Annotated in this window: 58 protein-coding genes and 1 pseudogene (2 of these 59 only partly in view); 28 read left to right on the top strand and 31 right to left on the bottom strand. The window is 61.4% G+C overall.

Features of this window, described 5'->3' with window-relative positions:
- Positions 1 to 87 carry the end of a ribonuclease III gene (gene rnc, locus GRI58_RS08400; protein WP_419957035.1) on the top strand. 597 nt of this gene lie to the left of the window's left edge, so 87 of the gene's 684 nt are visible here — the last part of the coding sequence; the start codon falls outside the window, past its left edge; it ends in the stop codon at positions 85 to 87.
- Entirely contained in the window at positions 84 to 989 is a 906-nt protein-coding gene (gene era / locus GRI58_RS08395) for a GTPase Era (protein ID WP_160753114.1), read from the top strand. Before rnc ends, era begins: the two co-directional genes overlap by 4 nt.
- Positions 990 to 1,150: 161 nt before the next feature.
- On the opposite strand, the gene GRI58_RS08390 is transcribed toward era, so the two are convergent.
- The 7 genes and pseudogenes from GRI58_RS08390 to plsY all read right to left on the bottom strand — a co-directional run bounded on the left by GRI58_RS08390 (position 1,151) and on the right by plsY (position 8,594).
- Positions 1,151 to 1,549 (bottom strand): VOC family protein, encoded by a 399-nt coding sequence (locus GRI58_RS08390; RefSeq protein WP_056422467.1) that lies wholly within the window; start codon positions 1,547 to 1,549, stop codon positions 1,151 to 1,153.
- A 184-nt stretch (positions 1,550 to 1,733) separates the two neighbouring features.
- Positions 1,734 to 1,916 (bottom strand): hypothetical protein, encoded by a 183-nt coding sequence (locus GRI58_RS08385; protein WP_160753113.1) that lies wholly within the window; start codon positions 1,914 to 1,916, stop codon positions 1,734 to 1,736.
- A 36-nt stretch (positions 1,917 to 1,952) separates the two neighbouring features.
- Complete coding sequence (locus GRI58_RS08380) at positions 1,953 to 3,380, bottom strand: MFS transporter (RefSeq protein ID WP_160753112.1); 1,428 nt, start codon at positions 3,378 to 3,380, stop codon at positions 1,953 to 1,955.
- Positions 3,381 to 3,415: 35 nt separating this feature from the next.
- Positions 3,416 to 5,965 carry a type I DNA topoisomerase gene (topA, locus tag GRI58_RS08375; RefSeq protein WP_160753111.1) on the bottom strand — a complete coding sequence of 850 codons (2,550 nt, stop codon included), beginning with the start codon at positions 5,963 to 5,965 and terminating at the stop codon, positions 3,416 to 3,418.
- Between the two features lie 118 nt (positions 5,966 to 6,083).
- Positions 6,084 to 6,788 (bottom strand): hypothetical protein, encoded by a 705-nt coding sequence (locus GRI58_RS08370; RefSeq protein WP_160753110.1) that lies wholly within the window; start codon positions 6,786 to 6,788, stop codon positions 6,084 to 6,086.
- Between the two features lie 102 nt (positions 6,789 to 6,890).
- Positions 6,891 to 7,980: pseudogene (gene dprA / locus GRI58_RS08365) on the bottom strand (DNA-processing protein DprA).
- Positions 7,977 to 8,594, bottom strand: a complete 618-nt coding sequence (plsY, locus tag GRI58_RS08360; RefSeq protein WP_160753109.1) for a glycerol-3-phosphate 1-O-acyltransferase PlsY — start codon at positions 8,592 to 8,594, stop codon at positions 7,977 to 7,979. The pseudogene dprA and the gene plsY overlap by 4 nt, the downstream one beginning before the upstream one ends.
- A gap of 104 nt (positions 8,595 to 8,698) precedes the next feature.
- Here plsY and murI point away from each other — a divergent pair, with 104 nt between their 5' ends.
- From murI to GRI58_RS08330, 6 genes are all read left to right on the top strand, one after another.
- The gene (gene murI / locus GRI58_RS08355; protein WP_337190933.1) at positions 8,699 to 9,493 is read left to right on the top strand and encodes a glutamate racemase; all 795 of its coding nucleotides are present in this window, start codon (positions 8,699 to 8,701) and stop codon (positions 9,491 to 9,493) included.
- A 120-nt stretch (positions 9,494 to 9,613) separates the two neighbouring features.
- Positions 9,614 to 10,834, top strand: a complete 1,221-nt coding sequence (gene hemA / locus GRI58_RS08350) for a 5-aminolevulinate synthase (RefSeq protein ID WP_160753107.1) — start codon at positions 9,614 to 9,616, stop codon at positions 10,832 to 10,834.
- 257 nt (positions 10,835 to 11,091) lie between these two features.
- Positions 11,092 to 11,652: an FxDxF family PEP-CTERM protein gene (locus GRI58_RS08345; protein ID WP_160753106.1), complete on the top strand. Its 561-nt coding sequence runs from the start codon at positions 11,092 to 11,094 to the stop codon at positions 11,650 to 11,652.
- Positions 11,653 to 11,784: 132 nt separating this feature from the next.
- Complete coding sequence (locus GRI58_RS08340) at positions 11,785 to 12,495, top strand: nitroreductase (RefSeq protein WP_160753105.1); 711 nt, start codon at positions 11,785 to 11,787, stop codon at positions 12,493 to 12,495.
- Positions 12,496 to 12,905: 410 nt separating this feature from the next.
- A complete protein-coding gene (locus tag GRI58_RS08335; protein ID WP_160753104.1) occupies positions 12,906 to 13,484 on the top strand; it encodes an FxDxF family PEP-CTERM protein in 579 nt (192 codons plus the stop codon).
- 293 nt (positions 13,485 to 13,777) lie between these two features.
- Complete coding sequence (locus tag GRI58_RS08330; protein ID WP_160753103.1) at positions 13,778 to 13,933, top strand: hypothetical protein; 156 nt, start codon at positions 13,778 to 13,780, stop codon at positions 13,931 to 13,933.
- Here the strand turns inward: GRI58_RS08330 and GRI58_RS08325 are convergent.
- On the bottom strand, positions 13,920 to 15,122 hold the full coding sequence (locus tag GRI58_RS08325; RefSeq protein ID WP_160753102.1) for a type III PLP-dependent enzyme domain-containing protein: 1,203 nt from the start codon (positions 15,120 to 15,122) through the stop codon (positions 13,920 to 13,922). The genes GRI58_RS08330 and GRI58_RS08325 overlap by 14 nt on opposite strands.
- Positions 15,123 to 15,358: 236 nt before the next feature.
- On the opposite strand from GRI58_RS08325, the gene GRI58_RS08320 reads away from it, so the two are divergent.
- The gene (locus GRI58_RS08320) at positions 15,359 to 17,065 is read left to right on the top strand and encodes a sensor domain-containing diguanylate cyclase (RefSeq protein WP_160753101.1); all 1,707 of its coding nucleotides are present in this window, start codon (positions 15,359 to 15,361) and stop codon (positions 17,063 to 17,065) included.
- A gap of 13 nt (positions 17,066 to 17,078) precedes the next feature.
- On the opposite strand, the gene GRI58_RS08315 is transcribed toward GRI58_RS08320, so the two are convergent.
- The 4 genes from GRI58_RS08315 to GRI58_RS08300 are packed head-to-tail and all read right to left on the bottom strand — an operon-like array spanning position 17,079 to position 20,823.
- A complete protein-coding gene (locus GRI58_RS08315) occupies positions 17,079 to 18,251 on the bottom strand; it encodes a carboxynorspermidine decarboxylase (RefSeq protein ID WP_160753100.1) in 1,173 nt (390 codons plus the stop codon).
- Positions 18,251 to 19,225, bottom strand: coding sequence for an NHL repeat-containing protein (locus tag GRI58_RS08310; RefSeq protein ID WP_160753099.1), 975 nt, complete (start codon positions 19,223 to 19,225; stop codon positions 18,251 to 18,253). The genes GRI58_RS08315 and GRI58_RS08310 overlap by 1 nt, the downstream gene beginning before the upstream one ends.
- 25 nt (positions 19,226 to 19,250) lie before the next feature.
- Positions 19,251 to 19,607, bottom strand: a complete 357-nt coding sequence (locus tag GRI58_RS08305; protein WP_160753098.1) for a DMT family protein — start codon at positions 19,605 to 19,607, stop codon at positions 19,251 to 19,253.
- A 4-nt stretch (positions 19,608 to 19,611) separates the two neighbouring features.
- Complete coding sequence (locus GRI58_RS08300; RefSeq protein WP_160753097.1) at positions 19,612 to 20,823, bottom strand: saccharopine dehydrogenase family protein; 1,212 nt, start codon at positions 20,821 to 20,823, stop codon at positions 19,612 to 19,614.
- 310 nt (positions 20,824 to 21,133) lie between these two features.
- Between GRI58_RS08300 and GRI58_RS08295 the strand changes: the two genes are divergently transcribed.
- Genes GRI58_RS08295 through GRI58_RS08285 form a run of 3 tightly spaced genes read left to right on the top strand, consistent with a single transcriptional unit; the run spans position 21,134 to position 23,033 of the window.
- The gene (locus GRI58_RS08295; RefSeq protein ID WP_237452187.1) at positions 21,134 to 22,105 is read left to right on the top strand and encodes a threonine ammonia-lyase; all 972 of its coding nucleotides are present in this window, start codon (positions 21,134 to 21,136) and stop codon (positions 22,103 to 22,105) included.
- Positions 22,106 to 22,152: 47 nt separating this feature from the next.
- On the top strand, positions 22,153 to 22,596 hold the full coding sequence (locus tag GRI58_RS08290; protein ID WP_160753095.1) for an MAPEG family protein: 444 nt from the start codon (positions 22,153 to 22,155) through the stop codon (positions 22,594 to 22,596).
- A complete protein-coding gene (locus GRI58_RS08285; protein WP_160753094.1) occupies positions 22,596 to 23,033 on the top strand; it encodes an MAPEG family protein in 438 nt (145 codons plus the stop codon). The genes GRI58_RS08290 and GRI58_RS08285 overlap by 1 nt, the downstream gene beginning before the upstream one ends.
- A gap of 23 nt (positions 23,034 to 23,056) precedes the next feature.
- On the opposite strand, the gene trxB is transcribed toward GRI58_RS08285, so the two are convergent.
- From trxB to GRI58_RS08245, 8 genes are all read right to left on the bottom strand, one after another.
- Positions 23,057 to 24,034: a thioredoxin-disulfide reductase gene (gene trxB / locus GRI58_RS08280; protein ID WP_160753176.1), complete on the bottom strand. Its 978-nt coding sequence runs from the start codon at positions 24,032 to 24,034 to the stop codon at positions 23,057 to 23,059.
- 99 nt (positions 24,035 to 24,133) lie between these two features.
- The gene (locus GRI58_RS08275; protein ID WP_160753093.1) at positions 24,134 to 24,928 is read right to left on the bottom strand and encodes a tyrosine-protein phosphatase; all 795 of its coding nucleotides are present in this window, start codon (positions 24,926 to 24,928) and stop codon (positions 24,134 to 24,136) included.
- 42 nt (positions 24,929 to 24,970) lie between these two features.
- Positions 24,971 to 25,639, bottom strand: a complete 669-nt coding sequence (locus GRI58_RS08270) for a retropepsin-like aspartic protease family protein (protein ID WP_160753092.1) — start codon at positions 25,637 to 25,639, stop codon at positions 24,971 to 24,973.
- 48 nt (positions 25,640 to 25,687) lie between these two features.
- Positions 25,688 to 26,686, bottom strand: a complete 999-nt coding sequence (gene egtD, locus GRI58_RS08265) for an L-histidine N(alpha)-methyltransferase (RefSeq protein WP_160753091.1) — start codon at positions 26,684 to 26,686, stop codon at positions 25,688 to 25,690.
- A complete protein-coding gene (gene egtB / locus GRI58_RS08260) occupies positions 26,686 to 27,951 on the bottom strand; it encodes an ergothioneine biosynthesis protein EgtB (protein WP_160753090.1) in 1,266 nt (421 codons plus the stop codon). Before egtB ends, egtD begins: the two co-directional genes overlap by 1 nt.
- A gap of 88 nt (positions 27,952 to 28,039) precedes the next feature.
- On the bottom strand, positions 28,040 to 29,200 hold the full coding sequence (locus tag GRI58_RS08255) for a GGDEF domain-containing protein (RefSeq protein WP_160753089.1): 1,161 nt from the start codon (positions 29,198 to 29,200) through the stop codon (positions 28,040 to 28,042).
- Between the two features lie 125 nt (positions 29,201 to 29,325).
- Positions 29,326 to 30,699, bottom strand: a complete 1,374-nt coding sequence (locus GRI58_RS08250) for a class II 3-deoxy-7-phosphoheptulonate synthase (protein ID WP_160753088.1) — start codon at positions 30,697 to 30,699, stop codon at positions 29,326 to 29,328.
- 109 nt (positions 30,700 to 30,808) lie between these two features.
- Positions 30,809 to 33,841 (bottom strand): M16 family metallopeptidase, encoded by a 3,033-nt coding sequence (locus tag GRI58_RS08245; RefSeq protein WP_160753087.1) that lies wholly within the window; start codon positions 33,839 to 33,841, stop codon positions 30,809 to 30,811.
- A gap of 98 nt (positions 33,842 to 33,939) precedes the next feature.
- Here GRI58_RS08245 and GRI58_RS08240 point away from each other — a divergent pair, with 98 nt between their 5' ends.
- The 7 genes from GRI58_RS08240 to GRI58_RS08210 all read left to right on the top strand — a co-directional run bounded on the left by GRI58_RS08240 (position 33,940) and on the right by GRI58_RS08210 (position 38,291).
- Complete coding sequence (locus GRI58_RS08240; protein ID WP_160753086.1) at positions 33,940 to 34,527, top strand: NifU family protein; 588 nt, start codon at positions 33,940 to 33,942, stop codon at positions 34,525 to 34,527.
- A gap of 60 nt (positions 34,528 to 34,587) precedes the next feature.
- Positions 34,588 to 35,196 (top strand): malonic semialdehyde reductase, encoded by a 609-nt coding sequence (locus GRI58_RS08235; RefSeq protein ID WP_160753085.1) that lies wholly within the window; start codon positions 34,588 to 34,590, stop codon positions 35,194 to 35,196.
- A 52-nt stretch (positions 35,197 to 35,248) separates the two neighbouring features.
- On the top strand, positions 35,249 to 35,860 hold the full coding sequence (tsaB, locus tag GRI58_RS08230; protein WP_160753084.1) for a tRNA (adenosine(37)-N6)-threonylcarbamoyltransferase complex dimerization subunit type 1 TsaB: 612 nt from the start codon (positions 35,249 to 35,251) through the stop codon (positions 35,858 to 35,860).
- Entirely contained in the window at positions 35,857 to 36,327 is a 471-nt protein-coding gene (locus GRI58_RS08225) for a GNAT family N-acetyltransferase (RefSeq protein WP_337190926.1), read from the top strand. The genes tsaB and GRI58_RS08225 overlap by 4 nt, the downstream gene beginning before the upstream one ends.
- Before the next feature lie 146 nt (positions 36,328 to 36,473).
- Positions 36,474 to 36,914, top strand: a complete 441-nt coding sequence (locus GRI58_RS08220; protein ID WP_160753083.1) for a Ros/MucR family transcriptional regulator — start codon at positions 36,474 to 36,476, stop codon at positions 36,912 to 36,914.
- A 44-nt stretch (positions 36,915 to 36,958) separates the two neighbouring features.
- Positions 36,959 to 37,405, top strand: coding sequence for a Fur family transcriptional regulator (locus GRI58_RS08215; protein WP_160753082.1), 447 nt, complete (start codon positions 36,959 to 36,961; stop codon positions 37,403 to 37,405).
- Positions 37,377 to 38,291: a lysophospholipid acyltransferase family protein gene (locus tag GRI58_RS08210; protein WP_160753081.1), complete on the top strand. Its 915-nt coding sequence runs from the start codon at positions 37,377 to 37,379 to the stop codon at positions 38,289 to 38,291. The genes GRI58_RS08215 and GRI58_RS08210 overlap by 29 nt, the downstream gene beginning before the upstream one ends.
- Positions 38,292 to 38,300: 9 nt before the next feature.
- Here GRI58_RS08210 and GRI58_RS08205 read toward each other — a convergent pair whose 3' ends face one another.
- Genes GRI58_RS08205 through GRI58_RS08190 form a run of 4 tightly spaced genes read right to left on the bottom strand, consistent with a single transcriptional unit; the run spans position 38,301 to position 41,733 of the window.
- Positions 38,301 to 39,185: a LysR substrate-binding domain-containing protein gene (locus GRI58_RS08205; protein WP_160753080.1), complete on the bottom strand. Its 885-nt coding sequence runs from the start codon at positions 39,183 to 39,185 to the stop codon at positions 38,301 to 38,303.
- A 42-nt stretch (positions 39,186 to 39,227) separates the two neighbouring features.
- Positions 39,228 to 40,148, bottom strand: a complete 921-nt coding sequence (locus GRI58_RS08200) for a hemolysin family protein (protein ID WP_160753079.1) — start codon at positions 40,146 to 40,148, stop codon at positions 39,228 to 39,230.
- Positions 40,149 to 40,168: 20 nt separating this feature from the next.
- Entirely contained in the window at positions 40,169 to 40,657 is a 489-nt protein-coding gene (ybeY, locus tag GRI58_RS08195; protein ID WP_160753078.1) for an rRNA maturation RNase YbeY, read from the bottom strand.
- Positions 40,654 to 41,733, bottom strand: coding sequence for a PhoH family protein (locus GRI58_RS08190; protein ID WP_237452186.1), 1,080 nt, complete (start codon positions 41,731 to 41,733; stop codon positions 40,654 to 40,656). The genes ybeY and GRI58_RS08190 overlap by 4 nt, the downstream gene beginning before the upstream one ends.
- 282 nt (positions 41,734 to 42,015) lie before the next feature.
- Between GRI58_RS08190 and GRI58_RS08185 the strand changes: the two genes are divergently transcribed.
- On the top strand, positions 42,016 to 42,498 hold the full coding sequence (locus tag GRI58_RS08185) for an RcnB family protein (RefSeq protein ID WP_160753077.1): 483 nt from the start codon (positions 42,016 to 42,018) through the stop codon (positions 42,496 to 42,498).
- A gap of 104 nt (positions 42,499 to 42,602) precedes the next feature.
- Positions 42,603 to 43,193: a hypothetical protein gene (locus GRI58_RS08180; RefSeq protein WP_160753076.1), complete on the top strand. Its 591-nt coding sequence runs from the start codon at positions 42,603 to 42,605 to the stop codon at positions 43,191 to 43,193.
- Positions 43,194 to 43,788: 595 nt separating this feature from the next.
- On the opposite strand, the gene miaB is transcribed toward GRI58_RS08180, so the two are convergent.
- Together miaB and GRI58_RS08170 are read right to left on the bottom strand one after the other, a co-directional pair.
- A complete protein-coding gene (gene miaB / locus GRI58_RS08175) occupies positions 43,789 to 45,132 on the bottom strand; it encodes a tRNA (N6-isopentenyl adenosine(37)-C2)-methylthiotransferase MiaB (RefSeq protein ID WP_160753075.1) in 1,344 nt (447 codons plus the stop codon).
- Between the two features lie 90 nt (positions 45,133 to 45,222).
- A complete protein-coding gene (locus tag GRI58_RS08170; protein WP_160753074.1) occupies positions 45,223 to 45,684 on the bottom strand; it encodes a peptidylprolyl isomerase in 462 nt (153 codons plus the stop codon).
- A 108-nt stretch (positions 45,685 to 45,792) separates the two neighbouring features.
- On the opposite strand from GRI58_RS08170, the gene mgtE reads away from it, so the two are divergent.
- Entirely contained in the window at positions 45,793 to 47,235 is a 1,443-nt protein-coding gene (mgtE, locus tag GRI58_RS08165; protein ID WP_160753073.1) for a magnesium transporter, read from the top strand.
- 20 nt (positions 47,236 to 47,255) lie between these two features.
- On the opposite strand, the gene GRI58_RS08160 is transcribed toward mgtE, so the two are convergent.
- Positions 47,256 to 48,101 carry an acyltransferase family protein gene (locus tag GRI58_RS08160; RefSeq protein WP_160753072.1) on the bottom strand — a complete coding sequence of 282 codons (846 nt, stop codon included), beginning with the start codon at positions 48,099 to 48,101 and terminating at the stop codon, positions 47,256 to 47,258.
- Between the two features lie 329 nt (positions 48,102 to 48,430).
- Here GRI58_RS08160 and GRI58_RS08155 point away from each other — a divergent pair, with 329 nt between their 5' ends.
- Positions 48,431 to 48,823 carry a DUF1489 family protein gene (locus GRI58_RS08155; RefSeq protein WP_160753071.1) on the top strand — a complete coding sequence of 131 codons (393 nt, stop codon included), beginning with the start codon at positions 48,431 to 48,433 and terminating at the stop codon, positions 48,821 to 48,823.
- Positions 48,824 to 48,879: 56 nt separating this feature from the next.
- Positions 48,880 to 49,680 carry a sulfite exporter TauE/SafE family protein gene (locus tag GRI58_RS08150; RefSeq protein ID WP_237452185.1) on the top strand — a complete coding sequence of 267 codons (801 nt, stop codon included), beginning with the start codon at positions 48,880 to 48,882 and terminating at the stop codon, positions 49,678 to 49,680.
- A gap of 4 nt (positions 49,681 to 49,684) precedes the next feature.
- Here the strand turns inward: GRI58_RS08150 and GRI58_RS08145 are convergent, their stop codons facing one another.
- The 3 genes from GRI58_RS08145 to GRI58_RS08135 are packed head-to-tail and all read right to left on the bottom strand — an operon-like array spanning position 49,685 to position 52,561.
- Positions 49,685 to 50,362, bottom strand: a complete 678-nt coding sequence (locus tag GRI58_RS08145; RefSeq protein ID WP_160753070.1) for a DsbA family oxidoreductase — start codon at positions 50,360 to 50,362, stop codon at positions 49,685 to 49,687.
- A 2-nt stretch (positions 50,363 to 50,364) separates the two neighbouring features.
- Positions 50,365 to 51,222 carry an NAD(+) diphosphatase gene (gene nudC, locus GRI58_RS08140; protein ID WP_237452184.1) on the bottom strand — a complete coding sequence of 286 codons (858 nt, stop codon included), beginning with the start codon at positions 51,220 to 51,222 and terminating at the stop codon, positions 50,365 to 50,367.
- Positions 51,223 to 51,235: 13 nt separating this feature from the next.
- Entirely contained in the window at positions 51,236 to 52,561 is a 1,326-nt protein-coding gene (locus GRI58_RS08135; RefSeq protein WP_160753069.1) for a serine hydrolase domain-containing protein, read from the bottom strand.
- A 136-nt stretch (positions 52,562 to 52,697) separates the two neighbouring features.
- On the opposite strand from GRI58_RS08135, the gene GRI58_RS08130 reads away from it, so the two are divergent.
- A complete protein-coding gene (locus GRI58_RS08130; protein WP_160753068.1) occupies positions 52,698 to 52,919 on the top strand; it encodes a hypothetical protein in 222 nt (73 codons plus the stop codon).
- Here the strand turns inward: GRI58_RS08130 and GRI58_RS08125 are convergent.
- On the bottom strand, positions 52,916 to 53,938 hold the full coding sequence (locus GRI58_RS08125) for an NUDIX domain-containing protein (protein ID WP_160753067.1): 1,023 nt from the start codon (positions 53,936 to 53,938) through the stop codon (positions 52,916 to 52,918). The two genes, GRI58_RS08130 and GRI58_RS08125, sit on opposite strands and share 4 nt — an antisense overlap.
- A 29-nt stretch (positions 53,939 to 53,967) precedes the next feature.
- On the opposite strand from GRI58_RS08125, the gene GRI58_RS08120 reads away from it, so the two are divergent.
- From GRI58_RS08120 to GRI58_RS08110, 3 genes are all read left to right on the top strand, one after another.
- The gene (locus tag GRI58_RS08120; RefSeq protein WP_160753171.1) at positions 53,968 to 54,510 is read left to right on the top strand and encodes a DUF721 domain-containing protein; all 543 of its coding nucleotides are present in this window, start codon (positions 53,968 to 53,970) and stop codon (positions 54,508 to 54,510) included.
- A 14-nt stretch (positions 54,511 to 54,524) separates the two neighbouring features.
- Complete coding sequence (locus tag GRI58_RS08115; protein ID WP_160753066.1) at positions 54,525 to 55,247, top strand: thioredoxin domain-containing protein; 723 nt, start codon at positions 54,525 to 54,527, stop codon at positions 55,245 to 55,247.
- 106 nt (positions 55,248 to 55,353) lie between these two features.
- Positions 55,354 to 55,537, top strand: partial view of a DsbA family protein gene (locus GRI58_RS08110; RefSeq protein ID WP_160753065.1) — the 5' end (the start) only. Its footprint extends 569 nt past the window's final position; 184 of the gene's 753 nt are visible here — the first part of the coding sequence; it begins with the start codon at positions 55,354 to 55,356; its stop codon lies beyond the right edge, outside the window.

Raw genomic sequence — 55,537 nt, 5'->3', positions numbered from 1 at the left:
AAGGTCGGCGAGGCCGAGGCTACCGCCTCAAGCAAACAGGAAGCCGAGAAGGAAGCGGCCAAAGTATTTATGAGCAAATTCGGATGAGCGAAAACACGCAAACACGCTGCGGCCTGGTGGCCGTGATCGGTGCCCCCAATGCGGGCAAATCGACGCTGGTCAATCAGCTGGTGGGGCAAAAGGTCGCGATCACCTCGCCCAAGGCGCAAACCACGCGCGCGCGGATGCTGGGCATCGCACTGGATGGCTCCACCCAGATGATCCTGGTCGACACGCCGGGCATCTTCGCGCCCAAACGCAAGCTCGACCGGGCGATGGTTTCAGCCGCCTGGGAAGGCGCGGAAGCCGCCGATGCGGTGGTGCTGCTGGTCGATCCGGTCAAGCAACGCCGGCACGAGCTGGAACCGCTGCTCGAAGCGCTCGCCCAGCGGCCCGAGCGCAAGCTGCTCGCGCTCAACAAGGTCGATGTCGCCAAGAAGGAACCGCTGCTCGCACTGGCGCAGGAACTGTCGGGCAAGGTCGATTTCTCCGAGATCTTCTTCATCTCCGCGCTGTCCGGCGATGGCGTCCCGGAAATGAAGGCATCGCTCGCCAAGATGATGCCGCAGGCGGAGTGGATGTATCCCGAAGATCAGGTGTCGGACGCCAGCGAGCGCCTGCTCGCCACCGAAATCACCCGCGAACAGCTCTACAACCAGCTGCACGAGGAACTGCCCTATGACAGCGCGGTGCGGCCCGAACTCTACAAGCACCGCCCCGACGGCAGTCTGGAAATCCACCAGCAGATCCTCGTCACCCGCGACAACCAGCGCGCCATCGTGCTGGGCAAAGGCGGCAGCCGGATCAAGGCGATCGGCGAAGCGGCGCGCAAGGAACTGACCGAGCTACTGGGCGTGAAAGTCCACCTGTTCCTGCACGTCAAGGTGGAGGAAAACTGGGCCGAAAGCCGCGAAGTCTGGGACGAGATCGGGCTGGAGTGGGTGCGGTGAGACATTGGACGAGGTTGGACAGACCTAAGGCCAAATGAACGGCAGCTATCGGGATATTTTTTGTAAGTGGTCGAATGGCTGGTCTGTTGGGGTTAGCGGACATTCGCCGGATCGCATAATCGAAGTCCGCTAGTTTTAGAAGCAGACCCGTGCCGGACGGATCAGGCAGGAAAATGAATTCCGCACAGTTTGTTGCCGTCGGGATCACGAAAATATGCCAGTTCGATGGTGCCCATGGAGGCAGTTTCGCGCGGTCCGGGTGGAGCTTCGATCGAGGTTCCGCCAGCGGCAACGGCGGTATCGTGAAGCTGCTTCACCTGTTCGGGCGAGTCGCAGGAAAAGGCGACTGTGCTGCCGTTGGCGACGCTTGCCGGTTCGTCGTTGATCGGCTGGCTGACAATGAAGTTGGTTCCGTTGCCGTTATTGTAGATCAGACGGGTATGGCCGCTGTCGGCGATGTTCCGCGTCCCTTCGCCTGCACCCAAGGTGCCGAGCACCGTGTCGTAGAAGCGCTTGGATCGCTCAATGTCGTTCGATCCGACCATGGTATGAAAAAGCACGCATACTCTCCTGAAGGCTGATCGACTTCCGATCGCCATTAGCAGTCTCACCTAACAGGCACGTAACCCGCAGTCACCCCCGGCCCTCGGATGTCCGAAATGGTGTCGTTTGCCGACAGGCAGGTTTCAGATCAGAATTCTCCAAAGCCGTCACTCCCAGCCCGGCGTGACTCGCGCCACGCCCTTACCGCTTCTTGACGATCTCGATCTTGTTCTTCTTGGCGAAATCCTTGGTCGATTCCTCGCTCCGGCCAATCGCCTTGGCGATTTCCTTCAGGCCCTTGCCCTTGGCCGCCAGCGTGCGCAGCTGGCCTGCCTCATCCGCCTTCCACGGCTGCTTGTGCCGCTCGAAATGCTCCTTCGCCATCGTTAAATTCCTTGATCTTGTAACATGCGGTGGGTCTTAGCCCGGCGCGTCCGCTTTGTGCACCGCCCTGAACCGCACCATGCTGCACAGCGCGGCCAGCACTGCCAGCCCGGCGGACAGTGCCATCGGCAGCGGCCCCATGCCCATACCGCCCGCCAGCAGCATCCCGACCATCACCGCGCCCAGCGTGCGCCCGACCATGCGCGCTGTCGACAGCAGCCCGCCCGCCGCCGCAGAGCGATCCTTGGGTGCGCGGCTGATGATGAGGCGCGAATTGGGCGAAAAGAACAGCCCGAAGCCGAGGGCGGTCAGCCCCAGCCGCCAGCAGATGCCGAAAGGCCCCGGATCGCTTCGCATCAATGCGAGCAAGGTCAGGCCGATGATGGCGATCACCATGCCCGTCACCCCCAGCTTGGTCGCATCGACCCGGTCGGACAGCCAGCCTGCAAAGGGCGATACGAACAGCATCGTCAACGGATAGGGCAACAGCAGCAAGCCGACTTCGCTCGGCTGGTAATGATAGCTCTGCTGGAACACGAAGGGCAGCGTGATCATCAGCGCGGCGCTGGCCATGAAGGCGGCAATCGCGGCGAGCGCGGAGAAACCCAGCACCGGCTGGGCGATCAGATCGACCGGCACCACCGGGTTCTGTCGCCTCCGCTCGCGCAGGACCAGCAGCACGGTGGACACTACCCCCGCCACCACCGCCACATAGCCCGGCCAGCGTACCGCGCCATGCGTGGCCCATTGCAGTCCGCCGATCAGCAGCAACATGGACACAGCGCTCCAGATACCACTGATCCATTCGGGATTGCGCTCGCGGTGCGGCACCGGATCGGGCAGGCTGCGTCCGACCAGCAGCGACAGCGCCGCCATCGGAGCCCCGGCAACGAAAACCCATTGCCAGCTCAGATGCTGGACCAGAAACCCGCCGAGCGTCGGCGCCAGCGCGCCCGAACTCGCCACGATCACACTGTTAATACCAAGGCCACTGCCCAGACTCTTGGCCGGATAGATATCGCGTAGGATCGCCGCCGAGACGCTCAGCGCCATGCCCGCGCCAATCGCCTGTCCGGTGCGCGCCACCAGCAGCCAGCCGAAATCGCCGACGAACAGCGTCAGCGCCGAGGCGACGAGGAAAATCCATTGCCCCGCTTGATAGAGCGTGCGCTGGCCGATCCGGTCACCCATACTGGCAAACGGCAGCAACGCCATGACCAGCACCAGCTGATAGACCGTAACGACATTTGTCGCCGCGCCATCGGTAACTCCCAGCTCGCGAGCTATGGTCGGCAGCGCGACATTGGCGACCGAGCCATCGAGCACGAACAGCGCCGAGCCGAAACTGATCGCAATGATCGCCCACACACGGCGCGGCATGGGCAAGCCATCGGTGTCGTTCGCCCTCACTACTGAGGTTCCGGGCGTATTACCCGGCGAGTCGGCATCGGCATTTCGCAGCATAGGCGCTCAACGCCGCTCCTCTCATTTCGGTCCCGTCAGTCAGCCTTGGCTTTCTTCGCCGCTGGCTTCTTCTTCGCTGGCGCTTTCTTCTTCGCCGGAGCCTTCTTCTTGGCTTTCTTCTTCGCCGGCCCCTTGGCGGCCCGGGCGTCGATCAGTTCGATCGCCTGCGCTTCGGTCACGTCCTCGGGCTTCACATCCTTGGGGATGGTCGCATTGGTGGTGCCGTCGGTGACATAGGGGCCATAGCGGCCCGGCATCACCTTGATCTCACCCCCGCTGGTGGGGTGCGCGCCCAAGGTCTTGATCGGTTCGGCCTTGGCCCGCCCGCGTCCGCCGCGATTGGCCGCTTCGGCGAGGATCGTGACGGCGGCGTTCATGCCCACCTCGAACACGTCCTGCGTGCTGGTGAGCTTCCCGTATTTGCCATCATGGCGAAGATATGGGCCGTAACGCCCTATATTCGCCTCGATTTCCTGACCCGTCTCGGGATGGGTACCGACAATGCGCGGCAGGCTGAGCAGCTTCAACGCCCATTCCAGATCGAAGTCGTCGAGATCCTTGGGGATGCTGGCGCGCTTGGCCTCCTTGCCCTCGCCCAGTTGCACGTAAGGCCCGAAGCGACCCGTCTTGCGCTCGACCGGCAGGCCGGTTTCCGGGTCTTCGCCCAGCACGGTGTTTTCCTCGACCTCGCCATCCGCGCCCGGCTGGGCAAAGCGGCGGGTGTATTTGCATTCCGGGTAGTTCGCGCAGGCGACGAAAGCGCCATAACGACCCCCGCGCAGCGCCAGGCGACCGCCCTCACGCCCCTGCTCGGCACACATTGGGCACCAGCGCGGATCGTGGCCATCGGCGCGCTCGGGGAAGAGGAAGTCGGAGAGGAAATCGTCGAGCGCCTCGGTCACTTCCGAAGGCTTCTTCTCCATCACCTCTTCGGTCTTGGGTTTGAAGTCGCGCCAGAACTGTTCGAGCAGTTTCTTCCAGTCCTCGCGCCCGTCGGACACGACGTCGAGCTCGTCCTCCATCCCGGCGGTGAAATCATAGGCGACGTAGCGGTCGAAGAACCGTTCGAGGAAGGCGGTCAAAAGGCGCCCGCTTTCCTCCGCGAAGAAGCGGTTCTTTTCCATACGGACATAGGCGCGGTCGCGCAGCGTCTGAATGGTGGAGGCGTAGGTTGACGGGCGCCCGATGCCCAGCTCCTCCAGCCGCTTGACGAGCGATGCTTCGGAAAAGCGCGGCGGCGGCTGGGTGAAATGCTGGTTGGCATCGACTCCGCGCCGTGCAGGCGCATCGCCCTTGCGCATCAGCGGCAGCAGGCCGTCCTCGTCATCCTCGCTATCGTCGAAACCTTCCTGATAGACCGCCAGGAAGCCGGGGAATTTCACCACCTGTCCGGTGGCGCGCAATTCGTGCCGCCCGGTCGGGTCGCGCAGGGTGACGCTGGTGCGTTCGAGCTGTGCGGTCGCCATCTGGCTCGCCATCGCGCGCTTGAAGATGAGGTCGTAGAGCTTGCCTTCATCGCCTGAACCGGCGCGGTCCTTGCCAAAATCGGTCGGGCGGATCGCCTCATGCGCTTCCTGCGCGTTCTTCGCCTTGGTCGCATAGAAGCGCGGCTTGTCAGGAACGTAATCGGCGGAATAGCGCGCGGCAATCGCATCGCGCGCGGCATTGATCGCGCCCGGGTCCATCTGCACGCCGTCGGTCCGCATATAGGTGATCGCGCCCGCCTCGTAGAGCGATTGCGCACAGCGCATCGTGTGGCTGGCGGAAAAGCCCAGCTTGCGCGCGGCCTCCTGTTGCAGGGTCGAGGTGGTGAACGGCGGGGCCGGGTTGCGCTTGACCGGCTTGGTCTCGACGTCCTCGACGGTGAAACGGCCCTGCTCCACCGTAGCCTTGGCGGCCATGGCGCTGCTCTCGTCGCCGAGGGTGAGCTTGTCGAGCTTCTTGCCGTCGTACTTGACCAGCCGCGCGTCGAAATCGGTGCCGTCGTGCGACAGATGGGCGATGACCGACCAGTATTCGTCCGCGCGGAAGGCTTCGATCTCACGCTCGCGGTCGACGATCAGCCGCAGCGCCACCGATTGCACGCGGCCCGCGCTCTTTGCACCGGGCAAGCGCCGCCACAGCACCGGCGAGAGGGTGAAGCCGTAGAGATAGTCGAGCGCGCGGCGGGCGAGATAGGCATCGATCAGCGGCTGGTCGAGCTCGCGCGGGGATTTCATCGCCTCGGTCACCGCCTGCTTGGTGATGGCGTTGAAAGTGACGCGCTCGACGTCCTTGGGCAGCGCCTTGCGCTTGCCCAGCAGTTCGCGCACGTGCCACGAAATCGCCTCCCCCTCGCGGTCGGGGTCGGTCGCGAGGATCAGGCGGTTGGCCTTCTTGGCGCTGTCGGCGATTTCCTTGAAACGGCTCTGCTTGTCGCGATAGAGTTCCCAGTCCATCGCGAAATCCTCGTCCGGGCGCACGCTGCCATCCTTGGGCGGCAGGTCGCGGACATGGCCGTAGCTGGCGAGAACCTTGAAGTCCTTACCGAGATATTTCTCGATTGTCTTCGCCTTGGCCGGCGATTCTACGATGACGAGTTGCATTGTGTGTAAAAGTCTTCCCTACGCGTATGTGTACGCGCGAGGATGAGGGCGGGCTGCGAAAGTCGTCAAGGCAGTTTGATTAAGCAAGAGTCAGAATGCCACCAGCAACCTAATTTTCTCATTGCAGCTTCAGGTATGGCTTACCAGTGGCCTCAGACGGACAAACCACGATGGACCCGGATGGTAAGATAAAATCCATACTCCAAGGATAATACGTTCCACCATAGACAATTCTAAGCAAATTTGAAGATTTCTGCATAATTGCATTGGCGCAGAAATAACCGTCTATTTCCATGATGTTAGAATTATTTCTAATACCTAACGTCTTTTGTCGTGCGACCATAAATTCCCAGTCTTTTCGCGTGATCTGAATGTCTACCGGGAATTGGGCTGGTTTTATAGTCCAACTGACACTTTTTGATAGTTGAGTATGACTAGCACTGACTATGGGAATCAAAGCCTTGAAAGTTTGCGTTTTATCGGCTGGGAATTGCACCATTCCTTCGGCAAAATCGAATAAACTAGCTATAAAAGTCATAATTATTATGAAACTCAAAAATGCTCCAGCAATCGAAAACCCAATACTATTCGCGTAGGGCCATGAATCGGTAGAATTAAATAATACAATTATTCCAAAAATTGAAATAAATCCAGATAATAAACCAAATATAACAAAAAATTCATCAGCATGTGGCGTGAGGAGGGTTGTATTTTCAAACCATCCAAGCACTGAAGAAAGCAGCAGTAATGATGCGCAAGCGCCAACCCACAATTTACCTGGTCTTTCAAAGCTATATTGCTGACCAGATTGATTTGATGCCATCAGCGATAGAGCTTATCGTAAAATTCAATCGAAGCAATCGCTTTGGGACGATGTAAGCCGTGATTTGCAACTGACGAAGCATCGGCTTTCATGTAGTTGTCCTTAAACCAAACTCACCCGCCCCCCAGCATGCCGCTCCAGCCGCCCTGCGATCTCCAGCTCCAACAGCGCCAGTTGCAGCGAAGCCGCGCTGTCGCCCGACTGGCGGATCAGTTCGTCGACGCCCACCGGGGCGCTGGTGAGCAGGCTGGCGAGGTCGGCGGGCTCGGCCTCGGCCAAATCTTCCGGGGCATAGTCGAAGCCACTCGCCACCTCGCGGACCGTCGAAACCGCTCAGCAGTTCCACCACATCCTTCGGCGTCTGCACCAGCATCGCGCCTTCGCGGATGAGGTGGTTGCACCCGTGGCTGCGCGCGTCGAGCGGGCTGCCGGGGATCGCCATGACCTCGCGCCCTGCCTCGCCCGCCAGCCGTGCGGTGATGAGGCTGCCGGACTTCGGAGCGGCCTCGACCACCAGCGTTCCTGCCGCGAGCCCGGCGATAATGCGGTTGCGGCTAGGAAAATGGCTTCCGCGCGGTTCGGTGCCAGGGGGCTGTTCGGCCAGCAGCAGCCCCTCGCCCGCGATCCGGTCCTGCAAAGCGGCATGTTGCGGGGGATATGCGATGTCGATCCCGCTCGCGATCACGCCGATGGTCGCGGGCAGAGCGCCCTCATGCGCCGCCCCGTCGATCCAGCGCGCAAGGCCCGACACCACCGTAAACCCCGCCCCGGCGAGCGCGCTGGCAAATTCGCGCGCCAGCTTCAACGCCGCCGCGCTGGCGTTGCGCGCGCCGACCATCGCGACGCAGGGCTTTGCCGCCAGCGCCAGATCGCCCCGCCAAGTCAGGATCGGCGGCGCACCGTCGATTTCGGCGAGTAGCGCGGGATAATCGGGCTGGTCGTGGAACAGATATTTCGCGCCCGCCCGGCGGACGTCCTCCACTTCGCGCTCGATCTGCGCGACAGGTGCAGCGCGGTATTCGCTCCCGCCGCGCTTGCCGAGGTCGGGCAGAGCCTCCAGCGCCGCGACAGCCGTCCCGAAGCGCGCCAACAGCTGGGCATAGCTGATCGGGCCGATGCGCGGCGAACGCAGCAGCCGAATGCGCGCAAACGCCTCCTGCTGCGACAGCGCTGGCGCGGACCCGTGCACTATTTCTTCGATCCGACTTTCGGTTCGGTCCCATCGGCAAGACGTTTCAGATTGGCGCGGTGGAGCCACAGCACCAGCACTGCGATCAGCGCCAGCACCGGGACATAGGCGACATAGCCGAGCAAGGCGGCGGCTATCGCGGCGGCGCAGACCGCGCTCATCCCGGCGAGCGAGCTGATCCGCGACAGGCCGAGCACCGCCAGCCACACCAGTGCATAGGCCAGCCCCAGCGGCCAGCCGAGCCCGAAGCTGACCCCGGCATTGGTGGCCACGCCCTTGCCCCCCTTGAAGCCCAGCCAGACGGGAAAACAGTGCCCCAGCACCGCGGCCAGCGCGCCCACCGGAACAGGCCCCCACGCGGCTTGGGGCAAAATGTCAGGATGCACGAACAGCCAGCGCACCAGTAGTACCGCAAACAACCCCTTGAGCAGATCGAGCAACAGCGTCGCGGCGGCAAGTTTCTTGTTGCCGGTGCGCAGCACATTGGTCGCGCCGATATTGCCGCTCCCGATACTGCGCACATCGCCGAGCCCCGCCGCGCGGGTCAAAAGCAGACCGAAAGGAATCGAACCGAGCAGATAGCCCACTGCGGCAGCCAGAAGTGTGTGCACAATCATTCGCGACCCCCTATCGTGGCATGACAAATTTGTCGAAACCGCAAGCCTGCCATATCGGTCAGCGTAAGGCCGGCAAAGCCAATGTGAAAGGCACTATCTCCATAGTGGACGCAAGCGCTCCCATACTGTTGTTCGATTCGGGTGTCGGCGGTCTGACCGTGCTCGACGAGCTGCGTAAGGCCCTGCCGCAAGCGCCGGTGATCTATGCCGCGGACATCGCAGGCCTGCCCTATGGCACGAAGAGCGAGGCGGAGGTTGCCGCGCGCGTTTGCGGCCTGCTGGGTCGGATGGCCGAACGCTGGCAACCGCGCCTGATCTGCATCGCCTGCAACACCGCCAGCACGATAGCACTCGCCATGGTGCGCGACGTTCTAGAAACGCCGATCGTCGGCACCGTCCCGGCGATCAAGCCTGCCGCCGCGATGACGAGGAGCGGCGTCATCGGCCTACTCGGCACGCAAGCCACCGTTCGACAGGGCTATGTCGACCGACTCGAGAATGAGTTTGCTTCGGGCAGGCACCTGCTGCGCCATGGTGCCAACGGGCTGGTCGCACTCGCCGAAGACAAGCTGCGCGGGCAGCAGATCGATCCCGTCGCGGTCGAGCAGGAACTCGAAGGACTTCTCGCCCAGCCTCATGCCGAGGCGATCGATACGCTGGTTCTTGCCTGCACTCACTTCCCGCTGCTCGCCGACGAAATCCGCGCAGTGATGGGCAATGACGTGGCGCTGGTCGATGGATCGGCGGGAATTGCACGGCGGATCGCTGTCTTGACCGAAGGACAGGCTTTCGCGCGGCACGAAGCCGATCGCGCGATCACCACCGGATCGCTGGACGACTGGGAGCGCCTGCGCCCCGCGCTTGGCGCGCGCGATCTCACAAGCCTCGAACGCTTCTGAGTTTACTTGCGAATCGCTCGCAAAGATCGCTGTGGCGAAATTGATCCTGAGACACTACATGGCTTGCCACCCTGCCGGGATGGGGAACCGGCGCTGTGGCTATGTGAGGCGCTTCAGCCAATGAATTACAATCAGATTTTCGACCAGGCTATCGACCGCTTGCACGCGGAAGGTCGCTATCGCGTGTTCATCGATATCCTGCGCAACAAAGGTGCATTCCCCAACGCGCGCTGCTTTGCCGGACACAATGGCCCCAAGCCGGTGACGGTCTGGTGTTCGAACGATTACCTCGCGATGGGACAACACCCCAAGGTGATCGAAGCGATGGAAGAGGCGCTGCATGATGTCGGCGCAGGCTCCGGCGGCACGCGCAATATCGGCGGCAACACGCATTACCACGTCGATCTCGAAGCGGAGCTTGCCGATCTCCACGGCAAGGAAGGCGCGCTGCTCTTCACCAGCGGCTACGTCTCGAACGAGGCGACGCTGGCCACGCTGGCCAAGCTTCTGCCCGGTTGCGTGATCTTTTCCGACGAACTCAATCACGCCAGCATGATCGCGGGCATCCGCAATTCGGGCTGCGAGAAGCGCGTCTTCCGGCACAACGATCTCGAGCACCTCGAAACACTGCTCGCTGCCGAGGAAGAAGCGACTCCCAAGGTGATCGCGTTCGAGAGCGTCTATTCGATGGACGGCGATGTCGCACCGATCCACGCGATCTGCGACCTGGCCGAGAAATACAATGCGCTGACCTATATCGACGAGGTCCATGCGGTCGGGATGTACGGCGCGCGCGGCGGCGGTATTTCGGAGCGCGACGAGGCCGCGCACCGGATCGACATCATCGAAGGGACGCTGGGCAAGGCGTTTGGCGTTATGGGAGGCTATATCGCCGCCGATACGCGGATCATCGACTGCATCCGCTCCTACGCGCCCGGTTTCATCTTCACCACCTCGCTCAGCCCGGTCCTTGTCGCGGGCGTGCTGGCATCGGTCCGCCACCTGAAATCCTCCAGCGAGGAGCGCGACGCGCAACAGGCAGCAGCCGCTACGCTCAAGGCGATCCTCACCGAAAAGGGCATTCCGGTGATGGACACCACCACCCACATCGTGCCGGTGATGGTAGGAGATCCGGTGCGTGCGAAGAAGATCAGCGATATCCTACTCGCCGAATACGGGATTTACGTCCAGCCGATAAACTTTCCCACAGTTCCGCGCGGCACCGAAAGGCTGCGCTTTACGCCTGGCCCCGCGCATGACGAGGCAATGATGCACGAACTCGCCGATGCCCTCGTGGAGATCTGGGACCGGCTCGATCTGGCGCTTTTGCGCGCTGCATGAGCCCTGTCGGCGCATGGTTTTGCGCCCAGCATTTGGTGATTAAGGTTTCCGCCAATCCAAAGTTAATGAAACGCGCTTAGCTGTGTATCACTATGACACAGTCGTTTCATTTCAGGAACTTTTGCCACTTAGATGTCTTTCCGAATCATTAAGAAGCGTTTAGGTCGAAGCTAACGGACGAGCAGTTGGGCTCCTTTCTGTGTAGGTTCGTGAATTCGCAATAGGTCGCCTGTGGCAATCAATTGAGGGAAACTAACATGTTCAAGAATCTCACTCTGGCCGCTATCGTCGCAGCTGGCTTGGCCGCTACGGCACCAGCGCAAGCAGCTGACTTTGTCGGCAACATCAACTTTACTTCTGGCGACTGTGCTAAAACCTGCACCGGCGGCATTTTCGCACCCGCGAATATGGGCGCTTTCGATGACTACTTTACCCTGACCTTCCCGAACAACGGCACTGTCGCATCTCAGGTTGGCGAAATCAGCATCGCTGGCAACGTCGATTTCACGAGCGCATGGCTGGTTGGCCCAGGCGCTGGCCCGGACAGCACCGTCTACAATTTCACGATTAATAACGGCAATCCCTCGCAGGCATTTCTGCTGCCCACCGGTGGTGCACTCGCAGGCAGCTACGAACTGCACGTGCAAGGCACCAGCGGATCGGACGGCAACGGTTACACTGCGTCCGTTACCCTGAGCGCCGTTCCGGAACCCGCCACCTGGGCCCTGATGATCCTCGGCTTCGGTGCGATCGGCTTCTCGATGCGTCGCCGCAGCGCCAAGGCGGGTACCACCCGCGCAACGCTGAAGTTCGCCTGAACTTCGATCTCCTTCGGAGCTTAAAGGGGGTTTTCGAGCCCCTTTTTTGCGTCTGCACTCTATGACCGCATTGACCCTGGTCTGGTCATCCGCCAGTTCCAAACTCGTGATATGCGAGAGAGGCACGACCTAATGGAAGACGTCACAAGCCCCGAATCCCAACTCCGTTCCTATGACGAGGTGGTTCTGGGCCGTCGCTCCATCCGCGGCTTTTCCGATCGTCCAGTGCCCCGTGCGCTGATCGAGGAAGTCATCGCGCTCGCGACCCGGGCGCCCTCATCCTACAACAATCAGTGCTGGAACTTCACCGTAGTTGCGGGTGACGCGCTTGCCGCCATCCGCAAAGGCAACACCGAGGGCATCCTCGCCGGCAAGCCCGACAGCCGAGAGTTCCGTCGACACGACACGCAGCCTCCGTCCCATCGTGAACGCCAGATCGCTGTCGCCAAGCAATTGTTCGGCGCCATGGGGATCGCACGGGAGGACAAGGACGGGCGGCAAGACTGGGTTCTGCGTGGATTTCGCCAGTTCGACGCGCCGGTTTCGATCGTGGTGACTTATGACCGGGAATTGCTGGGTAGCGACATCGCGCCGTTCGATTGCGGCGCGGTAACCAACGCACTGGTCAATGCGGCCTGGTCGCGCGGCCTCGGCTGCGTCATCAACAGCCAGGGCATAATGCAAAGCCCTGTCGTGCGTGAACATGCGCAGATCCCGGACGATCAGGTCATCATGATATGCGTGGCAATGGGCTGGCCGGACGAAGACTTTCCGGCCAATGCGGTCGTCAGCGACCGCCGAAAGATCGACGATGTCGCGCGCTTCGTGGGGTTTGCGGATTGAACGAAGCCTGCGGCTTTACCGCCCTGCCATTCACGCTGAAATTTAAAGCGAAAATCGATCAAATCAAAATCGCCCCTCGCACCGACGGCGCATAGCACCCCGTAGCGACTGCCGACCCAGCCGTGCCACTACGACAAAAATGTCCCACTGTGGAACGCATTGCGTATGTGTAATTATTTCCGGAACCTAACCATTCGTTAAGCATATTTGCTTCGGGACATGCGGTGGCGTTCCCAAGAACAGAACATTTCACCCAGCATTTAGGTACTCTCATTGCGTCCATGGGCGTGTTGGGACTGCTTTGATGCAGATTGGTCGCAAGTATTTGGCCCTGCGGAGGACTTCTGGGCCGGGTACGGAAATGCGGTCGGTCGCACCGAAAATCCGTATATTTCAGAAAGGCCTATTTCATGATCAAACACGCGCTTTTTGTAGCGGGGGCAGCTGCTGCTGTGTCGCTGGCAGCACCTGCCAGTGCGGCACTGACGCTGATCCCGTCACCGACGACCTGCACCACCGCAGATTCGGTCTGCAACTGGATTGTTGCTGGCAGCACCAGTGCCGGATCGTTTTCTGACTCGGCCACCTTCACCCTTCCGCAGACAGGAACCACTGGCAGTTCGATCACCAATTCCGCGACCACCAATATGATGACCGGCGCAATCAGCGGCGACATCGACTTTTCGCGGATTTTCCTGACCGATACGAGCGGTACTGAGTACGACTTCTCGCTCACCCCTACTGGCTTGGTCGAGACCGGCAATATCCTGCTCAACACCATGATGGGAACTTACACCCTCACGGTTCAGGGCAGCGCGAATACGGCGGCGACCTATGGCGGCAATATCACATATACTGCCCCCACGGCTGCCGTTCCCGAACCGGCGACTTGGGCTCTGCTGATCCTGGGCTTCGGCGCCGTCGGCTTTGCCATGCGCAAGCGCGGGGCAAAGGTTGTGCGTAATCGCGCCCAACTGACCTTCGCCTGATCAGATCGTTTCGCTTAAAATCGTCGGCCGGGAGCTCTTGCAGCATCCGGCCGACTTTTCGATTTCGGGTCATTCAAGCCGGTTCATTGCACTACTGAAACTCGGTGCTACGTGAGTTTGTCGGCCGGCGAAGGTCGGTGAGAGCAGACTCGTCGCAAGCATGGAACATCACGCCGCGTTAACCATGTTCGTTAGATCGAAATTAAGGCTGAAAATCCACTTCTGGCACCGGAGACCGCGCCTGCGACCGTTCAGTCGCAACCAGACTATCGGACCCTGCAATGCCCAATATCATGATGACCGCCACAGGCTCCTTCGTGGCCTTGCTGGCTGTGAGCAATGCGCGCGCGGCGCTGCCCTCACGTGCCTCCTCCTATTCTTCTCTCAAGACCGGCGCGCAATCCCAACGCAGCGGCATTTCGCGCGAGAGGATGTTTAGCGAAGGCTGACGACGTTGTCCGCGGCAGGACGCACCCGGCTGCCGTCGTAAAGGCTGGCCATCGGCTCATCCTCAACGACAACGCTCCGGGTCGCGCCGAAGCCATTGAAGTCCGTCTTCATCGCTGCGCCGTAAGCGCCGAGCATCCCGATCTCGATATAATCGCCCGCCTGGATATCCTCGGGAAGCGCAAAAGGCCCTTCCATGAAATCCGCATCGTCGCAGGTAGGCCCGTAAAAGGCGAAGTCCTGCAACGGCTTGATCAGGTCGTCCTCCAGCGCAACGACCGGGAATTTCCACGCGACATGGGCGGCGTCGAACAGCGCGCCGTAAGAACCGTCATTGATGAACAGCTCGTCACCGCGCCGCTTTTCCACCCGCACGACCAGCGAGCTGTATTCCGCGCAAAGCGCACGCCCCGGCTCGCACCAAAGTTCCGCATTGTATGCGATCGGCAGCGCTTCGAACTGGCGATGGATGATGGTGAAGTAATCCTCCAGCGGCGGCGGTTCCATGCCCGGATAGACGCTGGGGAAACCTCCACCAACATCGACCACGTCGACCACCACCGATGCCTCGGCAATCGCGGCGCGCGCGCGTTCGAGCGCCTGGACATAGGCAAACGGCGTCATCGCCTGGCTGCCGACGTGGAAACACACGCCGAGCCAGTCCGCCCATTGGCGGCATTCCTGCAACAACGCAGGTGCTTCGGTCAGATCGCACCCGAACTTACTGGCCAGCGACAGCTCGGAATATTCACTCGAGACGCGCAGGCGCACCAGCAGGCGCAAATTTCGCGCAGGTTCGCCATTTTCGCTGGTCGTCGCCGCAACGATCTTGGCCAGTTCCTCGCTCGAATCGAGGCTGAACGTGCGCACGCCATGATCGAAATAGGCTTCGCGGATCGCGCCCGGCGCCTTCACCGGATGCATGAAGCACAGCTCCGCTTCGGACAGGAGCCGCCGAACCAGCCGCACCTCGGCGATCGAGGCGACATCGTAATGGGTGATTCCGTTCGCCCACAGCAGCTCGATCAGCTCGGCCGAGGGGTTGGCCTTGACCGCATAAAGCGACTTGCCCGGAAAATTCTTCTGGAAGAAACGGGCAGCGCGCGCCGCGGCATGCGGGCGATTGAGGATGATAGGTTCGTCCGGCTTGAGGGCGCGGACTACAGACCTTGCATCGGGGTAGCTGGACAACTCAAGGGACCTCCGAACGGTGTAGTGGTTTAAGGCTGCCTTGCGGTTAGGAAGTCCCCATGGGGCAGCGGAGGGGCGCATATAGACATTGCTCCTTCAACTGCAAGGAAAATCACGCGTTCCCGCCTGCCCTGCCAAGTGCGGCGAGCCGTGCCCGATGCGCGAATTGTCGCATAAGTCGCACAATCGGCAACGAACTTAAATCGTTGGCAACTTTCTGCTGATAATTGCGCGTGATGAGGCGGGTCCACGCGACATTTCTGGCGATCATCGTCGCCTTGCTGGCGTTAGTCTACGCGCCGACATCCGCCAAGGCGGACAGCCTTTTCCGAAATTCTTGTCTCCTGTCGACCGATCTGCCGTTAACCTTCAGCCAGGCGTTTTCGAGCAAGCAATGGAATTGTCGTCCGCAGTATCATCAGGCGATAACAGGCCATAGCTGGCAGAAACTCGATATCGATGGTGCGCCTGACGGGAATTTCGTCATCGAAACCGTGTCTGGCCCTCTGGAAAGAGTGCGCGTGGTCGGTCGCGATCACCATGGGATCCTGCACCAACAGGTCTTTGCCGGTGCTGCCTTGTCGCGGCTGTGGATGCCCGGCAACGGCCTTGCCGTTCCAGTTGCGGTCCGAGGCGACAAACTTTCTGCTCTCTATCTTGCTTTCGACGGAACTCCCAGTTCGCCTCCCGCGACCGAACTGGCGTTCAAGACCGCCGATCAAGCGCATCAGGAAAAGGTGTCCCACAGCGTGCTTTATGCCCTTGCGATGGCGGTTCTTGGGACGATCGCAATTTTCAGCGCTTTCATGGGCATAGCATCAGACAATCGCACCGTTGCCCTGCACGGCGCTTTCAGTGCCCTGGTTGCAGTCTATACCGCATCGTCCAGTTCACTCGTCTTCCTTGCCTTCCCCTCTCTGACCTTGTGGGATCGCGCGGCGCTCAGCTATGCTTCGTTGTCGCTTGCCGTGGCGATGCTGGGGCCGATCATGAGCTCCTTCTTCGAACGGCGCATCTTCTGCCGCATTGAGAAGAGAGCGATGCTGGCCACCGCTGCACTCGCAGCCCTCGGCTCGATTTGCCTGCCGCTTTCGCTGCTGGTCGATTTCAACGCGCGGGTCACATATCACCTGCTGTTCCTGCCTGGCATTTTCGTCCTGATTTACGGTATTGCAGTCGCCACGATGCGGCGCAGTCGCAACGTCGGCGGTTTCATTCTGGCTTGGGCAGCGCCCCTTACCCTTGGAATTGAGCGAGTCCTTCGCGGCGCTGGACTGTATTACCTTCCCTCATGGATCGATTCTCTGTTCTTCATCGCGCTGGCCGCACAGGCGCTGATCATGGCCGGGGCCATCGCCCTTCAGGCTGAAGCTGTGCGGCGCGAACGCGATCTCGCCCATGATCGTGCCCGAGAGATGGAGGACGAGGCACTTACCGACGCGCTGACAGGCCTCTACAACCGGCGCGATTTCGACGCGCGCAAGTGGCGTCGGTCGGATATACTGGCGATTGTCGATCTCGACCGTTTCAAGCCGATCAACGATGGCTGGGGCCATGACACCGGGGACGAAGTCCTGCGCGCTGTCGGACGGGTGCTTGGCGAATGCGTGGCAGACAATCAGGCTCTACGGGCATGGCGGCTGGGCGGCGAAGAATTCGCGGTCGCCTTGACCGGACCGTCCATCGACAGTGCAGCCATCATCCTCAATACCGTGCGCCAGAAAATTACCGCAGCGGCACGCAGCGCTGTCCCGCAAGTTGATCGGCGCATTACCGCAAGTGCGGGGCTGGCGATGGTCGGACAGCAGGGAATGCGTCAGGCATTTCGTGCGGCAGACGCAGCGCTCTATCGTGCCAAGGCCGCTGGACGCGACCGCCTGTGCTACGAGAGCGGCGACATGTCCTTTGCCACGATCTTCCCCAAGAAACGTCGCGCGGCCTGAGCGGAAGTGCAACTCAACTCAACCGGTCGCGAAAGTCCTCGTATTCAAAGCGTTTGACCTGTTCGAGCGCGTCGGTTTCGCTGTCCCACAGCCAGATCGAGGGCAAAGGCACGCCGTTGAAAGTGGTGGTCTTGACCATCGAGTAATGCGCCTGGTCGAGGAAGGCGAAACGTGCGCCGGGCTCGGCCGCGACGGGCAAATTGTAATCGCCAATCACATCACCTGCCAGACATGACGGACCGCCCAGCCGGATCGCTTCGCCTTCGCCGCCCTCGCCCAGCATCGCCGGACGATAAGGCGCCTCGATCACATCGGGCATGTGGCAGGTAGCGGACACATCGGTGACCGCGACCGGCATCCCGTTCCAGCCGGTGTCGAGCACGGTGCCGACGAGGATGCCCGCATCGAGCGCCACTGCCTCACCCGGTTCGAGATAGATTTCCGCGCCGGTATCCTCCCTGGCATCGCGCAGGAATTCGATCAGCTCCTCACGCTGGTAATCGGCGCGGGTGATGTGGTGGCCTCCGCCCATGTTGATCCACTTCAACTGTCCGAACCACGGCTCGATCGCGTCGAACACGCGGTCCCAGGTTGCCTTCAGCGGCTCGAGGTCCTGTTCGCACAGATTGTGGAAGTGGATGCCCTCGACACCCTCCATATGCTCTTCGGTCAGCTGGTCGATCGGGAAGCCCAGGCGCGAGCCGGGGCTGGAGGGATCGTAGCGTGGCACCTCTCCGGTCGGCACCTGCGGATTGAGCCTGAGCCCGATGTCGAAGTCCCCCGCACTCAACCGCGCCGCTTCGAGGATCAGCCGCGCGCGCCCGATCTGCGCGGGCGAGTTGAAGATCACATGGTCCGACAGGCGGCAGATCTCTTCCAGATCCTCCGGCTTGTAGGCGGCGGAATAGGTCGCGATCTCGCCGTCGTAGAACTCGCTCGCCAGCCGCGCTTCCCACAGGCCGCTGGTGCATACCCCGTCGAGATATTCGCCGATAATCGGCGCGACCGACCACATGGAAAACGCCTTCAATGCCGCCAGCACCTTGATGTCGGCAGCATCGCGAATGTCGGCGAGCATTTGCAGATTGGCGCGCAGTTTTGCCGCATCGATGACGAAGGCAGGGCTGTCGACACGCGACAGGTCGAATTGGGCAAAAGCGCCCGGATCTCCGGCTCTGGTTTCCATCAGCGCGCCTTTAGACTGCCGGGGGCCAGCTTGACCACCCGTTCGCCGGTCACGTCGGCAATATAGATCGCCCCGTCCGGCCCGACCGCCAGATCGTGGCCCCGACTCTTGTCGCCCGGCACCGACGCCACGGCAAAGCTGCGCTCGAGCTGGCCGTCCTTGCTATAGAGCCGCAGCACGATTCCCTGCCGGTCGTGATCATCGCGCCCCTCGAGGCTCAGCCACTCGCCATTGGGCATGGGCTTCACCGCATAGGGGTGCCCCCTGCCCGGTTCTGTCCAATCCGCCGCCAGCTTGCCATGACGGTCGAACGCCTCGATCCGTCCGTTCTCGCGATCGGCGACGAGGATGCGGTCGCCAGTGACGGCAATCGCATGGGGAACCGAGAACTGGCCAGGATCGTGCCCCTTGCTGCCGAATTGCCCGATGAACCGACCATCCAAATCGTATTCGGCCACCCTGCCGTTGAGATAGCCGTCGCTGACCAGCACATGATCGCCAAGGAATGCGACATCGGTCGGGCGGCCAAAATGACTGGCATCGTCGCCCGTCACACCGCGTGTGCCGATGGTGAGAGTAAGCTTGCCCTGTGGCGTGAAGCGCAGCACCTGTTCGCGCCCCGCGTCGGTGATCCAGACATTACCCTGCGGACCGATCGACAGGCCATGCGGCATCACCATCTGCCCCGCGCCCCACTGGTCGAGCAATTTGCCGCTCGCCCCGTCGAACACCGCCACCGTAGGCTCAGCAATCGGCGTGGTCGGGAAAGGCTCTTTCCATGGACGACCGGGGCGGTGGAGAACATAGACCCGGTTGCCCGGCCCGACCGCCACCGCGCTGACCTCGCCAAAACCAGCACCTTGTGCGATCTGCGGCCAGTTCTTCACGATCTGCACCTGCGGCAGATTTTCCCGCGCCGGCGCGCCGCAACTGCCCAGCGCCATGCTGGCCAACAGGACCAGAGCGTATCTCACGGGAGGTGTCGCAGCGGAGTCATCGTCACCCCACTTGCCCGCGAAAGATGAAGAATGCGCCAAAGGAGATCAGCGCAAAGCCGATCAGCTGGTTCGCATTGGGTTTCTGCCCGAACATTACCCACGCCACCACGACGAAAGTCGCCAGCGAAAAAACTGTCGTGATCGTCTTGAGCTGGGCGAGCGAATAGGCCTGCGACCCGATTCGGTTGGCCGGGACAGCCAGCACATATTCGAAGATCGCCAGCCCCCAGCTCGCGAGGATCACCAGCCACAGCGCCTTGCCGGGAAATTTCAGATTGGCGTACCAGGCGACGTTCATCACCAGATTCGACAGCGCCAGCAGGATCACCGGCACGACGAAGGCGACGGCGCCGCCCATCGGGTCAGAACGCGACCGGTCCGTCCAGTTCCTTCACCTGCCACGGCAGGCCGTGCTGGTTGAGCATGTCCATGAACGGATCGGGGTCCATTTCTTCCATGTTGAATACGCCGTCGCCCGACCATTTGCCGGTGACCATCATGGCCGAGCCGATCATCGCGGGCACGCCGGTGGTGTACGACACGGCCTGATTGCCGGTTTCCTCGTAAGCCGCCTCGTGGCTGCAGATATTGTTGATGTAGAAGGTTTTCTCGCCCGATCCGTCGAGCGCTTCGCCAGTCGCGATCACGCCGATATTGGTGTTGCCGTGGGTCGTCTCGCCCAGGGTTTCGGGCTGGGGCAGCACGGCGGCGAGGAATTGCAGCGGGATGATCTCGCGCCCCTGATACTTGATCGGGTCGATCCGCGTCATGCCGACATTCTGCAGCACGGTCAGGTGCTTGATGTATTCATCGCCGAAGGTCATCCAGAAACGCGCACGCTCCATTTCGGGATTGAACTTGGCGAGGCTTTCCAGCTCCTCGTGGTACATCATATACATGTTCTTGCGGCCGACCGCCTCGAAGTCGAATTCGACCTTCTTGCCCATCGCCGGCGTTTCGACGAACTCGCCGTTCTCCCAGTGCCGCGCGGGCGCGGTCACTTCGCGAATGTTGATTTCCGGGTTGAAATTGGTGGCAAACGCCTGCCCATGATCGCCGCCGTTGCAATCGAGAATGTCGAGCTGGCGAATAGTTTTCAGCTTGTGCGTCTTGAGCCACATGGTGAACACGCTGGTCACACCCGGATCGAAGCCCGAGCCCAACAGCGCCATGATCCCGGCTTCCTTGAACCGGTCATGATAGCCCCACTGCCACTTGTATTCGAACTTGGCCTCGTCCTTGGGCTCGTAATTGGCCGTATCGAGGTAGTCGACGCCTGCTTCCAGGCAGGCATCCATGATCGGCAGATCCTGATACGGCAGCGCCAGATTGACGACCAAGCTTGGCTGGATCTTGCGGATCAGATTGACCATCGCAGGCACTTCCTCGGCGTCGATCTCATAGGTCGATACCGTTTGCCCGGTGCGGTCCTTCACACTGGCGGCAATCGCATCGCATTTGCTCTTGGTGCGGCTGGCGAGGTGGATATCGTCAAAGATATCGGCGTTCATCGCCATCTTGTGAACGCATACGGAGCTGACGCCGCCTGCACCGATGACCAGGACTGTCGACATAATAAAATCCCTAAATCTGCTGCGCCTCCGCATGGGCAGAGGTCTTATGTTCCTGTGGCGAACGCCTGCTGGTTGAGGCCCCGCCTTCGCTGACACTCACATAGGCGAATGCGCTGGCGCTGCAATATGATCCCGTGCGATCCGTTTCCTACCAGGGCGTTTGGAGGCATAGGGCGGCAATGGACAAATCAGCCCCCAGACCTCTTCTCGACCCTGAAGTTTGGCCGATTCAAGCGATCCGGACTTTTTTGCTTCAGGACCGTGTGCCATGTGTTCCATATCGTTGGAGCAAACGAGGGAGTTTCCAATTTTGATCCAACACCCCTTGCCCAGCACCGAAGGCGTCCATGCAGCCGCCCGCTCAATCGCCGCGATCCTGCCGCCGACCCCGCTCTTGCCGGTCGAAATCGCCGGTGTGCGATGCTGGGTGAAGGCCGAAAGCCTCCAGCCCATCGGCGCGTTCAAGATCCGCGGTGGCTGGTGGCGTCTGAGCAATCTCACCGAGGAAGAGCGCGCGCGTGGTGTGGTCGCCGTGTCGAGCGGAAATCATGCGCAGGGCGTCGCATGGGCAGCGAAAAAGCTCGGGATCAAGGCGGTCATCGTCATGCCGCGTGACGCGCCGCGCGTGAAGCTGGCGGCGACGCGGGCGCTGGGTGCGGAAATCGTGCTCTATAACCGGCCCGGTGAGGATCGCGACGAGGTTGCCGCGCGCGAGGTCGAGCAGCGGGGCGCCGTTCTGGTCCACGCTTTCGGCGACCCATGGGTGATCGAGGGACAGGGAAGCGCGGGGATCGAGATCACGCAGCAACTCGGACGCCAGCCGAGCCGCATCCTCGCCTGCTGCGGCGGTGGAGGACTGGCGGCGGGCCTCGCCCTGGCCTGCCCGGACGCGGCCATCCTGCCGGTCGAACCGCAAGGCTGGGACATGGTCGGACAAGCCGTTGCTGCGGGCGAGGTGGTCCACGTCGGCCCCAATCCGCCGTCGACCGTGTGCGATGCGCTGCGCCCCGATGCGACCAAGGAAATCAACCTATCCGTCCTGCGGAATCGCGCGGGGCCGTGTCTTAGCGTTACCGATGAAGAGGTCCGCGCGGCGCAACGATTCGCCTTTGCCAATCTCCAGCTGGTGCTCGAACCAGGCGGCGCGGCTGCGCTTGCTGCGGCGCTGGCGGGTAAGGCGCAGCTCGACGAACACAGCGTCATCATGCTCACCGGCGGCAACACCGATCCGGGCGATTTTGCCCGCGTCATCGGCGGTAAAACCGTTGCGTTTGACAATTGATAATCCAGTCCTAGGCTCGCGAGCAGAAAACAGGGAGGAGAGGTTTCATGCAGGCTCAGATGCTGGCACCCGCGGGGGTGCTGATCGCTTGGTCACTCATCATGTTGCTGTGGATGTCGGGCACACGGTTGCCGGCGCTCAAGAAGCTGGGCGGCCTCGGGAATGCGAAACCCGGCGGGCGCGGGCAGGACCTCGAGGGCGTGATCGACGACAAGATCAACTGGAAAGCCCACAATTACGCACATCTGATGGAACAGCCCACGCTGTTCTATGCCGCCAGTATCATTATCGCGCTGTTGGGCGCTGCGGCGGGTGACGTGCTCGCGGCGTGGATCTATGTCGCCTTGAGGATCGCCCATTCGCTGTGGCAATCGACTGTGAATGTGGTGGCGATCCGTTTCATGCTGTTCCTCGCATCGAGCATAGCGTTGATCTACCTCGCCTTCCGTGTGCTCCAGCTGACGCTGTTCCGCACTGGAGGGATGGCCTGATGATCCACGCAGAAATCCTGCAACCGCTCGTCGCACTGATGGGCTGGACCATGATCATGTGGCTGTGGATGTACGCCACCCGCATTCCCGCGATGTCCAAGGCGGGGATCGACGGCAAGAACATGGTCGGAGAAACCGGCGCCGGTCTGCGCGGCAAGCTGCCGGATTCGGTCAACTGGAAGGCCGACAATTACAACCATCTGCACGAGGCGCCGACGCTGTTTTATGCGGTTGGCGTGGTGCTGGCGATAGTCGGCCAGGGTGATAATCTCAACGTGCTGCTGGCGTGGATTTATGTCGGGCTGCGCGTGGCGCATTCGCTGGTGCAGTCGACCAGGAATGTGGTGATGGTGCGCTTTGTGCTGTTCGCGCTATCGAGCTTGATTCTCGCCGCGCTGATCGTGAACGCGGCAATGGCGGTGTTCGGCTGGCACTGATTTCGCGCTGAAGCGGCGGGGACTTACTCCGCCGCTTCAGCGTGGCCGTGCAGATCGACTTCGAGACCTGCAAGGAAGCGCTCTGCATCGAGCGCGGCCATGCAGCCGGTGCCCGCAGCCGTCACCGCCTGGCGGTAGGTGTGATCCATCACGTCGCCCGCGGCGAACACGCCGGGGATCGCGGTCTTGGGGGTGCCGGGTTCGACGACAAGATAACCGCCGTCATCGAGTTCCAGCTTGCCCTTGAACAGCTCGGTCGCAGGGGCATGGCCGATGGCGACAAACGCGCCGTCGCAATGGAAATCGCTGTCTTCGCCGGTCACCGTGTCGCGCAGGGCCAGATGGGTCAGCCCGCCTGCCAGCGGATCGCCCTCGAAACTCTCGACCACCTTGTTCCACAGGACCGTGATCTTGGGATGTTTCATCAGCCGCTCTTGCAGGATCTTCTCCGCCCGCAGCTCGTCGCGGCGGTGGATCAGCGTCACGTCGTCGGAATGGTTGGTGAGGTACAGCGCCTCCTCCACCGCCGTGTTGCCGCCGCCGATCACTGCGACCTTCTTGCCGCGATAAAAGAACCCGTCACACGTCGCGCAAGCCGAAACGCCCTTGCCGCCCAGCTCCTGCTCACCGGGAGCGCCGAGCCAACGCGCCTGTGCGCCGGTCGCGATCACCAGCACGTCGCCAATATATTCATCGCCGCTGTCGCCGACCGCCCGGAACGGACTCCCGCCTTCCAGATCGACCTCGACGATCGTGTCCCACATGACCCGCGTGCCGACATGCTCGGCCTGCGTCTTCATCTCTTCCATCAGCCAGGGGCCCTGGATCACATCGCGAAAGCCGGGATAATTCTCGACATCGGTTGTGATGGTCAGCTGCCCGCCGGGCTGCAGCCCCTGCACCATGATCGGCTCCATCATCGCGCGCGCGCCGTAGATCGCGGCGGAATAGCCCGCAGGGCCGGAACCGATGATGAGCATCTTGCTGCGATGGGTGGTCATGTATTCCTCCAGTTCGGGAGCGGAAATAGGGTCACCGATACGCGATTGCCAGAAGCGGCGCGGCGCTATCAACATGCGAGCGTGTCCCCGCGATCTCTCTCAGTCGAGCAAGCGGGTGTGCAATGCTTCACGCAAGGCTTCGTCGACACCGATTTCGCGGTCGAGATAACCGTCGAGCGATCCGTGATCCTTGGCGACAGTCTCGCGGAAGGTGGCAAGGTAATCGCCATCGACTTCCAGCAGCGCGCGAATGCCCGCCTCCTCCAGCTTGCGCCCCAGCCGCGCCTCGATACCCGGCACCGATTGTTGGCGCAGCACATCGAGGGTCGGCGCGTCATTGGTGCGCAGGAACTCGGCGAGCTGGTCCTCCTCGGACACACCGAGAATATGCAGCACCAGCGTTGCGGCGACGCCCGTGCGGTCCTTGCCTGCAAAGCAATGGACGAGACTCGCGCCGTCGCGGTCGGCAAGAACGCGCAGATAGCGCGAGAACATGTCGCTCATCGCCGGATTGCACGGCATTCTCGTATAAACCGCCAGCATCCGCTCGCGCGCGAATTGCGCGGTGGTGGTGTCTGGGCCGATATCCATGTGCGGGGGGCTGCTGCTGGTCTCGCCATCGAAGAACAGCACCTCACCCGCGAAGCCTTCGACGCGGCGGCACGGATTGCGTTCGCGCTCGGACTTGCCGCGCAAATCGATCACGGTGCGAATGTCGAGTTCCGCAATCGCCGCCAGATCGGCGTCGGTCGCGCCGACATGCTGGCCGGAGCGATAGAGCACTCCGCGCCGCACGAAGCCGCCACCGGCGCCTGGCCAGCCGCCGAAATCGCGGAAATTGTGGATGCCCTCGGTCGGGACGAAGGGCGTATCAGCGGAGGAGGTGCGAATCATAGCCGGGACCGTGGCAAGCCGCCCGCCTGCGGGCAACCGCTTCTAGGTCGCGTCGGACGTTTCCTGCTTCGATGGGACCATGATCAACGTCCCCTTCTCGACCCGCCATCCGTCGAGGCGGGAGAGCAGGTTCATCCCGATCACATTGGTATGCCCCAGCCCCGGCGCGATGACCACATCGATGCCGCGCGCGGCGACATTGCCGAAGTCGATGCTTTTGGCCGAGGCAATCTGCGCTGCCACGGACCCGTTGGCGGTGTTGATCTGAATCGGAATCCCTCCACGACGCGGCGATATCCCGGCACGCTCGGCAAGGCCGGGAGAGATCGCGGTCACGGTCGCTCCGGTATCGATCAGGAATTCCGCCGCGACGCCGTTGAGCTTCGCGCGGACCCAGTAGTGCCCGTCGGGCGCGAGCGGGATGCGCGTCTCGCCGCCCGCAACGATCTGCTCGGGCATTCCCAACTCGGGCAGGGCGATGTCGAGTTGCGGATCGAGACGCGAAAGTTGCAGGACCACCGTCACCAGAATTGCGCCAAGCGCCAGCGAAGACACCGTGCTCAAGATGCGACCGCCACGTATGCGCCGTCGCAGTAGTGCGCTGCCGATCCAGCCTCCGAACATCGCCGCCACGGCTGCAATCAGCAAGTCCGAGCGAGGGATCGAGCGGATCACGTTGGCGATGGCATTGAAGGCGCTCGACAAGTCCATGACGCGAAGGTTAGCGGCAAATCCGTGTCAACGCCATGAACATGTCCTTCAAGGCGCGGCGCGCGGCTCGCTTGCCTCGGCAAGGATCAGCGAAAATTGTCCGGCTTCGTCGAGCCAGCGGCGGATCGGGGACCAGCCACTGGCCTGCAATAGCAAATTACCGCTGCGCTCGGTGAATTTATGGCTGTTTTCAGTGTGGATCGTGTCACCCTTCGCCATCTCGAAACGCTTACCCGCGACCTCGAAAGTGATCGGTTCCTGCGCCTCAAGATGCATTTCGACACGCGCGTAGTCATTGTTCCAGCGCGCCAGGTGACGCAATGCATCGAGTGGAATCGTCGCCTCAAGCTCTCGGTTGATGCGTCGGATGAGGTTGTAGTTGAATTCCGCCGTCACCCCAGCCGCATCGTCGTAAGCGGCTTCCAGGACCGCGACATCCTTCACCAGATCCATTCCGATCAGCAACATCGGTTGCACGCCATGATCGGCCTGCAACGTCAGCCGCATCGAGCGAAGAAGGTCGATCGCGGTGCGTGGGACCATGTTACCAATGGTCGAACCGGGGAAGAACCCCAGCTTTGGGAGCGATGCCACCTCCTCGGGTAGCGAGGTTTCACGCATGAAATCGGCTTCGACCGGATAAATCGGCAGATTGGGAAACTGCCCGCCCAGTGCCCGCGCCGCTTCGCGCAGGAAATCGCCGGCAATATCGAGTGGAACATATGCCGCGGGCTCGACCGCTCCGAGCAGCAGCGGTGTCTTGACCGAACTGCCCGAGCCGAATTCGACCACTGCCCTGCCCGGCCCGATCGCAGCGGCAAATTCTCCACCGCGAGCAGTCAATATCTCTGTTTCCGCGCGGGTCGGGTAATATTCCTCGACCTGCGTGATGTCTTCGAACAATTGCGATCCGGCATCGTCGTAGAGCCATCGCGCCGGGATGGCCTTCTGGTCCTGCGCCAGGCCCTGCAGGACATCGGATCGAAACGCCCGATTGACGCCGTCGTCATCCAGATCGACCAGCGCGATTCCCTCTCTCGCCGCCATTACAAGTCCTTTGCAAGCCGCAGCCCGGTGAACTGCCAACGCTGGTGTGGGTAGAAAAAGTTGCGATAGGAGGCCCGCGAGTGACCGCGCGCCGTGGCGCAACTGGCACCTTTCAGCACCACCTGACCACTCATGAACTTGCCATTGTATTCGCCCACCGCGCCTGCGGCAGGCACGAATCGCGGGTAAGGCAAATAGGCCGACCGGGTGAATTGCCAGCAATCTCCGAACAATCCCTCGCTCCCGGTCGGGGTCGGGGGTCTGGCATCGTCCATCTGGTTGCCGCCAGCCGGATCATGCGCAGCCTGCTCGCCCTCTTGCCCGCGCGCGATGGCTTCCCATTCGAACTCGGTCGGCAGCCGCGCTCCTGCCCAACTGGCGAAGGCGTCGGCCTCATAGTATGAGATATGGGTGACCGGGGCATCGTCCGTTCTTGGCTGCCAGCCACAATGGGTGAAATGTTCGTCATCACGCCAATAGACCGGCGCGGAAATGTCCTCACCCTGCACCCAGGCCCAACCGTCGGACAACCACAGGGAAGCAGTGCGATAACCTCCGTCGGCGATGAATTCGTCCCATTGTGCATTGGTGACCAGACGTCTGGAAAGCGCAAACGGTTCCAGCAGCACGCGATGGACCGGCCCTTCGTTATCGAAGGCGAAGCCGTCATCCTGATGGCCGATCCTGGCCACTCCACCCGGATGGCTGAACCAGCCACTTTCCCGAATGCCGGACTCCGGCAGACCTTTCGAATCCCACATCGAAGGCCCAAGCGGATTATGAAACAGCGCGTGCTTGATGTCAGTCAGCAGCAGTTCCTGATGCTGCTGCTCATGCGCAATGCCCAGATCGATCAGCGCGGCGAGGTCGGCCCGGTCGAGCAAATGCTCCATCGCAGCGGTCACATGCGCGCGATAGGCAAGCACTTCGTCGAGAGTTGGGCGAGACAGCATCCCACGCCGCATCCGTGCGATCCGATCGCCTTCCGCCTCGTAATAGCTGTTGTGCAGGAACGGCCAACGCTCGTCGAAAAGGGCATAATCTTGCGCATACTCGCGCAGCAGGAAGGTTTCCCAGAACCATGTCGTGTGCGCCAGGTGCCACTTGGCAGGCGAGGCATCCTCCATCGACTGGACGGTTGCATCCGCATCTGACAATGGCGCCGCCAGCGCCTCCGTCACGGCGCGGGTTTTCTGGAATCGATCCACGCGGTTGTCATCACCCGCCGCGGGGAAAGGACGGGTTGCGGGCTGGGTTCGGGCCATCGAGCCCCCCTACGGTCAGCGGCTGCCAGAATGCGGCAACCGTATCCTATCATGGGGGCAATGGCTTACGATTGAAAGACTATCGAAATTAAAGTCCAGTAGCGGATCGCGGCGAGAGTGCAGCGCCGTCGACGTTGGTGTCCGATGGGTTGTCGCGCGCCATGCGCACCTGATTGCGTCCGGCTTCCTTCGCCTCGTACAGCGCAGCGTCAGCCCGCGCGAACAGCATCAGGCTGCTTTCACCCTGCCCCAGCGTCGCATGGCCGATACTTGCGGTGCAGCCGGGTACACCGTCGGTTGCACTGCCCGATTCGATCGACCAACGCAGGCGCTCGGCGAATTCCTGCGCCACGGTGGCATCCGCCCCGGTCAGCATGCAGACGAATTCCTCGCCTCCGAAGCGCGCGACCACATCGGTTTCCGGGAACAGCAAGCGAGCCAGTTTCGCCACCCGGACCAACACAGCATCGCCCGCGACGTGGCCGTAGGTGTCGTTGATCTGCTTGAAATGGTCGAGATCGAACACGATCAGCGACAGGTCGCTATCCTGCTGTCGGGCGACCACGATCGACCGATCGATCTGGCTCATGGCAAACCGGCGGTTGGAGAGACCCGTCAGAGGATCGGTGTTTGCAAGCTGCTCGGCCCGCTTGGCGCTTTCCAGCGCGCGTTGCTGCTCGTCCTTCAGGCGGCGTGCCTGCTCGTAATCCTCGGTGACATCGCGAACCGCCATCAACACTTGCGCCACCGCACCCGAATCGTCGAACTGGTTACGCGCACGGGCGCGCAGAAGACGATAATCGCCATCGGGCCGGGCAATTTCGAATTCGACCAGGAATGGTTCTTCATCGCACTGATGCCGCGCGAAGGTGGTCGACAGCGCGTCCAGGCCGTCACCCATGATCTTCGCGACGAAATCTGCCTTGGGGCGAGCGATCGCTTCGAGCCCGAGGATTGCGCACATATCGGGCGACCAGTGGTGGCGGCCGTTTCGCGCGTCATAGCGCCAGCGCCCCACGCCAGCGAGCCGCTCGGACAATTCGAGCAGGTTAACAGATTGCGCCAATTTCTCGTTCTGCCGCGCCAGACGCGCAATCTTGCGGCGATCCGCTGCTATAAGCGCCAGCAGCATGGCGTAACAGGCGCCGCACAAAGCCAGCCAGACGTGCCCGAACGACGCCAGAACCAGCATGGCGGCAATCGCCGCCAGCACCAGCACCGGTCGAGCAATCATTCTGTCGAACCGCATTGAACGCGCCAAATCCTACTTCTTCACGGAGCTTCGCTACACGAGCGAAGGTTCAGGCCTTTATCCGACCAAACTAGGTATTTTCAGTTAACGCGGATCCCAAAAAATTTCACAATTCCATAAGGTCACGCCGCATCGCGCGATTTTCCGACCATTTCGCGATTGAGCATTTCGGCCACCAGAAACGCCAGTTCCAGCGATTGCGCGGCATTGAGCCGCGGATCGCAATGGGTGTGGTAACGATCGCCCAGCGCTTCGTCGGTAATTGCAACAGCCCCGCCGACGCATTCGGTCACGTCCTGTCCGGTCATTTCGACGTGGACACCGCCCGGGTGGGTTCCTTCGGCGCGATGCGCGGCGAAAAAGCTCTTAACCTCGCGCAGGATGCGATCGAACGGACGCGTCTTGTAGCCGCTGGCAGACTTGACGACGTTCCCGTGCATCGGGTCGCAGCTCCACACGACCGGATGGCCTTCCTGACGTACCGCACGCAGTAGCGGCGGCAGCCCTTCCTCGACCTTGTCGTGCCCGAAGCGTGCAATCAGCGTGATCCGCCCCGGTATGCGAGCGGGATTGAGCGTATCGAGCAGTCGCAACAAGGCGTCCGGCGAGAGGCTCGGCCCGCACTTCATGCCCAGCGGATTGCCGATACCGCGCGCGAATTCGATATGCGCGCTCCCGTCGAAACGGGTTCGGTCGCCAATCCAGACCATGTGCGCGCTGGTGTCGTACCAATCGCCGGTGAGCGAGTCGCGGCGGGTCATTGCCTGCTCGTAAGGCAGCAGAAGCGCCTCATGGCTGGTGTAAAAGCTGGTCCGTTCGAGCTGCGGCAGCGTTTGCGGATTGATCCCGCAAGCATCCATGAAGTCGAGCGCCTCGCCGATACGGTCGGCAACGTCGCTGAAGCGGTCGGCCCAAGGGCTGCGGCCCATGAAATCGAGCGTCCACTGATGCACTTGCCGCAGATTGGCGTAGCCGCCGCCGGCAAACGCGCGCAAGAGGTTGAGCGTCGCGGCAGATTGCGAATAAGCGCGCACCATGCGCTGGGGATCGTTGCGGCGCGTCTTAGCATCGAACTCGATCCCGTTGACGTTGTCACCGAAATAACTCGGCAGGGTAACATCGCCCTGCGTTTCCGTATCCGAACTGCGCGGCTTGGCGAATTGCCCGGCCATACGCCCGACCTTTACCACCGGCCGCTTGCTCGCGAAGGTCAGCACCACCGCCATCTGCAAGAGCACACGGAAGGTGTCGCGAATATTGTTCGGATGGAACTCGGCAAAACTCTCGGCGCAATCGCCGCCCTGCAACAGGAAGCCGTGACCGTTGCAGACATCAGCAAGTTCTGCCTGAAGGGCGCGCGCTTCTCCCGCGAAGACCAGCGGCGGATAGCTCACAAGCGTATCGGTCGCCTCCGCCAGCGCGGACGCGTCCTCATAATGCGGCAGGTGCCGTGCTTCGAATTCTTGCCAGCTCGCGGGCGTCCACGCCTTGCTCATGTTCCTCTTTCTTCCAGTCAGGTTGCGTAATGAGTGCAAGTGCAAATGCGCTTATGGCGCAATCATGTTTTGCTTGGCCAGCGCAAAAGCCCGATTTGTGCGATCGGCGTTACCGTCCAACCGGCTTGGCCGAGGCTTTGGCCGCTGGTTGCTTCGTCGACGCATCGCCATCGGAGCCGGATGGCGCCGGCGCGCTCGCCAGCGTCTGGCCTTCGGGAATTATTGCCAGACGCCAGCCTTGCTTCCCGCCGAAATACTTGTGCGCCAGCGCTTCCATGATCTGCGGCGTGGTCTGCGAATAATCACCCAGCAGCGTGCGCAGATAAGCGATCCGGCGCGGATCGACGGTCGAACCTTCCAACTGGTAGAGCCAAAACAGATTGCCGGTCGATGCGCGTGAAACATACTGCCGCAGCGGTTCGGTAACGCGTTCCAGTTCATCCGCCGTGGGCGGTGCCTTGGTCAAATCCTGTGCAATGCGGTCGGCCTCACGGAAGAAGATCGGCACATCCTTCGGCTGCAATTGAGCCAACGCGGTGATGTTTCCGCCGCCGTTTATGTCGGTCGGCCAGTCGGAACGGACGACGGGCGAATAGCTGGCACCGGCCTTTTCGCGCATCGCATCGAGCAGGCGGTTGTTGAACACCTGCGTGAGGATTTCGAGCTGGCGCGATTCCCGGATGCCGCTCACCCCCCCCCCGGTCGGCCACGCAATCACCGCGGCCGCCTGATTGGGATCACCGCGGTGATGAAGCACGACCGTCTTTCCGCTGTCGGGGAAGTCCGGAACGCGCGCAGCAACGTCAGCGGGCAGTGGCTGACGGGGCGGCAGGGCGCCAAAGGTTTTCTTAAGCGCTTCGATCGCTTCGTCGCGCTTGAAATCGCCGAACACCAGAACCTCGAGCGGCCCCTGCTTGAGCAGCGGCGCCCAGACTTTCTCGAAGCCCTCGGGTGTGGCCGCCGCGAGCTGCGCCTTGGTCGGATAGGCATAGCGAGGATCGCCATTGCGCTCGAGACTGTCGAGATCGCGCGACAGCACGCCCGCAGGACTGGTCGAATAGCTGTCGTAGGCAAGCGTTGCAGCAGCCTTGGCGCGGATCACCGGCGCCTTGTCCCACTGCGGCAGCGCCAGCTTGGCCGCGAAGAGATAGAGCTGGTCGGCAAGATCCTCCTGCCGCGTCTGCGCCGAGAACGAGAATGTCCCGTCGTCGATATCGAAATTGAAGCCCATCTTGCGACCGGTTGAAATCTGGTCGAGATCATCCTGATTGAGCGTGGCTTCGCCCGAGCCGACCAGTGCCATCTTGCCGAGCGCGATATATGCGGTGTCGTTGGGCGAGAAGGAGCGGTAACCGCCGCCGAAGCGAACCTTCACCGAAACCCGCCCCGGCTCCGCATCGTTGGGCCACAGCAGCACCTTGGCCCCGTTGGCGAAGTTGATCTGCTCAATATCGAGCACGCCGATCGGTGCGTCCTTGACGATCGTTCCGGGCTTGCCGATCGCAGGCAGCTTGGCGAAGCTGACCGGCTTGACCGACAGGCGCGAGCTGGCATCGGGCTTGACCTTGGCGAGCAGCGCATCGCGCAATTGCTCGTCGGTCGCCTCGCCCTGCTTGGGCGTGACATAGGCGGCGCGCATCACCGTGCCGCTGAACAGCCGCCGCGTACTGTCGAGAATCTGCTTCGGTGTAATCGTGTCCTTCATGCCGTCGAACACTTTCAGCACCGTCTCGGGCGAAGCGACGGATTCGCGAATATCGACCGCGTTGACGATATCGTCGGCAAGCTTCGACCCGGCCTGAACCGAGCGTTCGGCAACGGCGCTCTGGAACACCTGTTGCAATTCGGCGATCTCGCGGTCCATCTCCGCCTTGCTCGGCGGATTGTCGCGCGCGTCGGCTATCACCGAACGCACATCGTCGAGCGATTTCTGCCAGTCGCCGGTCAACGGAGCGAGGCTGACACTGGTAATGTCGGCCGAGCGGCTGACCTTGTCCTGCCCCACCTGTGCGTAAAGGTAACTGCCGCCGGCACGAGCATGGGTTTCCAGCCGCCGGTTGATGATTGCCAGCGCCAGCTGATCGCGCAAGATGCCCTGGTTGTAGGCGATAGTGTCGTTCACCTTGTGCCACGGACGCAACCAAGCATAGGTCAGTGTACGCGGCAGATCGGGTTCGACGATGACTGCGGTCTTGCCCACCGGATGCGCAGGGTCGGCACCGGCAGGTGCCGTCGGCTCTCCGAATGATGGTGCGGGTGTCGGCCTGCCCTTCCCCTTCCACTCACCAAAATATTTCTCGATTGCGGCGGCGAGCAGCTTTGGGTCCATGTCGCCCACCGCGACGACGACAGTATTTTCGGGTCGATACCACCGGTTGTAGAATGCCTTAATGCTTTTCGATGTCGCAGCGTCGATCGTCGCGTCAGTGCCGATCGGTGTTCGGCTTGCGAGCAGTTGCCCGTTGAACAGTGTTTCGCGGATCTTGTCGGCGCTGCGCTGCGCCGCACCCGAGTTCTCGCGCTTCTCGGCGAGCACGATCGGGCGCTCAGTGGTAACGTCGCGCTCCGATAGCGTCGGACCCTCGATCATGCCCGACAGCAGCTTCATGCTCTCATCGAGCTTGGCATCGTCGATATTGGGCAGGTCCAGCTGGAATACCGTCGATGTGGGGCTGGTCTGCGCATTGGTGTCGCTGCCGAAGGTCGCGCCCAGCCGCTGCCAGGTCGGTATCGCCTGGGCGAAGCCGAGATATTTGCTTTCGCGAAACACCAGATGCTCAAGCAGGTGAGCATAGCCTCGCTCGCTCGGCTTTTCATACAGCGAACCAGCGTCGATCCGCACCCGGATAGAAACCTGTCCCGGCGGCACACCGTTCTTGCGCACCGCATAGCGCACGCCATTGGGCATCTCGCCGAACACCCACTCCTTGTCCTGCGGCACATCGCTGCCGCGATAGATCCAAGGGGTCGTGCCGGCGGGCTGGATGTATTTCGGTGCAGGCAGGTCGGGCGCAGCCGTTGCCGCCGGAGCCGGTACGGCTGCCGGCTTGGCAGTCTGTGCGACACCCGGTTGCGATAGCAACAGCGCGGCAGACGGAAGGAGAAGCGCGAGACGCCGTTGGGCGCGCGGAAGAAACGTCATGGCGCAGCGTATAAAGCGAAAAGCTCTGAAGGGCGAGTGAACGATGCGAAATCATTCCTATCCTTGTGAGCAGGCAGACCCACACCTACATTCCGGATATGTTTATCGAAACCGAAGCAACGCCCAATCCCTCAAGCCTCAAGTTCCTTCCCGGACAGGAGGTCATGGGCAGGAATGGAACGCGCGAGTTCGCCAATCCAGAATCCGCCGAAGCAAGCCCGCTGGCTCAGGCGCTGTTCGATACAGGCGAAGTGACCAATGTGTTTTTCGGCAGTGATTTCATTACGGTGACCGCTGGACCAGGGGTTTCCTGGACCGCGCTCAAACCACAGGTTTTATCGATCCTGCTCGATCATTTCGTCAGTCAGGCGCCCTTGTTCGCTTCCGGCAATGCGTCAGGAATTGCCGTTCCCGCTGAGGATAACGAGGGGCTGGTCGTCGAGGAAGATCCCGCCGACGCGGATATCGTCGCGCAGATCCAGGATCTTATCGAAACGCGCATCCGGCCTGCCGTGGCCGGCGATGGTGGTGACATTCGCTATCGCGGATATCGCGACGGCATCGTCCATCTTGCCATGCAGGGCGCCTGCTCGGGTTGCCCCTCATCAACCGCCACACTCAAGCATGGGATCGAAGGCCTGCTGCGCCACTACGTCCCCGAGGTGAGCGAAGTCCGCGCGAGCTGACCGCGACGCAGATTTGCGCGCCGAGACCTTACCCATTTGCCCCCCACACACGGAGTTTCCATGACCAAGCAGTTCCACGACCACGCGCTCGATTCCCAGTCGCTCGACCAGCTTTTTCGCGAGGCACGGACCTATAATGGCTGGCTCAAGAAAGATGTCAGCGACGAACAGTTGCATGCCATCTGGGATCTGATGAAAATGGGGCCGACATCGGCCAACCAGCAGCCTGTGCGCATCGTGTGGGTCAAATCGGACGAAGCCAAGGCCAAGCTGGCCGAATGCGTGTCGGAGGGCAATCACGACAAGGTTTTGAACGCGCCCGTGACCGCACTGATCGCATATGACGTCGACTTTCACGAGGAACTGCCCTGGCTGTTCCCGCATACGGACGCGAAGAGCTGGTTCGAGGGCAATGAAGAACTGCGCCATGAGCATGGCTTTCGCAATTCATCCCTCCAGGGCGCCTATCTCATCCTTGCTGCCCGCGCGCTGGGCCTCGACACCGGGCCGATGTCGGGCTTCGACGCCGGGTCTGTCGAAAAGGCGTTCTTCGCCGACAATCCCCGACACAAGGTGAACTTCATCTGCTCGATCGGCTATGGCGATCCCGAAAGCATCTTCGATCGCAGCCCGCGCCCGGATTTTGACCGTTTTTCCCGCATCGCCTGATCCAAGATCGGCAAGACTTGAACCATTGGACAGCGTCGGGCATCGCTAATTCGTGCGCACACTGGCGATAGATTGCTCAACGGAAGCCTGCTCGGTTGCCCTGTTCGAGGATGAGCGCTTGCTCGCTGCCCAGCACGAAGTGTTGGGACGTGGGCATGCCGAAAAGCTCGTCCCCATGGTCGCCGCATTGGACGGGCGCGGACAGGCGGAGAGGATTCTCGTCTCGCTTGGTCCGGGCAGCTTCACCGGCGTGCGCGTGGGGCTGGCTGCCGCGCGCGCGCTGGCCATCGCCTGGCAATCCAACGTGCTTGGATATCCCGGACTTGCATTGATCGCGGCCATGGCTCGCGGGGATCGGGGCGAACCGGTGAGCGTGTGCATGAACGGCGGCCATGGCGAATGGTTCGTTCAGGATTTCGATGCCGCCGGTTTGCCCGAAAATGCGGTTGCCTCGCTCACGCCCAATGCTGTGGCGACGCGCAAATTCCACGATCTGATCGCAGGGAACCGTGCGGCAGAATGTGTGGCGCTTTGTGGAGACAATCGTCGCGCGATCGAACTGCTGCCGGATGCGCGTCACGCGCTCTCGATAGCTGAGGTTCTGCTGACCGACCGGCTTGTGCCTGAATATGGGCGCCGACCCGATGCGAGGCTTCCGGCATGATGGGTGACGACCGGCTGCTCGATGAATTGATGGCGGTGATGGACGAAGCATTCGACCCGCACTGGCGCGAAGCATGGTCGCGACGCCAAATTGCGGAATCACTCGAACTGCCCAATACTTTCGCTGTACTTTACGATCATCGCGGCAACCCGCTGCCCGTAGCCAGCCGCGCTTCGGGCTTTATTTTCTCCCGACACGTCGCCGGAGAAGAAGAACTTCTGCTCATCGCAGTGCGGCCCGAACTGAGGGGGCGCGGGATAGGCCGCAAGATGATCGTTCATTTCGCGGAGCAAGCAGGCCGACGCGGCGCCGAGAGGATATTCTTGGAGATGCGCTCAAACAACGAGGCGGGTTCTTTATACGCCCGCTGCGGTTTCGTGCCTATCGGGAAGCGGCCAGACTATTACCGAACCCTGTCGGGCGAAACGATCGATGCGATCACCTTCGCCCTGCGCCTGAACGACTAGCCGAACGATTTTGTTATACTTGTTTCATTTCTCTACATGGAGAAATTTTCATTATGGAATCTGTTGACATGTGACGCGCCACATTAGAGGTAAACCGGGCATTACGAACAATCGTCACGCCAATAGAAATGGAAAAAGGTTTAAATATGGACGAGCTCCAGACCGACATGAAAGAAGTCTTGATTACACTTACTTCCGACATTGTTGCTGCCCATGTCAGCAATAACAGCGTTACTGTGGACGATGTTCCTGCGCTGATCACCAATGTTTACAGCGCCTTGTCCGGACTTGGGGCAGTTGCTCAGGCCGAAGAACCCGCTCCGGAACCTGCTGTATCGGTTCGCTCGTCAGTCAAGCGCGATCACATCGTCTGCCTCGACTGTGGCAAGAAGATGAAGATGCTGCGCCGTCACTTGTCTTCGGAACATGACATGACGCCGGAAGAATATCGGGAAAAATGGAACCTCGGACCCGATTATCCGATGGTTGCGCCCGATTATGCCGAAACCCGGCGCGATCTTGCCAAGAAGATTGGCCTCGGCCGCAAACCCGGCCAGCGCAGAGGACGCCGCAAAAAGGAAGCGTAAGCGCCTCCCGATTGCTTGAGAAGTTTGCCCCGTGTCACTATGACATGGGGCAAATCATTTGGGAGCCTGTCTTGACGCGGATCGATCTTGAACAACTTTGCGCCGACAAGGGCTTGCGGATTACCGAACAGCGCCGGGTAATCGCCAAGGTTCTGTCCGACAGTGAAGATCATCCGGACGTGGAACTCCTGCACAGCCGCGCCTCCGCCGTCGACCCGAAGATCTCGATCGCCACGGTCTATCGCACGGTGCGCCTGTTCGAGGATGCAGGGATTCTCGACCGGCACGATTTCGGTGATGGTCGTGCGCGGTACGAAGCCGCTCCCGAGGCACATCACGACCATCTGATCGATGTCGAAAGCGGCAAGGTCGTCGAATTCGTGGACCCGGAACTCGAAGCCCTTCAGAAACAAATCGCCGAGAAGCTGGGTTATCGCCTGGTCGACCACCGGATGGAGCTCTATGGCGTCCGGATCGATCGCGAAGGCTGAGCGCCGCGCCCGCATCCGTGCGGCGGCAATGCGCGGCGAACGAACGCCTCTCTCGCCTGCCGGGCAATTGCGCTTCATACTCCGCTCGCTGGGACTTGTGCTGGCGCTGCTGGTGTTCGTGCCTTTGCACTATCTCTACCGCATCTTCCGTTACGGCTCGCCCTTCCCAATGTGGTTCCTGTGGACGGCGGCGCGGATTTGCGGGGCGCGGGTTCGCAAACACGGCACACCGCTGCGTCGCGACGTGTTCTTCATCGCCAATCACATCAGCTGGATCGATATCCTTGCGCTGGCCGGTGCCAGCGGAACGGCCTTCGTCGCCAAGCAGGAATTGTCCGAAGTTCCGGTGATCGGCTGGCTGTGCACACTCAACCGCACGGTCTTTGTCAAACGCGAGAACCGTCTTGGCGTAGCTGAACAGATAAATGCGCTACGCGAAGCCCTTGCCGACAACTGGTCGGTGACAGTGTTTCCCGAAGGCACGACGACCGATAATCACTCGTTGCTACCGTTCAAGACCAGCATGCTGTCGGTGCTGGAGCCACCGCCTCCGGGCGTTCTCGTCCAGCCGGTGATGATCGATTACGGAAATGTCGCCGAGGAAATCGGCTGGGTCGGCGAGGAAAGCGGCGTCAACAACGCTCGCCGTATTCTTGGGCGTCGCGGCACCTTCATTGTCGATATTCACTTCCTCGAACCCTTCAGCCCGGTGGAATTTCGCGGTCGCAAGGCAATCGGTGCGCGGGCAAGGGAAGAGATCGAAGCAGCGCTTCTTGCCGCGCGTGGCAAACCTTTGCGCTCCTTCGCCCACAGCGTTGCGCCTGTGCGTTACAATCCGCCTGCGGCCGATGTGTCCGCCGAAGTCGATCATCGGCAGGATAGCTGACGGCGCGTTCTACAGCCCCGCTTTGACCAGCCAATCGTGAAAGATCCGCACCGGGCGCTCTTCAAGCGCGGTGGGCTTGCAGACGAACCAGTAGCTATAGGGGCTTTCGACCGAAATCTCATACAGGCGTGCCAGCCGATCGTCGGCTGCACGGCGAAGATGATCGTCGTGCATGATTGCAACACCCAGCCCCTGCGCAGCAGCCTCCAGCATCAATTGGCCGGAATCGAAATGGTCGATCGCGTTCGGCTCCAGATCGGACATGCCGATCGCCGCCTTCCATGCATCGAAACTTTCCGGAAGCTCGTTGTGGATGAGGAACGTCTGCCGCTCCAGCAATTCGCGATGGGGTTCTGGTCCGACCGCTTGCTCAATCTCGCGATTGCAGATCGCGTGGACCATATTGTGATCGAGCCGTACGGCATGAAGCCCGCGGCTTGGCCCACGTGACAGGATGATCGCCGCATCCAGCGTGTCGCCGACGCGATCTTCCAGATGCGGCCCTGTATCAATGTCGATATGCAACAGCGGGTGCGACCGGCGCAGTTCGACCAGCCGCGGAAACAGCCGCTGGCTGCCGAACAGCGGCAGCACGCCGAGATGGAGCCGCAAGAGCGAGAAGTTCTCCGACTGGTTCTCGACCGCACGAGTCAGCGCCTCCAGATGCGGATTGACCGCCTCGTAGAACGCCTGTCCTTCGTCGGTAAGCTGCATCGCCTGCCGCGCGCGCGTGAAAAGACGCTTGCCGACGAAACTTTCCAGATTGCCGATCCTGCGCGAGAGCGCCGAAGGGCTGAGACCCAGCTCGTCGGCTGCCGCGCGCGCCGACCCCAAACGCACGGTGCGCACGAAAGCTTCCAGGGCGCGCAAGGGGGGAAGACGACGGTTCACCATAGCCGCGCCCCCTTGACGACAAGTACCCGACTTGTCGAGAGGTCAGCCATCCTGCTGCACAACGTCGGCATCGGGGGCGTGCAGCCGCAGCCGCGTCACATGCGTTTCATCACCATCCGTCACTTCGATGTGCCAGCCGGAGGGGTGGTCAATCACTGCCCCGACGGGCGGCACCTGTTCGGCGAGAACATAGGTCAAGCCGCCCAGCGTATCGACCGACTCTTCGACTTCGCCGAGGCGCTGGTCGATATGTTCGGCGACATCCTCCAACTCGGCGCGTGCGTCGCAATCCCAGATCCCATCCTCGATCTCGACGAACATTTTTTCCGGCGTCTCGTCATGCTCGTCCTCGATCTCGCCGACGATTTCCTCGACCAGATCCTCGATCGTGATGAGCCCGTCGGTGCCGGAGAACTCGTCGAGCACGATCGCGAGGTGGATATGCGCCGCGCGCATGTCGGCCAGCACGTCGAGCGCACCGCGCGACTGCGGCACATAAAGCGGTTGGCGCATCAGCACTTTCCAGTCCTCCGGCGGCGTCTCGCCGCGCGCCAGAATCGGAAAGACATCCTTGATGTGGAGCATCCCGATAACGTCGTCGAGCTGCCCTTCGTACACTGGCATTCTCGAATGGCCCTGCTCGGCGAAAGCCTCGACCACTTCGTCCCAGCTTGCGGTCGATGACACAGCAGTGATCTCACCGCGCGGAACCGCGATATCGTCGGCATCGTGCTCGGAGAAATGCAGCAGATTGCGCAGCATCTGGCGTTCGACCAGGGACAGATCGCCCTTGGCCGGTTCGTTTGCACTATCCGTTTCTTCGTGATCGGCCTCGTCGAGCTGTTCCTCGAGCTGGGCGCGCAAGGATCTCTCGCCGGATTCGGCATCGAAAAACTTCTTGATCGCGGGCCACAGCCCGCTGCTACTGTCCGCGTCTCCCGCGGCGGATGTATGGTCGGGCATGGCCCCCTAATGCGCTCCCTCTAGTCGCGATCCCCATATGGGTCCGGGACCCCCATTTGCGCAAGCGCCTTGATCTCCAGCGCTTCCATCTTTTCCGCCTGTGTGTCGCTGTCGACATGGTCGTGCCCAGCCAGATGGAGCAAGCCATGCACGATCAGATGCGCGGCGTGCTGTTCCAGCTTACGCCCCTTCTCGGCGGCCTCCCGCGCGCTGGTTTCCAGCGCGAGGGCGATATCGCCGAGCATTTCGGGTCCGCCTTTCTGCCCCATCGCCTCTAGTTCGGCACGGGTCAGCATCGGAAAGGACAGGACGTTGGTCGGCTTGTCCTTGGTCCGCCACTCGCGATTGAGCGCATGGACTTCCTCGTCCACCGTAAACAGCAGGCTGGCCGACAGCCGCTCGTTCGCAAGCAGCGGCTCGACCGCTTCGGCCGCCTCCATCGCCTGCTCAGCAAGATCGGCCCAGTCAAAGTCCTTCGGCCAGCCGTCGATTTCAATGTCCAGATTCACGCCTGCTCACCCGTTCCTTCGTAAGCTTCCACAATCCGCCCCACGATCGGGTGACGGACAACGTCAGCGGCGGTGAAGCGAATCGTGCCGAAGCCTTCTACGCCCTCCAGCTTCTCGACCGCATCGGCGAGCCCGCTCATCCGGTCACCACCCGGGATATCGACCTGCCGCGGATCGCCGCAGATCACCATCCGGCTGTTCTGGCCGAAGCGGGTGAGGAACATCTTCATCTGTTCTCGCGTGGTGTTCTGCGCTTCATCGAGGATGACGAAGGCATCTGCGAGCGTGCGCCCGCGCATGAAGGCGATCGGCGCGATCTCGATCTCTCCGGACGCGAGCCGCCGCTCAACCTGTTCGGGCGGCATACAATCATACAGCGCATCATAGAGCGGGCGCAGATAGGGATCGACCTTGTCCTTCATATCGCCCGGCAGGAAGCCCAGTTTCTCGCCCGCTTCCACTGCCGGGCGCGACAGGATCAACCGCTGGACGCTGCCGGTCATCAATTGCGCTACTGCCTGCGCCACGGCGAGATAGGTCTTGCCAGTGCCCGCTGGCCCAAGCGCGAAGATGATGTCGTCGCGCGAGAGCGAGTGCATATAGGTCGCCTGCATGGCGCTGCGCGGGACGATGGTCTTGCGGCGCGTGCGGATCATGATCGGCGGGGTGTCGATGGTCCCGCTGATGATCCCCTCAAGGGTCGGCTCGTTGGACATGGCGATCAGCGATTCGATGGCACCGGCATCCAGATCCTGACCCAGCGCGAGCCGATCGTACATCGCCTTGAGCACATCGCGAGCACGGGCGACGCTGTCCTCAGGCCCTTCGATATGAACCCGGTCGCCGCGCGCGGAGATGAACACACCCAGCCGGTTCTCCACCTGCACCAGATTGGCGTCGAACTGTCCGAACAGCGGGACAAGCAGGCTCTGATTGTCGAAGCTGACCTCAGCGGAAGCTCGGTGAGCTTCCCTCTGCGGATAGGCGAGCACCGAGGTGGTCTGACTATCCCGCCCCTTGATGCCTTGTCCCTTGGCGCTGCGCGACGAGGGGACGTTTGCCGGTTTGCGAGCCATGCGCTCCTTTCGGTTAGGGTTGCATCACCAAGATACGCGCTCGTCGGCGGCAAACAAGTTACCACCATGCGCGAGACAGTGGAAAGTCACCGTTTTGCAGCAAATGCGGCAACAAAACCTCAACTGACAGGCGAGGTTCATCGGTTTGTCGGAATTTCATTCGCTTCGTCGCAAATGTTGGGAGCACTCAGTCTCTTACGTTTGTTTTGATCAGTACCAATCGACGCCAGTGATGCGGAGATTTCTGCCCCGGCACGGCGTCGCTGTTCAAGGAAGACGACAATGAAGACGCTTACCCTCGCCCTCGTTACCGCGGCATTGGCACTTCCGGTTGCCGCTAATGCGCAAAACCGCGAAACGCTGCGTCAGGACCACGCCCAGGTCCAGCGTGACCGTGCGGATCTGCGTGCCGACCGCGCCGAAGGTCATCACCGCATGGCACGCGACGACCGCCGCGACCTTCGAAACGACAAACGTGCCTATCGTCATGACTGGCGCGATTGGCGAAGGAGCCATCCGGCGATGTATCGCACGCATGTCTACACCGGGCCGCGCGGCTATGCCTATCGCCCGCTGAAGGTAGGTCATGCGCTTCCCGGCGCGTATTACAATCAACGCTATTGGGTCGCCAATCCGGTCGAATTGCGCCTGCCGTATCCACGCTATGGCTATGAACGCTGGGTCCGATATGGCGATGACGTGGCCTTGGTGAACACCCGCAATGGGCGCATCCTGCAGGTGTACACCAACTTCTACATGCGCTGACACGCAAGGACACTCCAGCAAAGGCCTCGCCCGACTGGCGGGGCCTTTCGCTTGCGTGAGCGCGGCAACGCGCGCAAACTGGGCCACCAAAGGAGGGAAAAGCCATGTGGTCAGGTGGTCGGGAGATAGGTATCGTTCTGGTTGCCGGGGCTTTGGCGGGATGCAGCGCCCGACCCGATCAGCAAGCCGTCGCGCCAACGCATAAGGCAAGCGCCGCGCCCTCCGGCCCCTCTGGCTCTACCGCTTCGTCTGACGTGAATGACAGCGACATTGCTCGGCGCGTCCAAAGCTGGGTCAAAGCCCAGAACGCCGATTCAGGGCCGCTGATGATCCGCTGGGGCGAGGCAGATCTGGATGGCGATAGCACGAAGGAAGTGCTGGTCTATGTCGGCGGCCCGATGATGTGCGGCAGCGGCGGATGCACGCTCGACGTGCTGAAAGCTGAGCCGGACGGTTTCACGCGGATCGGCGCCCTCTCGGTCAGCCAGCTCCCGGTGGGCGTGCTGGACAGCAACAGCCACGGAATGCGCGATCTGGCCGTCACCACCTACGGCGGCGGCGCGCCCGAACAGATCATGCGCGTGCCCTTCGACGGCAAGAAATATGCCAGCAACCCGACGGTCAAACCCGCCACGCCGGTCGATACGATCGGCACCGAGGTGATCGCCGCGGGACCGCTGGAGAAGCTGGACTAGGCGGGGTTGCGACAGCTCAAGCGAGAGGCGCCACGGCCGCGATTGGGACTTTCCCGTCGCAAAGCCGAAATTCCGCTAACGACCCATTGCGGGCTGCAAGCTATTGCCTAGCAACAGCGAGCCAAGACACCCTCTGCATTGCTTCAGTCTCTGCTGTTATTGCGGTGTCATACAACCCGCATTTTGGTCCAAGTGGACCCCACTCTACCCCCTCGCGCCATCGCATCTGATAGGTATACAAACCGTCTTCTCGCTCGGATATGATGACCTGCTCGGTATCATCGGGTTTGGTGTGCTGGCGGACGAACTTGACCATTTCACAACTCTATTGTCGTTGACGTCCGCTTACCACCCTATTGTGTTGAAAAACTCCATCGTCCGTTTTGGTGGGCAACAATAGAATTTGGATGCATCTCTCGACACAGCAATGATTCAAGCAGCGAACTCACTCTGTATCATTGTTGCCAGAAGTTAGGCTGCAGCTTGGCCGGTCCGACTTTTTCAACAGAATAGACCCCATTCGCGACATTGAGCACTTCAACCAAGCCATCCAAAACCACACGTTGGTTCAGGCTGGCAAACCGCCCACACCGCGTTACGCGCGGGCCGGGGCCAGTACACGTCCTTCAAGCGAATTGGGGCCGGCTTCGCCAAGCTCAACCTCGACGAGATCGCCGATCTGGCAGTCGGCTTCGAACCACACCGATTGCAGCCAGGGCGATTTGCCCAGCCATTGGCCCGCGCGCTTGCCGCGCCTTTCGACCAGCACCTGGCAACGCTGCCCGCTGCGCGCGCGGTTGAACGCAAGCTGGTCGCGGTTGAGCGCGCTCTGGAGGCGCTGGAGGCGATCGTCCATGACCTCTTTCGCCACCTGTCCGTCCATCGTTGCGGCGGGGGTTCCGGGGCGCGGGCTGTATTTGAAGCTGAACGCCTGCGCGTATCCGACCGCATCGACCAGCGCCACGGTCTCTTCGAATTCCGCCTCGGTCTCGCCGGGGAAGCCGACGATGAAATCGCCCGAGAGCGCAAGGTCGGGCCGCGCCGCGCGAAAGCGGTCGAGCAGCTTGAGATAGCTTTCGGCGGTGTGGCTGCGGTTCATCGCCTTGAGCACACGGTCGCTGCCCGCCTGTACCGGCAGGTGGAGGAACGGCATAAGTTTGTCGATCTCCCCATGCGCAGCGATCAGATCGTCGTCCATGTCGGCCGGGTGGCTGGTGGTATAGCGGATGCGCGCGAGGCCATCGATCTCGGCCAAATCGCGGATCAGGCCCGCTAGGCCCACCGCCCTGCCCTTCGCATCTTCGCCGCTCCACGCGCTGACATTCTGGCCCAGCAGGGTGATTTCCTTCGCCCCGCCATCGACCAGCTTATGAGCTTCGGTCACCAGATCGCTGTAAGGACGCGATATTTCCGCGCCGCGTGTATAGGGCACCACGCAATATGTGCAGAACTTGTCGCAGCCTTCCTGCACGGTGAGAAAGGCGGCGGGCGGCGATGTGCGCCGTTCAGGCAAGGCCGCGAACTTGGCGATGGCGGGCATGTCGGTATCGGTCGCCCGCTCGCCCTGCACCGCTCTGTCGAGCATTTCGGGCAGGCGATGATAGGCCTGCGGGCCGACGACCATCGACACCGCGGGGCTGCGCGCCATGATCTCCTCACCCTCGGCCTGTGCGACGCAGCCTGCAACCGCGATCAGGGGCTCCTTGCCCGCCGCGCGACCGGCCTTGGTCAACCGCCCGATGTCCGAATAGACCTTCTCCGCCGCTTTCTCACGAATGTGGCAGGTGTTGAGCACCACCAGATCCGCCTCTTCCCCCTCGGGCGCAGGCACGATGCCGCGCGCGCTGAGCATTTCGCCCATACGCTCGCCATCATAGACGTTCATCTGGCAGCCGAAGCTCTTGACCCTAAAGGTCCGGGGGGCGGTGGTCTGTTTCATGGGAGTTTGCGCCTTAGCGAATGGCGTGACAGCCTTCAATGAAAAGGGCGGCACCTTGGCCGCCCTCCCCTTCAATGCAAGGTGCGTGGATTAAGAAACCGTCGCCTTGACGATCTTGCCCGGCTCACGCGGCGGCTCGCCCTTGGGCAGCGCGTCGATGTGTTCCATGCCGCTCTCAACCTGGCCCCAGACGGTGTATTGCCCGTCGAGGAATTCGGCATCGTCGAAGCAGATGAAGAACTGGCTGTTGGCGCTGTCGGGCACCTGGGTGCGGGCCATGGAGCAGGTGCCGCGGGTGTGCGGTTCGCTGTTGAATTCGGCCTTGAGGTCGGGCTTGTCGCTGCCGCCCATGCCGGTGCCGGTCGGATCGCCGCCCTGCGCCATGAAGCCGGGGATCACGCGGTGGAATACCACGCCATCGTAGAAGCCCTCGTTGGCGAGCGTGGTGATACGCTCGACATGGCCCGGCGCGAGGTCGGGACGCAGCTTGATCACAACGTCCTTGTTCTCGCTGTCGCCGGTATCGAGGGTGAAAGTGAGTTTGTCGGCCATGAATTCTTCTCCTTTGCGCGCGTCCCTACAGCCGCAATGCCGGTTTTGTCACCCCATCGTGCTTACCCTGCTTGCTTTTCGCATTGCCGCGCCTAGACGCCATGGGCGATGGCTGAGGACGCGCCCCTCGACGAAGAGCTGATCGCTGAGTCCCCGGCGAACGAAGAGGCGCGCCCCGACGACCGGATCGACGACGAACGTCACGACGAGGACAATATCCTCAAGCCGGAATTCGTCCGCCGCGTCACCGATGCGCTGGACGAAGGCGATAAGCAGGCGGTCTACGAGCTGGTCGAACCGCTCCACGAAGCCGATATCGCCGACCTCATCGAACTGCTCGAGCGCGACGAGCGGCGCCAGCTGGTGACGGCAATCACCGATCTGATGAGTTCAGACGTTATCGCGCACCTCAACGATTTCGTACGCGAAGACATGCTCGAGGCGCTGCCCGCCTCGGCAGTCGCGGAAATTGCTGGGGAGCTGGAAACCGACGACGCGGTCCAGCTGATCGAGGACATGGACGAGGCGGACCAGCGCGCCGTCCTCGCCGAGCTCGAACCGGAAGATCGCGCTGCGATCGAGAGCGCGCTGTCCTATCCGGAAGAAACCGCCGGACGCTTGATGAACCGCGAGTTCGTTGCGGTGCCCGAGCATCTGACGGTCGGCGATCTGATCGATTTTCTGCGCACCGGCGAGGATCTGCCGAGCGAGTTCTACGAAATCTTCGTGGTCGACGAAAAGCACCACCCGGTGGGCACCTGCCAGCTCTCCTGGATTCTTACGACCCCGCGCCAGGTCGCACTGGCCGATGTGATGAAGCGCGACCAGACGCTGATTGCCGCCAACCTCGATCAGGAAGAGGTCGGCAACATGTTCCAGAAATACGGCCTCATCAGCGCCGCAGTGGTCGATGCCAGCGGGCGGCTGGTCGGCCAGCTGACCGTCGACGACGTCGTCCATATCATCGCCGAAGAAGCCGGCGAGGACGTGCTGCGCCTGTCGGGTGCGGGCGAAGGCGACATCAACGAACCGATCCAACGCACCATTCGCGGGCGCATGGGATGGCTGTTCATAAACCTCTGGACGGCGATTGCCGCCGCCGCGGTGATCGCCGCCTTCGAAGGGACGATTCAGCGTATCGCCGCACTCGCCGCGATCATGACGATCGTTTCGGGCATGGGCGGCAATGCCGGCACGCAAACGATGGCGGTGGTGGTGCGCGCACTTGCTACCAATCAGCTGACCAGTTCCAACACCTGGCGCATGATCACGCGCGAGCTGACCATCGCGCTCGCCAATGGTTTCGGGCTTGGCCTGTTCATGGCGATTGGTTGCATGGCGGTGTACCACGATCCCAAGCTGGCCGCCGTTCTGTGGGGGGCGATGGTGGTGGAATCGGTGACAGCCGGGCTGGCGGGCGTACTGATCCCGGTAACGATGGACCGGTTTGGTATCGACCCTGCGCACACCTCGACCGTGTTCGTCACCACCATGACGGATGTGATCGGTTTTTTCAGTTTCCTTGGTCTGGCAACGTTGTTCCTGATGTAGCAGGGTAGAGAGCTTGTCGATTAGCTTTGACGCTGTAGACGGGATTCCCGATTATTTCTCGGAATCAACGGCCTGATCATTCGCAGGGCAGGTGCTTCGAAAAGCTTGTGATACGAAATGCCTGCAACCGCCGAAATTGCAATCAATATCACCCACAATAATAAGCTATCCACTCCATCGATACGACGCGCGAGATTGTTCACCAGAGGGTAGTGAATGAGATAAATTGCATAAGAGGCGTTGCCGAAAAGTTTGAGTACCGGGCCAATAGCAATTCGTCCTGTATGTTCCAGCCTGACAATCGGCAGGATCAACAAAGCGAGACCCAGCCCGAACACTACCGAGTAAAAACGATTGTCGATCCAGAAATACATTCCTAGGAATCCGATACCGACCACAATCAATACAAGATTGTTCGGCCCCTTTCTATTGACGAAGCACCACGCAGCAATGATTCCGAAAAGAAATTCGAGATCGACAAGGCCCATAGCCTTCACATCGGTCATATTGAACAGGCCGTATGCAAACAGCGCCAAGCTCAATACAATCGAAGATATGACGAATCTTCCGGACAAAAAGCAAAGAAGCGCAACGACGTAGAATATGACTTCATGCTGTAGAGTCCATGCCAGCGCGAGAGCAGGTCGATCGAGGCTGGGAAGCAGTGTCAGAGTTGAGAACCAGTTCCAATCGTTTGCACCGGCGGCGTTTTTCCCGATCGTCAGATACGCCAGCGCCACGGCGATGCCGACCGGAAGGTAGGGTACATAGATCCGAACCAAACGGCTGCGAAGATAGGAGCTGGCGAAGGAGTTTTGACCGACGCGATTGTGATTGACGTAATAAATGATGAAGCCGGACAACACGAAAAAAAGTCCACGCCAAGGTAACCAAAGTTGCCTATAACGCCCAAGTAATAGGGGATCGCAAAACCTTCGTTTTCGATAGCCTGCGTAGCATGGCGCACAACGACCGCCATTGCGGCAATGCCCCTACCCGCTTGCAGCGTATACAGCGTTCGGCCAGCCGAAGGCTGCTTGGCAATCGTCTCGTTCGGCATTTCACACCCCCTCAGGTAGATCACGCGTAAGGGAATTTCGCGGCGGATGTAATTCCAGAATCGCGCAACTCGCGCATGTCAGATTTTGTGCGGCATAGCTTGAGCATTTCCGTCGCCGACCTATCTCGGTACACAATGCCGCTGCATCTGACCAAGATCGCCTTCGGGGCGAAGAGCTATGCCGATATTGAGGAATGGTTCGCCAATCGCCAGCGGATGTCGGTCAACACGCGCTATCGCCCTACGCGGTGGGAGGAATGCATCGGCGGCTCGCTGTTCTGGGTCCACGAGCACAATCTGGTCGCGCGATCGCCGATCATAGGTTTCACGCAGCAGGACAACGGCCGCTGGTTCATCGACCTGGGGCCGCGACTGATCCCGGTCCACCCGATCCCCAAACGCGCCCATCAGGGGTGGCGATATCTCAAACCGGAAAATGCGCCACGCGATCTGGCAGAGGGAGAAGACGTCGGCGATGTCATGCCCGGCGCGATGGCAGGCAAGCTGCAGAAACTGGGCCTGATCTAGATTGCCGATTTAGAAGCAGTATTGTCTAGGCGTAATTTCGCTCTGCCGGTAAATCGATGCGCATGGACTTCGTCGCCGCGCTCGATCTGCCCCATGCGGTAGCGGGCCTCCTTGTTGGAACATTGGTCGGGCTGACCGGAGTTGGCGGCGGCTCTTTGATGACACCGCTGCTGGTCCTTTTCTTCGGTGTCAGTCCGCAAACCGCCGTCGGGACCGATCTGCTGTTTGCGGCGATCACCAAGACGGTCGGCAGCGGCATCCACCAGCAACGCAATACGATCGACTGGGGCATCGTGCGCTGGCTGGCCATCGGCAGCCTTCCGGCAACGATACTGACCCTGATCGCGCTGGCGACTGTCGGCGAGATTGGTGAGAACGCTAACCACATCATCGTGGTCGTTCTGGGCGCCATGTTGCTGGTGACTTCAGTAGGATTGGTATTCCAGCGCAAGCTGCTCAATTTTGGCGTGACTCATCCCCTGCCTGCGGCCGAAAGCAAGCGCGCTCCGGTGGCCACGATCGTGCTGGGCGTCGTATTGGGAGTGCTGATCACGATCACCTCGGTCGGCGCCGGCGCCATCGGGGCGACCGTTCTGGTGATGCTCTATCGCCGCACCCCGATCGCACGGATCGTGGGAACCGACATCGCCCATGCCGTACCGCTCGCGCTGATCGCGGGGGTCGGCCACTGGTTTCTGGGAGAGGTCGATTTCGCGCTGCTGCTCAACCTGCTGATCGGATCGATCCCCGGCGTGATCGCAGGCAGCCTGCTGTCGAGCCGTGCGCCCGACAAACTGCTAAGGCTCACTCTGGCCGGAGTCCTGACGGTCTCGGGGGTGCGCCTGCTGCTGCAATAAGCCTTCAGGCGGCGATCTTTTCCGCCACGCGGCGCAGGGAATCGATATAGACTTCAGGCGATTGTGCGCCCGGGATGAGAAACTTTCCCGCCACGATCATCGCCGGAACCCCGGTAACGTTCATGTCCCAAGCGGCGCGTTCCTCGGCGCGGACCTTTTGTGCCAATTCCTCGCTGTCGAGCGCCGCTTCGGCCTCGGCACCATCGAAGCCCTGATCGATCGCGATCGCGATCAGTTCCTCACGCTCGCCGATCGGGCGACGGTGGTGAAAATGCGCGGCGAACAGTGCCAGCTTGAGCGCCGTCTGGCGCTCACTGCCAAAGCTTTCCCCGGCCCAGGTCAGCAGCTTGTGCGCGGCAAAAGTGTTCCACATCATCGCTGGTGGCGCCCGTTCCGGGCCATCGTAGTCCAGCGAAACACCGGCAGCCTGCGCCGCTTCGCGCATCCGCCCCTGCACATCGCGGGATTGTTCGGGTGTAGTGCCGTACTTGCGAGCTATATGCGCTGTGCGCTCTTCCCCCTCGCGCGGCATATCTGGATTGAGTTCGAAGGCGTGCCAGCGAACTTCGGCATCGATCTCGCCGTGGAGCCGTTCGAGCGCCTGCGACAGATTGCCCCAGCCGACCAGGCACCACGGGCACATGACATCGGACCAGATGTCTATCGTCAGAGTTTTTGGCATAATCAGCGCTCCATCCACCAGCGCAGCAGATGGTTGGCAATCGCCTGCGGCGGTGGCGCAATGAAGGGGCCATTACCCTCCAGCGCTGCGCCCACATCCTCGCGCGAATACCACCCTGCATCTGCCAGTTCGGTCGTGTCGAGCGTAATGTCTTCATTATCGCCATAGCCGTGGCAACCCAGCATCAGCTGCGATGGAAAGGGCCATGGCTGGCTGGCCACATAGGTGACATTGCTCACCCGCACGCCGGTTTCCTCCAGCACTTCGCGCGCGACCGCTTCCTCGATGCTTTCGCCCGGCTCGACAAATCCGGCGAGCGTGGAATAGCGCCCCTCAGGCCAGCCCAGACCGCGCCCCAGCAAAAGCTTGCCGTCATGTTCCACCAGCATGATCGTCACCGGATCGGTGCGCGGGAAATGCGGCGCGCCGCAGGATTCGCAATTGCGCTGCCAGCCGCCCTTGGCCAGCTTGGTATTGCCGCCGCAATTGGGACAATAACGATGGCGTGCATGCCAATCGACCAGACTGCGCGCACCGCCATAGATCGCCAGATCATCAGGACTGAGCGCCGCCATCGCCTGCCACACTGCCGGATTGGCAAGACGCGGTCCGGCATCGCCTTGCGGCGGGACAGCGGCAAAGCAGGCGCGCCCGTCGTCGAAACCGAGAAACACCAGCTCCGCATCCTCGGGTGCATCGGCCAGCGTCGTCCACGCCAAACCGCCGGTGTCGTCCATGCCGGGCATCATACCATCCAGCGCCAGCAATCGCGCGCGCCAGTTCATCAATCCGGCAAGTGCGTCCGGATCGGCGCGAACATTGTCCGCCCGATCAATCCGCGAACCGGTAAAAGCTATCATCGTGCAACTATCCTCAGGCGGCCTTCTTCATCTGCATCCCGGCCAGATCCTTCAGAACTGCTGCGGGGAATGCGGTGTGGATTGGATAGGCGTCGGACGGCATATATTGGGTGAACATGCCGGCCCTGAGCCCGGCCTTGAAGCTGACGAAGGCGACCGTACCTGCCGCACCGCCCCAGCCATAGGCGCCATCGGACACCCGGCCACCTGCTCCAAAGCCCTGCCCTTCGATCCACGTGCTCTTGGTGATCGCACCCTTGGGCAATAGATTAGAGGTGCCGACCCGCACCGCACGTTCGGTCATCACCCGCGTACCGTCGATCATTCCGTAGTTCAGCAGCATCTCCAGGAACCGGTCATAGTCGCGCGGGCTCGACACCAGCCCTGCCCCGCCGAACGGAAACGCCGGCTTGTCGAGATAGATCGAGGACGCCGCCGGATCGATCGGGAACAGCGTTCCGCTGACCACGGCATAATTGGTCGTCAGGCGACCGACGTCCTTTTCTGGAACCTGGAAGAAGGTGCTGGTCATGCCGCAAGGTTCGAAGATTTTCGTGCGCAGGAATTCGTCGAACGGCATCCCGCTGACCACTTCGATGACCCGGCCCATCAGGTCGAGACCGACCGAGTAGCTGAACTTTTCGCCCGGCTGCAGCACCAGCGGAACCTTGGCGAGGCCGTCGGCGAAATTGGCCAGCCCTTCGACCGGCTTGGCGCGCCCCAGCTCCGGCAAGGGCAGGCGACTGACTTGCCCCGGAACCAGCCCGTTCTTTTCATACAGATCCTTGATCGGACCGTTCTGTATTATCGAATAGCCCAAGCCCGCTGTATGGGTCAGCAACATGCGAATGGTGATCGGCTGCTTGGCCGGTTCGAGATTGTCCGGCGTCACCGGGCCATCGTAAACCTTCTGCACCATCATGTTCTTGAACGCGGGGAGAATTTCATACAGCGGCTGGTCCAGCCCCATCTTGCCCGCGTCGATCAGCATCATTGCCGCCATGCCGGTGATCGGCTTGGTCATCGAATAGATGCGATAGAGGCTGTCGATCCCGGCAGGCGCGTCCTGCCCAATGGCCAGATTGCCCTTGGCGATCACCTGCGGGGCCTGCGTCCCCCAGCCCAGCGCCGCGACCATATTGGCAAGCTTGCGCGGGTCGACATAGCTGTCGATCAGTTCGCTCACATGCGGCCAATGCATGCCTGCATGATCGCCCTGCGCCAGCACGCGCCGCGGCACCACACCCGCGGCCAGAACAGCGCTGCCTGCCAGCAATCCTCCGGACCGGATCAGGGCGCGACGTGACAAGGCGATGCTGTCGAAAGCAGTCTGTGGCATGGAGTTCCTCTTCCTGAACGCAAATTCGATGCTTGTTATGGCGAGGCTTTGTGAACCCCCCATTGCAAAATGCAACCATTCTTAGTGCTTTGGCCAAGGTCTTGCATCCATAAGCTGTATTACCTACCTACAGCACATGCTTAATGTTCTCGCATGGCTGTTCGGGCTTGTTTCGCTGGTGCTGGTGATTCCGGCTACCATACCCTTCCTCGGCTGGGCCAACTGGTTCGCTCTGCCCCTGATCGTGGTAGGCGTTATCCTTGGCCAGATGTCGAGCCATCGCTCGGGGCGCAACCTGTGCATCGTGATCCTGCTGGTTGCAGTGATCCGCCTCAGCATCGGCGGCGGGGTACTTTAAAGCGCCAGCCGCGCTGCCTTGGCAAACAGAGTCGGGAGTCCGGCCTCGTCGATATCGGCGATCGGCCACCATTGCCCCTCCCCATCCGGCTGGATGCAATCGGTCTCGACAGGTCTCAACACCGCCAGCTCGATCGCAAAATGCGTGAAGGCGTGGCGCACCAGCCCAAGGCTTTCGAAGCGACCATCAAGCGGCGGATCGCCCGAACCGTCGCCCCTCGCCGACCAGCCATCGTCCGGAAGCGCGCGCATTCCGCCCAGCATCCCGCGCCCTTCGCGGCGCACCAGCCACACCGCACCGTCACGCTCGATCCAATAGGCCCGTCCCTGCCGCACCGGCTTGGCTTTCTTCGGCGGTTTGACCGGGAAGCGCGCCGGATCCCCGCTAGCACGCGCGGCGCACATATCGCGCAAGGGGCATAGCAGGCATTTGGGATCGCGCGGGGTGCAGATCGTCGCCCCAAGATCCATCATCGCCTGAGCAAAGTCTCCGGCGCGCTCGGCAGGCGTGATCGTATCGGCTTTCTCGCGGATCGCCTTGCGCACGCCCGGCAGCGGATCGCCCAGGGCAAACAGCCGCGCGACCACCCGCTCGACATTGGCATCCACGACCACGGCGCGACGCCCGAAAGCAATCGCCGCCACCGCAGCGGCAGTGTAGTCCCCCACGCCGGGGAGTGCGCGCAACTCGCTCTCCATGTCCGGAAAACCGCCCATTTCGGCGACTGCTCGAGCACATGCGACCAAATTGCGGGCACGCGAATAATAGCCAAGCCCGGCCCACGCCGCCATCACATCTTCATCGCTCGCCGCGGCCAGAGCTGCAACCGTGGGCCAGCGCTCGATGAATGCGGCGAAATAGGGTTTCACCGCCTGCACCGTGGTCTGCTGCAGCATTACCTCGGACAACCACACGCGATAGGGATCGGGTGCAGGCGTTCCCGGAGGCGCACGCCATGGCAGACTGCGAGCATGACTCGCATACCAGTCGAGAAGGATGTCTGAGATGCTGGCGGACACGGACGCGCTATGGCATGAGAGCTGCGCTCATGGAACGAGATAGCACCACCAAAACCGGCAAAACGGGGGGCAAACCCGCACCACGCCGCTATCAGCGCCCGCGCGGAGGCGCGGCGCGACCGATTGCCGAGCTGATGCCGCAAATCGGCCGCACCGCTTTTCGCCGATTCGGATTCGTGCAATCCTCGGTGGTCACACGTTGGCCCGAAATCGTCGGAGAAACGCACGCGAAAGTCTGCGCGCCCGAGGCGATCCGCTTTCCTCCCGGCGAAAAGTCGGAAGGCATTCTGCAACTGGTGGTCGTGCCTGCCCACGCACCGTTGATCCAGCACGTGATCCCGGAGATTATCGAGCGGGTGAATCGCTTTTTCGGCTATCGCGCGGTCTCCCGCGTCAAGCTACGGCAAGGTCCGGTTAAGCTGGATCGCGACACGGAAAGGCCAAGTTCGCCACCTTCTCTCAAGCCGATCCCGATGGAACTGGGAGATAGCCTGCGCGATATCGGCGATCCGGAATTGAGGGCAGTGCTCGAATCGCTTGCGCGCAGTGTTGCGTCGGGCGAAAACGACTGAAACAAGGGAAACGCATGACTTTCTGGCTCAGGATAACCGCCGTACTTGCTGCGGCCACGCTGGTGGCAAGCGGACCGATCGCTGCACAGGACGGCGCTCAGAACTGGAACACAGCAGTAAAGGTTCAGGACGACGGCCATATTCTTGGCAATCCGGACGCACCGGTAAAGCTGGTTGAATTCATGAGCTACACCTGCTCGCATTGTGCCGAATTTCTGGATGATGGCGAAGGTGCTATCCGCCTTGCCTATGTGCCCTCTGGCAAGGTCAGCTTTGAAATCCGTCACTTGCTGCGCGACCCGGTGGACCTGACCGCCGCCGTGCTGACCCAGTGCGGCGACCCGAAGAAATTCATCGGCAATCACGACGCGATCCTGAGCAAGCAGGAAGAATGGATGAAGACCGCGCGCGATACGACGCAGGCACAACGCTCGCGCTGGCAGTTCGGCACGGTTGCCGCGCGCATGCAGGCAATAGCCAGCGACCTGGGGTTCTACGATATCCTCGAAGCGCGCGGATACACGCGGCCCGAACTGAACCGTTGCCTGTCAAACGAAGGGAAAATAAAGTCCCTCGCCGACACCAGCCAGCGCGATATCCAGACTTACAACCTGGAGGGTACGCCAAGCTTCCTGATCAACGGCAAGCTGGTCGACGCACACAACTGGGCCACTCTCCAACCGGAGCTCGACAAGGCCGTAGCCGCGCCGGAAATGGCCAGCGACAAGCAGCCCTGAACTCATCGCCCCTGCTGCAGACTGTTCAAAAGCGCCTAGGCGCGCTTCACCGAACGGACCGGCTGGGCTAGCATTTTCTGTCCAAAGCCGAAGGATCGATCCTACAATGCCACATCGCTTTCGTCTCGTTATCGCCGCCCTGCTTTCGCTTGCGCTGGTCGCCTGCGGTTCCAAGGCCGACACCAGTTCAGGCGCTGCGCCGGAAGGCAAGCCCGTCGCCGCCACGCCCGCCCCACAGGGCAAGCAATGGCGCAATGTGGTGCAGAAGACCTCTTTCGATGGCTATCTGG

It is taken from the genome of Qipengyuania algicida (assembly GCF_009828025.1).
GTDB lineage: Bacteria > Pseudomonadota > Alphaproteobacteria > Sphingomonadales > Sphingomonadaceae > Qipengyuania > Qipengyuania algicida.
The sequence above is the reverse complement of the archived record's forward strand: the minus strand, read 5'-3'. Positions and strand labels throughout refer to the sequence as shown.

Coding starts and splice junctions, on each gene's coding strand:
- era (WP_160753114.1), top strand. CDS start 84: ATGAGCGAAAACACGCAAACACGCTGCGGCCTGGTGGCCGTGATCGGT.
- GRI58_RS08385 (WP_160753113.1), bottom strand. CDS start 1,916: ATGGCGAAGGAGCATTTCGAGCGGCACAAGCAGCCGTGGAAGGCGGAT.
- GRI58_RS08380 (WP_160753112.1), bottom strand. CDS start 3,380: ATGCTGCGAAATGCCGATGCCGACTCGCCGGGTAATACGCCCGGAACC.
- topA (WP_160753111.1), bottom strand. CDS start 5,965: ATGCAACTCGTCATCGTAGAATCGCCGGCCAAGGCGAAGACAATCGAG.
- GRI58_RS08370 (WP_160753110.1), bottom strand. CDS start 6,788: ATGGCATCAAATCAATCTGGTCAGCAATATAGCTTTGAAAGACCAGGT.
- plsY (WP_160753109.1), bottom strand. CDS start 8,594: ATGATTGTGCACACACTTCTGGCTGCCGCAGTGGGCTATCTGCTCGGT.
- hemA (WP_160753107.1), top strand. CDS start 9,614: ATGAATTACAATCAGATTTTCGACCAGGCTATCGACCGCTTGCACGCG.
- GRI58_RS08345 (WP_160753106.1), top strand. CDS start 11,092: ATGTTCAAGAATCTCACTCTGGCCGCTATCGTCGCAGCTGGCTTGGCC.
- GRI58_RS08340 (WP_160753105.1), top strand. CDS start 11,785: ATGGAAGACGTCACAAGCCCCGAATCCCAACTCCGTTCCTATGACGAG.
- GRI58_RS08335 (WP_160753104.1), top strand. CDS start 12,906: ATGATCAAACACGCGCTTTTTGTAGCGGGGGCAGCTGCTGCTGTGTCG.
- GRI58_RS08330 (WP_160753103.1), top strand. CDS start 13,778: ATGATGACCGCCACAGGCTCCTTCGTGGCCTTGCTGGCTGTGAGCAAT.
- GRI58_RS08320 (WP_160753101.1), top strand. CDS start 15,359: ATGAGGCGGGTCCACGCGACATTTCTGGCGATCATCGTCGCCTTGCTG.
- GRI58_RS08315 (WP_160753100.1), bottom strand. CDS start 18,251: ATGGAAACCAGAGCCGGAGATCCGGGCGCTTTTGCCCAATTCGACCTG.
- GRI58_RS08305 (WP_160753098.1), bottom strand. CDS start 19,607: ATGGGCGGCGCCGTCGCCTTCGTCGTGCCGGTGATCCTGCTGGCGCTG.
- GRI58_RS08300 (WP_160753097.1), bottom strand. CDS start 20,823: ATGTCGACAGTCCTGGTCATCGGTGCAGGCGGCGTCAGCTCCGTATGC.
- GRI58_RS08290 (WP_160753095.1), top strand. CDS start 22,153: ATGCAGGCTCAGATGCTGGCACCCGCGGGGGTGCTGATCGCTTGGTCA.
- GRI58_RS08285 (WP_160753094.1), top strand. CDS start 22,596: ATGATCCACGCAGAAATCCTGCAACCGCTCGTCGCACTGATGGGCTGG.
- trxB (WP_160753176.1), bottom strand. CDS start 24,034: ATGACCACCCATCGCAGCAAGATGCTCATCATCGGTTCCGGCCCTGCG.
- GRI58_RS08275 (WP_160753093.1), bottom strand. CDS start 24,928: ATGATTCGCACCTCCTCCGCTGATACGCCCTTCGTCCCGACCGAGGGC.
- GRI58_RS08270 (WP_160753092.1), bottom strand. CDS start 25,639: ATGGACTTGTCGAGCGCCTTCAATGCCATCGCCAACGTGATCCGCTCG.
- egtD (WP_160753091.1), bottom strand. CDS start 26,686: ATGGCGGCGAGAGAGGGAATCGCGCTGGTCGATCTGGATGACGACGGC.
- egtB (WP_160753090.1), bottom strand. CDS start 27,951: ATGGCCCGAACCCAGCCCGCAACCCGTCCTTTCCCCGCGGCGGGTGAT.
- GRI58_RS08255 (WP_160753089.1), bottom strand. CDS start 29,200: ATGCGGTTCGACAGAATGATTGCTCGACCGGTGCTGGTGCTGGCGGCG.
- GRI58_RS08250 (WP_160753088.1), bottom strand. CDS start 30,699: ATGAGCAAGGCGTGGACGCCCGCGAGCTGGCAAGAATTCGAAGCACGG.
- GRI58_RS08245 (WP_160753087.1), bottom strand. CDS start 33,841: ATGACGTTTCTTCCGCGCGCCCAACGGCGTCTCGCGCTTCTCCTTCCG.
- GRI58_RS08240 (WP_160753086.1), top strand. CDS start 33,940: ATGTTTATCGAAACCGAAGCAACGCCCAATCCCTCAAGCCTCAAGTTC.
- GRI58_RS08235 (WP_160753085.1), top strand. CDS start 34,588: ATGACCAAGCAGTTCCACGACCACGCGCTCGATTCCCAGTCGCTCGAC.
- GRI58_RS08225 (WP_337190926.1), top strand. CDS start 35,857: ATGATGGGTGACGACCGGCTGCTCGATGAATTGATGGCGGTGATGGAC.
- GRI58_RS08220 (WP_160753083.1), top strand. CDS start 36,474: ATGGACGAGCTCCAGACCGACATGAAAGAAGTCTTGATTACACTTACT.
- GRI58_RS08215 (WP_160753082.1), top strand. CDS start 36,959: ATGGGGCAAATCATTTGGGAGCCTGTCTTGACGCGGATCGATCTTGAA.
- GRI58_RS08210 (WP_160753081.1), top strand. CDS start 37,377: ATGGCGTCCGGATCGATCGCGAAGGCTGAGCGCCGCGCCCGCATCCGT.
- GRI58_RS08205 (WP_160753080.1), bottom strand. CDS start 39,185: ATGGTGAACCGTCGTCTTCCCCCCTTGCGCGCCCTGGAAGCTTTCGTG.
- GRI58_RS08200 (WP_160753079.1), bottom strand. CDS start 40,148: ATGCCCGACCATACATCCGCCGCGGGAGACGCGGACAGTAGCAGCGGG.
- GRI58_RS08190 (WP_237452186.1), bottom strand. CDS start 41,733: ATGGCTCGCAAACCGGCAAACGTCCCCTCGTCGCGCAGCGCCAAGGGA.
- GRI58_RS08185 (WP_160753077.1), top strand. CDS start 42,016: ATGAAGACGCTTACCCTCGCCCTCGTTACCGCGGCATTGGCACTTCCG.
- GRI58_RS08180 (WP_160753076.1), top strand. CDS start 42,603: ATGTGGTCAGGTGGTCGGGAGATAGGTATCGTTCTGGTTGCCGGGGCT.
- miaB (WP_160753075.1), bottom strand. CDS start 45,132: ATGAAACAGACCACCGCCCCCCGGACCTTTAGGGTCAAGAGCTTCGGC.
- GRI58_RS08170 (WP_160753074.1), bottom strand. CDS start 45,684: ATGGCCGACAAACTCACTTTCACCCTCGATACCGGCGACAGCGAGAAC.
- mgtE (WP_160753073.1), top strand. CDS start 45,793: ATGGCTGAGGACGCGCCCCTCGACGAAGAGCTGATCGCTGAGTCCCCG.
- GRI58_RS08155 (WP_160753071.1), top strand. CDS start 48,431: ATGCCGCTGCATCTGACCAAGATCGCCTTCGGGGCGAAGAGCTATGCC.
- GRI58_RS08150 (WP_237452185.1), top strand. CDS start 48,880: ATGCGCATGGACTTCGTCGCCGCGCTCGATCTGCCCCATGCGGTAGCG.
- GRI58_RS08145 (WP_160753070.1), bottom strand. CDS start 50,362: ATGCCAAAAACTCTGACGATAGACATCTGGTCCGATGTCATGTGCCCG.
- nudC (WP_237452184.1), bottom strand. CDS start 51,222: ATGATAGCTTTTACCGGTTCGCGGATTGATCGGGCGGACAATGTTCGC.
- GRI58_RS08135 (WP_160753069.1), bottom strand. CDS start 52,561: ATGCCACAGACTGCTTTCGACAGCATCGCCTTGTCACGTCGCGCCCTG.
- GRI58_RS08130 (WP_160753068.1), top strand. CDS start 52,698: ATGCTTAATGTTCTCGCATGGCTGTTCGGGCTTGTTTCGCTGGTGCTG.
- GRI58_RS08120 (WP_160753171.1), top strand. CDS start 53,968: ATGGAACGAGATAGCACCACCAAAACCGGCAAAACGGGGGGCAAACCC.
- GRI58_RS08115 (WP_160753066.1), top strand. CDS start 54,525: ATGACTTTCTGGCTCAGGATAACCGCCGTACTTGCTGCGGCCACGCTG.